53 protein-coding genes and 2 pseudogenes (1 of these 55 running past the window's edge) are annotated in these 57,671 nt (G+C 55.8%); 51 read left to right on the top strand and 4 right to left on the bottom strand.

Annotated elements, in window-relative coordinates; translation table 11 throughout:
• Positions 1–17 precede the first annotated feature (17 nt).
• From JWJ90_RS23875 to JWJ90_RS01255, 26 genes and pseudogenes are all read left to right on the top strand, one after another.
• Positions 18–698, top strand: a pseudogene (locus JWJ90_RS23875) (phage tail tape measure protein); the annotation flags it as partial.
• Between the two features lie 2,444 nt (positions 699–3,142).
• A complete protein-coding gene (locus tag JWJ90_RS01140; protein ID WP_205225352.1) occupies positions 3,143–3,454 on the top strand; it encodes a DUF7768 domain-containing protein in 312 nt (103 codons plus the stop codon).
• A gap of 2 nt (positions 3,455–3,456) precedes the next feature.
• Positions 3,457–3,927, top strand: coding sequence for a CIS tube protein (locus JWJ90_RS01145; RefSeq protein ID WP_011366981.1), 471 nt, complete (start codon positions 3,457–3,459; stop codon positions 3,925–3,927).
• A complete protein-coding gene (locus tag JWJ90_RS01150; protein ID WP_205225353.1) occupies positions 3,924–4,214 on the top strand; it encodes a LysM peptidoglycan-binding domain-containing protein in 291 nt (96 codons plus the stop codon). The genes JWJ90_RS01145 and JWJ90_RS01150 overlap by 4 nt, the downstream gene beginning before the upstream one ends.
• Positions 4,215–4,280: 66 nt before the next feature.
• The gene (locus JWJ90_RS01155) at positions 4,281–5,564 is read left to right on the top strand and encodes a phage late control D family protein (RefSeq protein ID WP_205225354.1); all 1,284 of its coding nucleotides are present in this window, start codon (positions 4,281–4,283) and stop codon (positions 5,562–5,564) included.
• Positions 5,557–5,931 (top strand): YcbK family protein, encoded by a 375-nt coding sequence (locus tag JWJ90_RS01160; RefSeq protein WP_205225355.1) that lies wholly within the window; start codon positions 5,557–5,559, stop codon positions 5,929–5,931. Before JWJ90_RS01155 ends, JWJ90_RS01160 begins: the two co-directional genes overlap by 8 nt.
• Complete coding sequence (locus JWJ90_RS01165; protein ID WP_205225356.1) at positions 5,928–6,347, top strand: DUF1353 domain-containing protein; 420 nt, start codon at positions 5,928–5,930, stop codon at positions 6,345–6,347. The genes JWJ90_RS01160 and JWJ90_RS01165 overlap by 4 nt, the downstream gene beginning before the upstream one ends.
• Positions 6,340–7,389, top strand: coding sequence for a phage baseplate assembly protein V (locus tag JWJ90_RS01170; RefSeq protein WP_011700611.1), 1,050 nt, complete (start codon positions 6,340–6,342; stop codon positions 7,387–7,389). The genes JWJ90_RS01165 and JWJ90_RS01170 overlap by 8 nt, the downstream gene beginning before the upstream one ends.
• Positions 7,390–7,401: 12 nt before the next feature.
• Positions 7,402–7,776, top strand: coding sequence for a hypothetical protein (locus tag JWJ90_RS01175; protein ID WP_015721232.1), 375 nt, complete (start codon positions 7,402–7,404; stop codon positions 7,774–7,776).
• Positions 7,773–8,036, top strand: a complete 264-nt coding sequence (locus tag JWJ90_RS01180; protein WP_011366988.1) for a PAAR domain-containing protein — start codon at positions 7,773–7,775, stop codon at positions 8,034–8,036. The genes JWJ90_RS01175 and JWJ90_RS01180 overlap by 4 nt, the downstream gene beginning before the upstream one ends.
• Positions 8,037–8,046: 10 nt before the next feature.
• Positions 8,047–8,355: a hypothetical protein gene (locus JWJ90_RS01185; RefSeq protein ID WP_020886740.1), complete on the top strand. Its 309-nt coding sequence runs from the start codon at positions 8,047–8,049 to the stop codon at positions 8,353–8,355.
• The gene (locus JWJ90_RS23120; RefSeq protein WP_240194692.1) at positions 8,352–9,362 is read left to right on the top strand and encodes a YfaP family protein; all 1,011 of its coding nucleotides are present in this window, start codon (positions 8,352–8,354) and stop codon (positions 9,360–9,362) included. Before JWJ90_RS01185 ends, JWJ90_RS23120 begins: the two co-directional genes overlap by 4 nt.
• Before the next feature lie 12 nt (positions 9,363–9,374).
• Positions 9,375–10,265, top strand: coding sequence for a hypothetical protein (locus tag JWJ90_RS01195; protein WP_011366991.1), 891 nt, complete (start codon positions 9,375–9,377; stop codon positions 10,263–10,265).
• On the top strand, positions 10,265–11,182 hold the full coding sequence (locus tag JWJ90_RS01200) for a GPW/gp25 family protein (RefSeq protein WP_205225357.1): 918 nt from the start codon (positions 10,265–10,267) through the stop codon (positions 11,180–11,182). Before JWJ90_RS01195 ends, JWJ90_RS01200 begins: the two co-directional genes overlap by 1 nt.
• A 99-nt stretch (positions 11,183–11,281) precedes the next feature.
• Positions 11,282–12,691: a baseplate J/gp47 family protein gene (locus JWJ90_RS01205; protein ID WP_205225358.1), complete on the top strand. Its 1,410-nt coding sequence runs from the start codon at positions 11,282–11,284 to the stop codon at positions 12,689–12,691.
• Positions 12,691–14,265: a phage tail protein gene (locus JWJ90_RS01210; RefSeq protein WP_205225359.1), complete on the top strand. Its 1,575-nt coding sequence runs from the start codon at positions 12,691–12,693 to the stop codon at positions 14,263–14,265. Before JWJ90_RS01205 ends, JWJ90_RS01210 begins: the two co-directional genes overlap by 1 nt.
• A 10-nt stretch (positions 14,266–14,275) precedes the next feature.
• Positions 14,276–14,869 carry a hypothetical protein gene (locus tag JWJ90_RS01215; RefSeq protein WP_205225360.1) on the top strand — a complete coding sequence of 198 codons (594 nt, stop codon included), beginning with the start codon at positions 14,276–14,278 and terminating at the stop codon, positions 14,867–14,869.
• Between the two features lie 10 nt (positions 14,870–14,879).
• Positions 14,880–15,869 (top strand): hypothetical protein, encoded by a 990-nt coding sequence (locus tag JWJ90_RS01220; RefSeq protein ID WP_205225361.1) that lies wholly within the window; start codon positions 14,880–14,882, stop codon positions 15,867–15,869.
• Between the two features lie 4 nt (positions 15,870–15,873).
• Positions 15,874–16,005, top strand: a complete 132-nt coding sequence (locus JWJ90_RS23455; protein WP_011367793.1) for a hypothetical protein — start codon at positions 15,874–15,876, stop codon at positions 16,003–16,005.
• The gene (locus JWJ90_RS01225; protein ID WP_205225362.1) at positions 15,992–16,453 is read left to right on the top strand and encodes a hypothetical protein; all 462 of its coding nucleotides are present in this window, start codon (positions 15,992–15,994) and stop codon (positions 16,451–16,453) included. Before JWJ90_RS23455 ends, JWJ90_RS01225 begins: the two co-directional genes overlap by 14 nt.
• 12 nt (positions 16,454–16,465) lie before the next feature.
• Positions 16,466–16,999 carry a hypothetical protein gene (locus JWJ90_RS01230; protein WP_011367791.1) on the top strand — a complete coding sequence of 178 codons (534 nt, stop codon included), beginning with the start codon at positions 16,466–16,468 and terminating at the stop codon, positions 16,997–16,999.
• A 15-nt stretch (positions 17,000–17,014) separates the two neighbouring features.
• Positions 17,015–20,563 (top strand): DUF4815 domain-containing protein, encoded by a 3,549-nt coding sequence (locus JWJ90_RS01235; RefSeq protein WP_205225363.1) that lies wholly within the window; start codon positions 17,015–17,017, stop codon positions 20,561–20,563.
• Between the two features lie 12 nt (positions 20,564–20,575).
• The gene (locus JWJ90_RS01240) at positions 20,576–20,833 is read left to right on the top strand and encodes a hypothetical protein (protein ID WP_049675269.1); all 258 of its coding nucleotides are present in this window, start codon (positions 20,576–20,578) and stop codon (positions 20,831–20,833) included.
• Positions 20,834–21,083: 250 nt separating this feature from the next.
• Positions 21,084–22,043, top strand: coding sequence for an amidoligase family protein (locus JWJ90_RS01245; protein WP_049675270.1), 960 nt, complete (start codon positions 21,084–21,086; stop codon positions 22,041–22,043).
• A gap of 11 nt (positions 22,044–22,054) precedes the next feature.
• Positions 22,055–22,576 (top strand): DUF5049 domain-containing protein, encoded by a 522-nt coding sequence (locus JWJ90_RS01250; protein WP_049675271.1) that lies wholly within the window; start codon positions 22,055–22,057, stop codon positions 22,574–22,576.
• Positions 22,561–23,340: a class II glutamine amidotransferase domain-containing protein gene (locus tag JWJ90_RS01255; RefSeq protein ID WP_049675272.1), complete on the top strand. Its 780-nt coding sequence runs from the start codon at positions 22,561–22,563 to the stop codon at positions 23,338–23,340. Before JWJ90_RS01250 ends, JWJ90_RS01255 begins: the two co-directional genes overlap by 16 nt.
• A 28-nt stretch (positions 23,341–23,368) precedes the next feature.
• On the opposite strand, the gene JWJ90_RS01260 is transcribed toward JWJ90_RS01255, so the two are convergent.
• The gene (locus JWJ90_RS01260) at positions 23,369–23,722 is read right to left on the bottom strand and encodes a four helix bundle protein (protein WP_027182253.1); all 354 of its coding nucleotides are present in this window, start codon (positions 23,720–23,722) and stop codon (positions 23,369–23,371) included.
• An 11-nt stretch (positions 23,723–23,733) separates the two neighbouring features.
• Between JWJ90_RS01260 and JWJ90_RS23880 the strand changes: the two genes are divergently transcribed.
• Entirely contained in the window at positions 23,734–24,141 is a 408-nt protein-coding gene (locus JWJ90_RS23880) for a gamma-glutamylcyclotransferase (RefSeq protein WP_205225365.1), read from the top strand.
• 90 nt (positions 24,142–24,231) lie between these two features.
• Here the strand turns inward: JWJ90_RS23880 and JWJ90_RS01270 are convergent.
• Positions 24,232–25,202, bottom strand: a pseudogene (locus tag JWJ90_RS01270) (IS1595 family transposase).
• Between the two features lie 156 nt (positions 25,203–25,358).
• Between JWJ90_RS01270 and JWJ90_RS01275 the strand changes: the two are divergent.
• The 9 genes from JWJ90_RS01275 (at position 25,359) to JWJ90_RS01315 (ending at position 40,094) form a co-directional block, all read left to right on the top strand.
• The gene (locus tag JWJ90_RS01275; RefSeq protein ID WP_240194693.1) at positions 25,359–25,982 is read left to right on the top strand and encodes a TetR/AcrR family transcriptional regulator; all 624 of its coding nucleotides are present in this window, start codon (positions 25,359–25,361) and stop codon (positions 25,980–25,982) included.
• Positions 25,979–27,454, top strand: coding sequence for a TolC family protein (locus tag JWJ90_RS01280; RefSeq protein WP_205225366.1), 1,476 nt, complete (start codon positions 25,979–25,981; stop codon positions 27,452–27,454). Before JWJ90_RS01275 ends, JWJ90_RS01280 begins: the two co-directional genes overlap by 4 nt.
• Positions 27,451–28,653, top strand: a complete 1,203-nt coding sequence (locus tag JWJ90_RS01285) for an efflux RND transporter periplasmic adaptor subunit (protein WP_205225367.1) — start codon at positions 27,451–27,453, stop codon at positions 28,651–28,653. The genes JWJ90_RS01280 and JWJ90_RS01285 overlap by 4 nt, the downstream gene beginning before the upstream one ends.
• 2 nt (positions 28,654–28,655) lie before the next feature.
• A complete protein-coding gene (gene rssA / locus JWJ90_RS01290) occupies positions 28,656–29,663 on the top strand; it encodes a patatin-like phospholipase RssA (protein WP_049675276.1) in 1,008 nt (335 codons plus the stop codon).
• Positions 29,653–30,141 carry a hypothetical protein gene (locus tag JWJ90_RS01295; RefSeq protein WP_049675277.1) on the top strand — a complete coding sequence of 163 codons (489 nt, stop codon included), beginning with the start codon at positions 29,653–29,655 and terminating at the stop codon, positions 30,139–30,141. Before rssA ends, JWJ90_RS01295 begins: the two co-directional genes overlap by 11 nt.
• 2 nt (positions 30,142–30,143) lie before the next feature.
• Complete coding sequence (locus JWJ90_RS01300; protein ID WP_049675278.1) at positions 30,144–33,218, top strand: efflux RND transporter permease subunit; 3,075 nt, start codon at positions 30,144–30,146, stop codon at positions 33,216–33,218.
• Positions 33,215–34,243 (top strand): putative ABC transporter permease, encoded by a 1,029-nt coding sequence (locus JWJ90_RS01305; RefSeq protein WP_205225368.1) that lies wholly within the window; start codon positions 33,215–33,217, stop codon positions 34,241–34,243. Before JWJ90_RS01300 ends, JWJ90_RS01305 begins: the two co-directional genes overlap by 4 nt.
• The gene (locus JWJ90_RS01310; protein ID WP_205225369.1) at positions 34,240–38,757 is read left to right on the top strand and encodes an acyl-CoA dehydratase activase; all 4,518 of its coding nucleotides are present in this window, start codon (positions 34,240–34,242) and stop codon (positions 38,755–38,757) included. The genes JWJ90_RS01305 and JWJ90_RS01310 overlap by 4 nt, the downstream gene beginning before the upstream one ends.
• A 167-nt stretch (positions 38,758–38,924) precedes the next feature.
• Entirely contained in the window at positions 38,925–40,094 is a 1,170-nt protein-coding gene (locus JWJ90_RS01315; RefSeq protein WP_049675281.1) for a Fic family protein, read from the top strand.
• A gap of 357 nt (positions 40,095–40,451) precedes the next feature.
• On the opposite strand, the gene JWJ90_RS01320 is transcribed toward JWJ90_RS01315, so the two are convergent.
• Positions 40,452–40,643, bottom strand: coding sequence for a hypothetical protein (locus JWJ90_RS01320; RefSeq protein WP_205225370.1), 192 nt, complete (start codon positions 40,641–40,643; stop codon positions 40,452–40,454).
• Between the two features lie 180 nt (positions 40,644–40,823).
• On the opposite strand from JWJ90_RS01320, the gene JWJ90_RS01325 reads away from it, so the two are divergent.
• The 9 genes from JWJ90_RS01325 to JWJ90_RS01365 all read left to right on the top strand — a co-directional run bounded on the left by JWJ90_RS01325 (position 40,824) and on the right by JWJ90_RS01365 (position 51,832).
• Positions 40,824–41,030 (top strand): helix-turn-helix domain-containing protein, encoded by a 207-nt coding sequence (locus JWJ90_RS01325; protein ID WP_205225371.1) that lies wholly within the window; start codon positions 40,824–40,826, stop codon positions 41,028–41,030.
• The gene (radC, locus tag JWJ90_RS01330) at positions 41,023–41,712 is read left to right on the top strand and encodes a RadC family protein (protein WP_205225372.1); all 690 of its coding nucleotides are present in this window, start codon (positions 41,023–41,025) and stop codon (positions 41,710–41,712) included. Before JWJ90_RS01325 ends, radC begins: the two co-directional genes overlap by 8 nt.
• 11 nt (positions 41,713–41,723) lie before the next feature.
• Positions 41,724–43,946, top strand: a complete 2,223-nt coding sequence (locus JWJ90_RS01335) for a type I restriction-modification system subunit M (protein ID WP_205225373.1) — start codon at positions 41,724–41,726, stop codon at positions 43,944–43,946.
• Positions 43,946–45,280, top strand: a complete 1,335-nt coding sequence (locus JWJ90_RS01340) for a restriction endonuclease subunit S (protein ID WP_205225374.1) — start codon at positions 43,946–43,948, stop codon at positions 45,278–45,280. The genes JWJ90_RS01335 and JWJ90_RS01340 overlap by 1 nt, the downstream gene beginning before the upstream one ends.
• A complete protein-coding gene (locus JWJ90_RS01345) occupies positions 45,280–46,323 on the top strand; it encodes a PDDEXK nuclease domain-containing protein (protein ID WP_205225375.1) in 1,044 nt (347 codons plus the stop codon). Before JWJ90_RS01340 ends, JWJ90_RS01345 begins: the two co-directional genes overlap by 1 nt.
• Before the next feature lies 1 nt (position 46,324).
• Positions 46,325–47,956: a ParB N-terminal domain-containing protein gene (locus JWJ90_RS01350; RefSeq protein ID WP_205225376.1), complete on the top strand. Its 1,632-nt coding sequence runs from the start codon at positions 46,325–46,327 to the stop codon at positions 47,954–47,956.
• Positions 47,953–49,308: a tetratricopeptide repeat protein gene (locus JWJ90_RS01355; protein ID WP_240194694.1), complete on the top strand. Its 1,356-nt coding sequence runs from the start codon at positions 47,953–47,955 to the stop codon at positions 49,306–49,308. The genes JWJ90_RS01350 and JWJ90_RS01355 overlap by 4 nt, the downstream gene beginning before the upstream one ends.
• A gap of 2 nt (positions 49,309–49,310) precedes the next feature.
• Positions 49,311–50,372, top strand: a complete 1,062-nt coding sequence (locus JWJ90_RS01360; protein WP_205225377.1) for a virulence RhuM family protein — start codon at positions 49,311–49,313, stop codon at positions 50,370–50,372.
• Positions 50,373–51,250: 878 nt separating this feature from the next.
• Positions 51,251–51,832, top strand: a complete 582-nt coding sequence (locus JWJ90_RS01365; RefSeq protein ID WP_205225378.1) for a hypothetical protein — start codon at positions 51,251–51,253, stop codon at positions 51,830–51,832.
• Positions 51,833–52,155: 323 nt separating this feature from the next.
• On the opposite strand, the gene JWJ90_RS01370 is transcribed toward JWJ90_RS01365, so the two are convergent.
• The gene (locus tag JWJ90_RS01370) at positions 52,156–52,392 is read right to left on the bottom strand and encodes a hypothetical protein (RefSeq protein WP_205225379.1); all 237 of its coding nucleotides are present in this window, start codon (positions 52,390–52,392) and stop codon (positions 52,156–52,158) included.
• A 461-nt stretch (positions 52,393–52,853) separates the two neighbouring features.
• Between JWJ90_RS01370 and JWJ90_RS01375 the strand changes: the two genes are divergently transcribed.
• The 6 genes in view from JWJ90_RS01375 to JWJ90_RS01400 are tightly spaced (at most 21 nt apart) and all read left to right on the top strand, a layout consistent with a single transcriptional unit that may run on beyond the window.
• Complete coding sequence (locus JWJ90_RS01375) at positions 52,854–53,840, top strand: Fic family protein (protein ID WP_205225380.1); 987 nt, start codon at positions 52,854–52,856, stop codon at positions 53,838–53,840.
• A gap of 20 nt (positions 53,841–53,860) precedes the next feature.
• Positions 53,861–54,481 carry an acyloxyacyl hydrolase gene (locus tag JWJ90_RS01380; RefSeq protein ID WP_205225381.1) on the top strand — a complete coding sequence of 207 codons (621 nt, stop codon included), beginning with the start codon at positions 53,861–53,863 and terminating at the stop codon, positions 54,479–54,481.
• A gap of 21 nt (positions 54,482–54,502) precedes the next feature.
• Entirely contained in the window at positions 54,503–54,958 is a 456-nt protein-coding gene (locus JWJ90_RS01385) for a DarG family dialkylresorcinol biosynthesis protein (RefSeq protein WP_205225382.1), read from the top strand.
• Positions 54,951–55,973, top strand: coding sequence for a BtrH-related acyltransferase DarH (gene darH / locus JWJ90_RS01390; RefSeq protein WP_205225383.1), 1,023 nt, complete (start codon positions 54,951–54,953; stop codon positions 55,971–55,973). The genes JWJ90_RS01385 and darH overlap by 8 nt, the downstream gene beginning before the upstream one ends.
• Positions 55,970–56,740: an ABC transporter ATP-binding protein gene (locus tag JWJ90_RS01395; RefSeq protein ID WP_205225384.1), complete on the top strand. Its 771-nt coding sequence runs from the start codon at positions 55,970–55,972 to the stop codon at positions 56,738–56,740. Before darH ends, JWJ90_RS01395 begins: the two co-directional genes overlap by 4 nt.
• A 2-nt stretch (positions 56,741–56,742) precedes the next feature.
• A protein-coding gene (locus JWJ90_RS01400) for an ABC transporter permease (RefSeq protein WP_205225385.1) crosses the window boundary here: on the top strand, positions 56,743–57,671 show its 5' portion. 343 nt of this gene lie beyond the right edge of the window; only the first 929 of its 1,272 coding nucleotides appear in the window; its start codon is at positions 56,743–56,745; its stop codon lies beyond the right edge, outside the window.

Genomic DNA, 57,671 nt, shown 5'->3' on the forward strand with positions numbered 1-57,671 from the left:
TGGCCGACATGAACGACATGGAATGGGCGACCGCCTTTTCCGGAGCCATGGCGCAGACCGTGGCCTCGTTCAAGACCAACGGCACCCAGATGGCCGACGCCATCAAGAACATCGGCGCGGTGGCGGCCGCGAGCAATATTCCGCTGAACGAGCAGCTCGCCGTGCTCGGCCAGCTCCAGACCACCATGCCCGGCTCCGAGGCGGGCACGCTGTACAAGGCGTTCATCATGAAGGCGGCCGAGGCCGGTGACGAGCTTGGCCTGTCCTTCACCGACACCAGCGGCCGTCTCAAGGGCGTGGTTCCCATCCTGCAGGAGATCAAGCGCCAGTTCCCCGATCTCTCCAACGCCGCCGCCCAGGTAAAGCTGAAGAAGGCCTTCGGCTCCGACGAGGCGGTCAAGTTCCTGCTGCAGATGTCGGCGGGCATGGAGAGCCTCGAAGGCAATATCCAGTCGGTGGGCCGGGCCATGAAGACCGGCACGGCGGTCACCGAACAGATGGCCGACGCCATGAACCAGGACATCGGAGCCCGGTTCCTGCTCCTGCGCCAGCAGATGGCCAACCTCAGCGAAATCCTGGGGCGCACTCTGCTACCGGTGGTGACGCCTGTGATCAACGGCGTCTCCCGCTTCATTCTGTTCCTGCAACGCATGGCCAAATCGATGCCGGGCGTGACCCGGGTGGTCCTGGGACTGTCCATGGCCCTCGGCACCATTCTGGTCGTGGCCGGAGCCGTCACCGCCGCCGTGGGCATGGTAGGACTCATGCTTCCCGCCATCAAGGCCGGGGTCGTGGCCATCAGCGCCGCGCTGGCCGGGGTGGGTTCGGCGGTCGCGACCTATTTTCTTCCCGTCACCGCGATCATCGCGGGTGTGATCTTGTCGGTGTATCTGCTCAAACGCGCCTGGGAAACAAACTTCGGCAGCATTCAGGAGATCATCATCGGGGCCTGGAACAAGGTCTCGCTGGTGTTTCAAGGTATGAAGGCGTTGGTGGATTCGCTCAGCGGCGGCGTGGGTCAGATGTCGGCCGAGCTGGCGCAGAAGCTCGAATCCGCCGGGCTGCTGGGCTTCGTGGTCACCGTCTTCAAGGCCTATTACCGGGTTCGTGAGGCCCTGGCAGGATTGTGGGGCGCGTTCTCACATGCCTTTGGCCGCATCCGAGCCATCCTTGAGCCGACCGTCCGCACCTTGATGAGCGCCTATACGGCACTGGCCAGCGCGGTCTTTTCGGTGGTGGAGATTTTCGGTGTGGCGGCCAGCGCCACCGATGGTTCGTCCTGGCGAACGTTCGGCACAGTCATCGGCACTGTTGCCGGTGTGCTTCTTCAAGGGTTGGCCTTCGCACTCAAGATCGTGGCCTGGAACCTGTCTCTCATTGTTCGTGTCCTGGCGGTCGTAGTGCGCAGCGTGGTCTGGGTCGGCAAGATCATCGTCGGCACTTTGGTCGGTGCCGCCAAGTTCATCTACAAGTTCCTGTTGCCCGTGCGCATGATCGGCGAGGCCTTCATGGCCGCCGGGAAGATCGTCTATGCGGTCTGGCAGGTGCTGACCGGCGACATCTCCCTGCTGGACGGTCTCAAGGCAATTGGCGGCGCGGTCTACGACTTTCTTGCCACCCCGTTCCGCTGGGCGCGGGATGTGGTGGTCGGTGTCTGGAATTTCATTTCCGGGATATTCACCTCCATCGGACGCCTGGTGGCCGACGCCGCCGGACAGATCGGCCAGGCGATTCTGAATCTGCCGATTATCAGCACCCTGCGTGAGCTGTTTGCCACCGTGCGCTCCTTCTTCGCCGGAAACACCACCTTCTTCGAGGCGGGCAAAAAGCTGCTGATCACCCTGGGCGAAGGGATCTGGTCGGCGGTGACCTATCCCTTCACCATGCTCAAGAACGCCCTCGGCAAGCTGCGCAATCTGCTGCCGTTCTCCGATGCCCGCGAGGGACCACTCGCCAGCCTGACCGCCTCCGGCTCCGCGCTGCTCAAGACCCTCGCCGACGGCATGAGCCTTACCCAGTCGCTGCCCGCGAAAGTGTTCGGCTTCGCCGCTCGCGGGATTCTCTCGGCCGCTGCGGGAGCCTGGCAGCAGATCAAGACGGCGGGCGGAAACCTCATGGACGCCGCCTCGGCTCCCTTCCGGATGGCTGGAAAACTCTGGGATGGGTTGACCTCCGGGGCTCAAACCGTCGCGGCCAAGGCCGGTGCCATCTTCGGCGGTCTCAAACAATCCCTGTTTGGCGACACGCCCGTACTGGCGCTCAAACCGCCCCAGGTCAATGCCTGGGACGCGCTGGCCACGGGAGCCGTCAATCTCCGCAACCGGATCGTTGCCACACTGTCGGCCGTCCCCGGGGCTGTCGGTCGAATCTTTACCAACGCCGGTGCCGAGGGGCAAACCCTCTGGCAGAGGCTTTCCACCGGCGCGAGCGCGGGCATTCAGGCGATCAAGGATAGAAGCGCTGGGATCGCCAACGGTTTGCTCTCCTCCGCTCGTGCCATGCTGGGAGTCCAGACCCCGATTCCGCAGGTGGCCGAGCAGAAGCAAACACTCGGATCTGCGCAGCCCGCCGAATCGATTGGGCAACGCATCATCGAAAGCGTGCTGAGTCTCGTGCCTCGTCTGGACGAGCGCCTGGTGCCCAAGGCCCTGAGCGCCATGCTGATGCTCCAGCCGGTCATGGCCACTGCCGCGCCGCCGCTGCTGCCGATGAACGGCATCGTGCAGACCGTCGCAGCGGCCGTCGAGCCGGTAAGTAAGAGCTATATCCAGCCGTTCGCGGTGGAACCGCCACTGGAAAACGGAGATGCCTGTCTGGCTCCGGCCGGGATCGAGCGGCCCAAGACAACCGCGCCGACTCCGATAGCGAAGCCCCTGCAATCCGGACTCACCGAGACGGTGCCTTCCGAACGGTTGATCGCTCCGGCCCGCACCGCTCCCACGACACCCATGCGCGGAGAGGAAGCCGGTCCGGGAGTGCGCGAACTGCTGGAATCCCTGCTCTCGCGCCTCGATGGCCTGGCCGACCGCCCGGTGGAATTGAGCGTGACCACCAACATCGATGGTCGGAAGGTGGCCGAGGCGGTCTACAAGGACCTGCGGGAGCGGAAGATCAGAAACTACGAAACCCTGTGAGAGGACCGATGAAACGCATCTTTGTCTGCAGCCCGTTCGCGGGCGACATAACCCGAAACGTCAAGGTCGCCGAGGCGCTTTGCCGCCAGGTCATGAGAAGCGGCCACGCGCCGTTCGCGCCGCACTTGCTGTATCCGACCTTCACCGACGACAGCGTTCCCGAGCAGCGGGAGACGGGTATCGCCTGCGGCCTGGCCTTTATGGAGTGCTGCGACGAGGTGTGGGCGTTCACCGGCAATGGTATTTCCAGCGGCATGCGGCGGGAACTCGACCGGGCTGGACATCTGGGCAAGCCAATCATCAAGATTGTCGAGGTGTAAGGATGGCCTGGGATCAACAGCCCATCAAGGGATATCTGGTGGATGCCGACACGGGGGAGCGGCTCGAATTCCAGTACAACCCCAACTCCATCAGCGACGAGAAGTCGACCGACTACGCGACGATCAAGATCCCCGGCATGAGCCATCCGCGTTACCAGTACGTCGCTGGGGAACCACGCCGGATCGCCTTCAAGGTCGAGCTGTTCAAAGGGCCGGTAAAGCAGAAGGTCGACTGGCTCCGCTCGTTGCAATACCCGGAGCACGCCGGAACCATGCTCAAGAATGCGCCGCACCGCGTGCTGCTCATCTTCGGCGATCTCTATCCCGGCGTGACCTGCATCGTCCGGCAGGTGAAGGCGCGGTTCTTCGGCCTGTTCGATCGGGACAACCTGCTGCCGCAACGGGCCGAGGTGGATATTGTCCTCGAGGAATACGTGGACCGTTCCATCAACTGGTCGGAGGTGCGCTCATGATCGGCCGTGATTCCCGATACGCCCGCTGCGTTCTCTACCGGGACAGCGACGGCACCTCCCTCGGCATGCGCCAGCGCATCGACACCACCCCCAGATACGACGACCGCCTGCACACCGTGGTCGAAGGCGACCGCCTGGATCTGCTCGCGCACCGCTATCTGGGCGATGTCCGGCTCTGGTGGATCATCTGCGACTACAACGACATCTTCTTTCCGCTGGAACTCGAGCCGGGCCTGGCGCTGCGCATTCCCTCCCGCGAACATGTTCAAATGCGCCTGCTCGACTGAGGTTTCCGACACCTCGCCATGCCTTCCGGTAAGTAAGCAGGGAACTGCGAACCGCCGGAGAGACGCATGGATCTGGATACCTTCAAACCGACATTTCTGATTCAGATCGAGGGGCAAGCCCTCTCGAAGGACATCACCCAGGAGATCACCTCGTTCGTCTTCACCGACAACGAGGAGGAGCTGGATATCCTCGAACTGTCGGTGACCGACCGCAACCTGCAGTTCGTCGATGACCCTCTGTTCCAGGAAGGCAATGAGATCGTGGCCCGCTTCGGCTACGTGGGGAACCTCTCTCCGCGTAAGAAGGCGGTCATCAAAGACATCGATTACGATTTTCCGGAAAACGGCGACCCGACCATCCGCATCAAGGCCTACGACAAGGGCTTTAAACTCGCGGGCAAGGAAAACCAGAAGGTCTGGCAGAAACCCGCTCCCGGCATCCTCTATTCGGAAATCGCCGAGCAGATCGCCGCCGCCAACGGCCTCACGCCGGTGGTTACGGCCACCAAAGGCAACCATCTCCGCGTCACTCAGAGCAACATCTCGGACGCTCAGTTCCTCAAGGAGCTGGCGGAAAAGGCCCGCGACCGCGATGGCGACGGTGTGAGCGGCTATGTCTTCTACGTCCAGGACGACGAACTCCATTTCCATCCCCGCGAGCTCGACCAGACGCCGCTTCTGACCCTCGAATATTTCACCGACACCAAAGGCCTGTTGCGTTCGTTCCGTCCGAGCACCCAGTCCCAGGGAGCCAAGGGCGCGGGTGTCGAGACCAAAACGGTCGGCATCGACCCGCGCAAGAAGGATGTGGTCGAGCACAAGGCCAACAACGCCAGCACGCCCGAGCGAACGGCCCTGGGCAAGCAGACCTATCTGGTCGATGGCAACACCGGCGAAGGCAGCTTCAAGGAACAGGAGACGGGGCAGATCGTGCCCAGCTTCGACCGTTCCGAAGGCTTTCACGAAGAGCCGCGCCAGGAGCCCGCCCAGGACAGCGCCGAAGGCAAGTTCCGCGAGGCCGAGCTGCGCCAGGTCGAAGCGGACGCCGCCACTATCGGCATTCCCCAGCTACGCGCCAAGAAGAACGTCGAGATCAAGGGCGTGGGGCGGAAGTTTTCCGGCATCTACTACTGCCACTCGGTGCGCCACAGCATCAGCGGCGCTGGATATCTCAGCGAACTCAAACTTAAGAAGAACGCCCTCGGCAAAGGCGCAGGCGATAAGTCCGCCGAGTCCCAGGGTAAACCCAACGACAAGGAGGCCCCGCCCACACCGCAAAACGAGCCGCCAGCCATGGTGACCATCAATGCGGACACCGGCGCGGTCACACAAGGAGGCGGCAATGGGTGATCTCAGCAAGAATTTCAATCGGTCGGAATTCGCTTGCAAGGGCAAAAACTGTTGCGGCCATTCGGCTGCGGTCCACCCCGACCTGATCGACGCCCTGCAGGCGTTGCGCGACCGAATCGGCAAACCGCTGTCCATCACCAGCGGCTTCCGCTGCAACCGGCACAACAAAGCGGTGGGCGGCGCGGAACAGAGTTTTCACACGCTGGGCATGGCGGCCGATGTGAGCTGCTCCGCTGGCGTAGCGCCCGAGGAGCTGGCGGTCATCGCCCAGGAGATTCCGCTCTTCCGTGAGGGCGGCATCGGCGTCTATGCCTCCTGGGTCCATCTCGACGTGCGCCAGTCGGGCAAGGCGAGGTGGCGGTCATGAGTTCCGAAGCCAAGACCCTGTTTTCGGGCACCGCGCTGGGTCTCTCCGGGCCGCTTCGGGTGGAGATACTTCCCAATGGAATGACCGCCAGGCTGACTCAGCCGTTCCGTGTCCGTACCGGCGCTGGCCGCATCATCGAAGTGACCGCTGGGTTCGAGACCGACTTCGCCTCGGTGCCGCGCCTGTTCTGGCGCGTGGTGCCGCCCTGGGGGAGATATTCCCCGGCGGCCGTCGTTCACGACTACCTCTACCACACCGGCAAGGTCTCGCGGCTTGCTGCCGACCGCGTCTTTCTCGAACTGATGGCGGCCCTGGGCGTGCCTCTATGGAAAAGGCAGGTCATGTATTGGGCGGTTCGCCTGGGCGGCTGGCTGGCCTGGGACACCAGTCGAAAACGGGAGACGGAGCATGCTTGAAACCCGCGACCGTCAATCCGAGGAGCGCTACCGCAACCGCTGGTACGGCAAGTACCGGGCCTTCGTGCGCGACAACAACGACCCAGAACGCCTTGGCCGGGTCCGGCTGGAGATCCCCGCCGTGCTTGGCAGCGGGCGGGAGAACTGGTCCGAATGGGCCGCTCCCTGTTTCCCCTACGGCGGCAACGACGACACCGGCATGTTCCTGGTCCCCGAGGAAGGGGCCTCGGTCTGGGCCGAGTTCGAGGGCGGCGTTGTCCAGTATCCGATCTGGACCGGGGTCTGGCTGGCCAAGAGCAATCCCGGCGAACAGCCCGAGGAATCCAAGCGCACCTGCGCGAATGCCTTTTGCCATGACTGCGAGGACAAGGTCGAACATCAGGCCAACCGGCACGACGATCTCGAACACAAGAAGTACCACGGCCATCCGCCGTATTACTGCCCGCGACTGAAGGTCCTGCTCAAGACCGAAACCGGCCACACCATCCTGGCCGATGACCGCGACGGCGACGAGCTGCTGCGGATCATCGACCGCGCCGGACAGATCCTCACCATGGAAGGGAAGGTGAAGCCGGAGATGCAGAGCGGCAACGCTCTGCGCCGAGGCACGAAGGACGCCGAGAAAGGCGACCAGCTCGACATCGCCTCGCAGATCGTCGGCTCCCGCGCCCGCATCCAGCTCACCGACCTCTGCCGCCAGCAGGTGATCCTCGAAGCCTGGCAGGACAAGGAGAAGGTCCACATCCTCTCGTGCGACAAGGGCCGCTCCCGCTGGCAGAAGATCCTCATCGATACCACCAAGGGTCGGGAGAAGGTTCACATCTGGGGACTCAACGGCACCCAGGAAATCCTCGTCGATTCCACCGCCGCCGCCGAACAGATCCGGCTGACCGACAAGGCCGGTCAGGTGGTGCGCATGAACGCCGCGCCCGGCCAGGAGAGCATCAGCGCCACCGACAAGTCCGGCAGCCTCGTGTTCATGGATGGGGTGGCCGGAAACATCATCATTCGCTCGACGAACACCGTCTTGATCAACACCTGAAGGAAGCATCGCATGGGAGAAAGAACAACAACGCCCTCCGGACTTTCGGCCAGCGAGGAATTGCTGGCCCGGACCTTCGATCATTGGCGGGAGGAATTCCGCAGCATCCTCGAAAGCCACCGCCGGGAAATCCAGGACCGCCTCGAGAAGATCGAGCGTGAAATCGAGAAGAAATCGGACAAGGAAAACGTCGAGGTGCTGGTCCGCTCGATCTATTCCGATCTGCACCGGCACGCCGAGGAGATCGACCGGCTGCATGCCCGGGTCGGCTCTAAGATGGGGACCGAGACCATGTGGAAGATCGTCGGCCTGGTGCTGACCATCGGCAGCACCATCGGCGGACTCGTCGGCTTTCTGATCCATCTGCTGCTGAAGGTGAACCCATGAGCTCCCAGGCGCGGCTCGGCGACATCAGCAGTCACGGCGGCGTCATCATCACCGGGGCGAGCCGGACGCTGGACAACGGCATGCCAGTGGCCCGCATGGGTGATCTGCACGTCTGTCCCATCCCTGGGCATGGCGTGACGCCCATTGTGACCGGCAGCTTCGACACCATCACCGAAGGATTGCCCAACGCCCGCATCGGCGACATCACCGCCTGCGGAGCCATCATCGTCACCGGCAGTCCCGACACCATCGACAACTGAGGGGGCCGCTATGAACAATCTCGAACAGCCGCAGGAACCGCACTACTGGGATGTCTTCCCGAAACTGATCCGGGTCTCGCGATCCCCATTCGTCCAGCGCATTCCGCTCTCGATCCGTGGTCTACCCGAAGCGCCGGTGTTCGAATCGTCCAATCCCGACGTGGCCAGTGTCGATGAGGACGGCAATGTCGAGTGCGGCTTCGTTCCCGGGGCGGCCATGATCCTGGTCTGGGATTCGCCCGAGCGGCTCAGCCTGCGTCACGTCCAGGTCGAGGTCTATGGCGGTGGCGTCTCCGCACCGGTGGAGGTTCCTTCATGACGGATACCGCGCCAGACTATAGCCACTGGGAGGTTCAGCCTCGCTCCATCCGCCTCTCCGCTGGCGAGTTCGAGCAACGGGTTCCGCTCTCCCTGCGCGGCGACGTGGACGCCCCGGTCTTTGCCTCCAGCAATCCGGAGGTCGCGGAGATCGGGCCGGACGGTGTCATTCGCTGCGGCTGGACCATCGGCAACGCCGTGCTCATGGTCTGGCGATCCTCGGTCCGGGACAGCCTCCGCCATGTTCTGGTGGAGGTCCGCGATCCGTCCTGGTTCGCCGACCACCCGGACTTTGCCAGCGGAGCATCGGTCTTCCTCAGCGGCATGGTGGTCAACGCCCTCAACACCAGCGGCGTCGGCAACGCGCTGATCGAATTCCGCCGCTCGGAAACCGGCCCGGCGGCGTTCCAGACCTTCGCCAACGCCTATGGCGGGTTCGAGCTGACCGTGCCCGAGGGGTTCTATTACGTGGAGGTCACCGCGCCGGGATACATCGCCTGGCATGGCTGGGTGAACGCCGACACCAACACCTCCGGCGACATCCAGATCGTTCTCTCGCCCGAACTCGACGGCCAGGTCGCCCGCATCGTGTTGCAGTGGGGGCTCAACCCCCGGGATCTCGATTCCCATCTCACCGGACCGACGCCATCGGGCGGTCGCTTCCATGTGTTCTATTCCCACACCATCGAAAACGAGGCGGCGGAATTGGACGTGGACGACACCAGCTCCTACGGGCCGGAGACCATCACCATCCATCGGCTCATCCCCGGCGTCTACCGCTACGCGGTCCACGACTACACCAACCGCAACACCAATCCGAGCACCGGCCTGGCGCAGTCCGGAGCCACGGTGAAAGTGTTCCTGAGCGATGGCCGTGAGCAGACCTTCACCGTTCCCAACGCCCCGGGTACGGTCTGGACCGTGTTCGAAATCGACGGCGCGACTGGAACAGTGACGCCGGTCAACGCCATGAGCTATCAATCCCAACCCGCCAACGTCGGCATGTAATGGAGGTTGTCCATGATTTCCGAAGAACCCGCCGACTTGCAGGCCACCATCGAACAAACCGATTCCGGCCAACAACAGTATGTGCTGCGGGCGCTCTGCGATCACCTGTCCGGCATCCGTGAAGAACTTTCCGGCATCCGCACGCTGCTGGAGGCCAGTCACGCCGCCTCGGAGGCGATGCGTGGCCAGGCCCAGGCCTATCTTGAGGCCCAGCAGGCCAGGACCCAGGAGTACCTGGAGCAGGTACAGATCGAGCCGGAGCCCGATTTTTATCCCTTTGTCGAACTGCCAGCGGGCACCGAACCCCGGGATCTGCCGGATGGCAACCGGCTCTTCACCTTGCCCGACGGCATGATCCTGCGGACCACGGACGACCAGCGAATTTGCGTTATCGACGGCGGGGAACAGCAGGTCATCACCCCCGGACCCGGCACGGCCATAGAGGTCGCCCCGGGACGCCTTTACACCCTGGTCGAGTCCTATCTGAGCGCGACCCAGGAGGCAGCCGGTATCAGCGGACTGCCCGCCGGGATCGAGCCGACCGCCATGGGCGCGGAACGCTTCGCGGTGGATCTACCCGAGGGCATCCGTCTCGACGTCGATCACCGGGAGCGGTTCATCACCCTCATCAATCCGGCCGGACCTATCGACATCATCGGCATCGGCCGCATCGAGGGCATCGGCGAAACCATCGCTGTCCGTCTGCTCTCCGGCGGAGCCAAAGGATTCCAGTGCGGCCAGTCCGACCACGGCGGGCTGATCGAGGCGGACGGAACCATCCATCTGGGACTCAAGAGCGGTCTAGATCTGGTGGTCCGGTTCCAGGGAGAAGCCATCGACGACGGCGCACCGGAAAATGGCTGCTCGGGACAGTGCGGCCTCGACTGCGAGGAGCGTACCTGATGAGCTACGACTTTCTCGGCAAGGGGCTGCGTTACCCGTTCCGGTTTCAGTCGGTATCCGGCGGCACCCAGGTCTCGACCGCCACCTCGCGGGAGCACGAGCATATCCGCGAAAGCATCCTGCAGATCCTCGGCACCCGGATCGGCGAACGGTTCATGAATCCGGAGTTCGGCTCCCGGCTGAAGGATCTGGTGTTCGAACAGAACGACGAGGTGCTCAAGGGCCTGCTGCGCCATTACGTGATCGACGCCATCAAGCGCTGGGAAAAGCGGGTGATCATCACGGAGGTGCGCTTCGACGACCAACCGCTGAACATCGACGGCAACCTGCTGCTGGTGCATATCGCCTACCGGGTGATCCAGAGCCAGGTGGACGGCAACCTGGTCTATCCCTTCTACAGAGAAGACCCGAACAATCCCGCACCCAGCTATCCCCAGCCGGAGCCCGAGCCGGAACCGCCGCCGGTGCGCAGCGTGCGCCTGTCGCCGGACGTTCGCTCGCTGTTCAATCTGCTCTGGTTCGACGCAGCCGAGATGAGCCCTGATCCAGATGATTCCTTCATCTGGCCAGCGGGAGAATACGAAGTCGCCTACATCGAGGGAGCCTATCAGGACCGCAACGGCAAGTGGATCGTCAGCGATCCAGGTGACAACCACGGCCATTACCTGACATTTGAGGGAGCGCTCGAAACCGAAGCGCCCCAGGCCGAGCACGCCCTCTATCTGGCCGCGAGCGGTCTGGGATTCGACACCCAGAGCCAGGCGGAAGACAACGCCGCTGGCACCGTTCACCGGATCACCACGTTGGAGCCGGGCCGCATCGGTCTGTTCTATTTCGAGGGCAAGAAAGAATCCCACTACCTCAACAACACCTCCGGACAGCCCAATCCCGTCTGGCAACTGCGCGGCCCGCTCTGAGGCATCCCGCCTCCGACACATCCAGGCCCCTTCCGGTAAGTAACCGGCGTGGCGAGAGCATCAGGCGCTCTCGCATAACCGCCGAAAACCGGAGAAACCATGGGCCGCGCAAGCATCGGATACATCAACAAGGATTATGAATCGATCCGCCAGGAGTTGTTGGCGAAAATCCCGCAGCTCACCGACCGCTGGACCGATTTCAATCACTCCGATCTCGGCGTCGTCCTGCTCGATCTGTTCTGCGGCGTGGGCGACATGCTGGCCTATTACCTGGACGCCCAGGCGGCGGAGGCCTTTCTGCCCACGGCCCGCCAGCGCCAGAACGTCATCAACCTCTGCAAACTCATCGGCTACCGGCTGGATTCGCCGGTGTCCTCCACCACCACGCTGCGCTTCCGGCTCTCCGCCCCGCTTGGCAAGGATCTGACCATTCCGGCGGGGACGGCCTGCCGCGCATTGCTGAGTGACGGCGAGGCGGATTTCGAGACGGTCGAGGACGGCTTGATCCCGCGAGGCCTACTCTCGGTGGACATCCCAGGTCGGCAAGGCGTGCGCCGCACCGAGACCTTCACTTCGACGGGGCTGCCATTCCAGCGCATCCGCCTGACCGGCGACGTCATCGCCCAGGGCACCATCACCGTTACGGTGGGGGACGACGCCTGGAGCGAGGTCGATCATTTTCAGGACAGCCTGGCCGACAGCCGTCATTTCATGGCCGACCTGGACGCCCTCGACATCTCCACCCTGATTTTCGGCGACGGGCAAAGCGGCGCTGTACCCGCTCAGGGAAGCGCCATCGCCGTCAGCTATCTGCAGACCATCGGGGACCAGGGCAATCTCGGTCCGAACCGGATCACTCAACTGCTGAGCCCGATCTACCTTGACGGAGGCCAGGTCTCCCTGACCGTCACCAACCCGGTGCCCGCCACCGGTGGCGCTTCGCGGGAAGCACTCGAACACGCCCGCCGACAGGCACCGGCGGAGCTGCGCAGTCTCTGGAAGGCCGTCACCCTGGAGGATTACCAGGCCCTCGCCGAGGGCTACCCCGGCGTCGCCAAGGCCAAGGTGCTCGACACCAATGCCTGTCAGAACATCCGCTATTACAACGTCCAACTGGCCATCGCCCCCAATGGCGGCGGCATGCCCTCGGCGCTGCTCAAGCGGGACCTCGCGGAGTTTCTCGAACGCCGCAAGGTCATCACGGTCGAGATCAACCTGTTCGACCCGATCTACCGGCCCGTTTCCATCGACGCCGAGGTCTACATTTGGCCCGGTGAACCGCTGGAAAACGTGCGCAGCCGCATCGAAGCCGCACTCACCGATTTCTTTTCCTTCGACCAAGTCTCTTTCGGGCAGACCATTCACTTCTCCGACCTGGTGTCCCTGATCGACGGCGTGCGTGGGGTCAGTCACATGCACCTCTACGCTCCGCAGCAGGACATCGAGCTGCGCCACGGCGAAATCCCGGTTCTCGGCAGCGTCAACCTCGATCTGCGGAGGGCCGGTTGATGTCGGATTGGTTCAAGGACAATCTGCTCGGCCTGCTGCCGCCGCATTACGAGCACAACGACGAGGCCGGTGACCTGCGCACCTTTCTGAGCCTTCCCGCCGGAACGCTCGACGAACTCAAGCAGGCTATCGACGATTTTCCGGCCATCTTCGACGTCGATCACTGCGACGAACGCTTTCTGCCGCTGCTGGCGAGACTCGTTGGTCTCGAAGTGGACGGCACCTGTTCGTCGGACTGCCAGCGCCGCCGCGTGCGGGAGGCGGTCGAAATCTATCGCCGCAAGGGCACCATCCCGGCCATCGAACGCGACTTCGACTCGCTCGGTTGGCAGGGGGAACTGCAGGAGACCTTCCGCTCGGCTCTGCGTCTCAATGCCCGATCCCGACTCAGCAACGCCAAGTTGCCAGGGCTGGTGTTCAGCCTCGGCGTGTTTCGAGTGCTGTGTCTAAACCAGACCGATGGACTGCGCGACGCCCTGGTGTTTCACCACCCGGCTGGCACCCGCTGTTTCTGGCTCCAATTTTTACTCGAATGGATCGAAGGCGGCGCGATGCTCGACTTCGGGCACGCCAACGCCGTGCGCCGGATCGTGCTGGCGTTTCTCGACGAGACCTTCGTCCTTGGCCGCTCCTCGCTTGGTTCCTGCCGTCACCTGACCAACAAGCAGAGGGCCTGGGAGCTGCTGCAGCTCACCAGCACCACGGAGATGCTCCCGGAAATCGACCGGGCCGCCGTAAAGGTTTCCCGTTTTCACGGCCGCCAGAACCGGATGCGCCTGAACCACAAGGCTCTCAACGACTGGCGGCTTCCGTACACCCGCGTCGGCGAAAACCGGGTTTCCTTCTGCACGCCCATCTACACCGGCCGCGATTTCGAAGGCGATGTGCTGGAGAGCGGTTTCGGGCTGGGCGAGAGGCATCTCAACCGCAAATCGCTGACCCATGGCGAGACCGAGCTGCGCTACTGCTTCCGGCAGAAGGATTTCTTCTTCGATACGCAGGCGGAACCGGTCGAACGAGCGGAAGCCAAGTACGACCTGCGCCTGCCCCTGGAATCCCGGCACCGCCTCTGCTTCCAGCTTGGCCGCGCCAGGCTCAACGAAGGTCTCGATCTCACCGCCAACCAGGGCGGCATCAGCAATCTGCTGCTCGCCTCCACCGCTGGCTGCGACGCGGACGTCACCCTGGCCGTCGACCGGATTGACCGATGGCGGCGGAGAGGGCCTGTGTTCCGGCTCAACGCGAACACCCTGAACACCCGGTATCTGAGCAATGCGAATCTGACCGGCGAACGGGCCTCGCTTGAGATCTACGTGGACACAGGTTCTCTCCAGCGCCATCGGGTCGAGACCATGAAGCTGGGCGCGAGCCCGCTCAACACCACCGGCCTGCGCCTCTCCGTGGATCGGACCCGCCCGATGCGCGTCAGCCGCATGCGCCTCAACCAGGCAGGATTCCGCTGGTCGCGGCCGTCCTACCGTTGGCTGTTCCGTCAGCAGGACCTGCACGCGCCCACGCAGGCCGGGTTCAATGCCGCCACCAATAACTATCGCGCCACCCAGTGGCCCACCTGAAGGAGAACCCATGGCGATTCACCTCTATCTTGACGAAGCGCTGACTCAGCAGATTTCCGAGGGGGATTTCAGCCGCCCCGAGGCCGAGAGCTACAACGGCACCGACGGCGACATCAAGGATCGGCAGCTCTACGTCGCCAACGAGCAAACGAGCCTCCTTACGGCCATTGACGCGGCGCAGACCTCCATCGCCCTGGCCGAACCGCGCTTTGCCGACGGCGAACTCATCATCATCGACGGCGAGCAGATGCTCATCGAAAGCGGCGGCGGCACCGCCAATCTCACCGTGCAGCGGGGCGTGGCCAACACCGCTCCGGCCGCGCACGACGCCGGAACGACCGTCTATTCCGGCTACGACTACACCGGGCTGGTGCTCGATCCCATTGATGAGACCGGCACCGACGAATCGGTCTGGTACCGCCTGGCCCTGACCCAGGCCGGACTCGACACCGCCACCCAGGGCGCACCGCTCAATCTCGGTGACAAGGCCTTCCAGCAGACGCTGTCTTTCTGGCGGCGTTGCACCGTGCTCCCGGGCACCCCAGTGCAAAACAAACTCGACATCAAGCTGCACCTGACCGGCACGGAAAACCCGATTCTCTAAGGAGGCCGCCATGGCATACCACAGTATTCAAGGACTCGCCCACGGTCGGCTCGACCTGCTCAATCAACTGCGGACCTTCCTGGTGACCACCACCGGCTGGACCCTGCATGACGACCAGTTGGCCGACCCGCAGCCGTATTTCGTCTTCAAGTCTCACGGGGAATCCGGGGCCGAGGACGTCTATCTGCAGTTCCGTATCAGCACCACCTCCGGGCGGATTCACGTCGCGGCATTCCAGTATTGGATTGCTGCCACCCACACCGGCGTCAACGAGGCTTCGCACACCAGCTACACCTACCTGCGGGTGGAGGACAGCGCCGACTTCATCTTCTGGCTGTTCGCCGACCTGGATCACGTCTTTGTGGTGACCAAGCTCGTCTCCACCTACTACGGCCATTACAGCGGCTTGCTGAAACGGTTCTGGTCCGGGGCCATCGCGCTCACGCAGGCGGCGGTCACCGCCGGAAGCGGCGTGGTGCTTCAGGTCAACGACGCCACCGTGGTCACGCCCGGACAGGACTATGTGATCAAGGACGACGCGGGCATCGAACGCGTGCGGGTAAGCGCCATCGACACCGCCGTCACGCCAAACACCATCACCGTCGAAACCCTCGTTCGGGATTACGCCTCGGGAGCCAAGATCGGCGAGGACCCGCAGCCGGTCGTCAACAGCTACTACAACGCGCCGGGCACCTTCTACGCCGTGAACAAGTTCGACGGCTGGACCTCCGCGTCCGGCCAGCAGGGCCGCTGCGGCGCGGCCAACGGTGGGCTCCAGGGCGAAACCGATCCAGAGATGCGCTACGGCACCACCATCCTCTTTCCCTGGCTCGCCTCGATGTCCGGCTCCGCCGCCTACCAGGAACTGCGTGGCGAACTCATCGAGATCTTCGCCGTGGGCGGCGGCAACGTCGCCTCGGAAGACACCATTCAGATCGGAACGGACAGCTACCGCGTGTTCAACCTGACCACCGGCGGCTGGTGCGCGGTGAAGGAGTAACGCCATGGCAACGCATAGCGGAAAGCTCAAATTCGTCACCACGATCACCGGCCAGCGACGCCCGGAAACGCTCCTGTCCATGAACCGTGGCCAGGCTCTCAAGCTCTGCGGGAGGATTCGCCGTGGCCGTGCATAAGGGACAACTGGCATCCATCACCACCCACAGAGGCATCCGGTGGCCGGAACTGCTCGCCATCGGCGCGGCGCAACCCGGAGCGCTCTTCGAGCTGTTTTCCGGGGCTCCGGCTAGGCGCACGGTGATGGTCCGGGCCGACAGCGCAGTACGGGTCGCCCATCGGCTCGAACGTCGATCCGACCTCGCGCTTCGCGTGAACAACCGCCTGAACCGGAGCTCCGACCTTTGGCTCGTCATCCATGGACGTCTGGGCGTCGATGCCGACACGGCGCTGCGGGTGACGCGCCCCTGGCAGCGGAGCATCGACACCAGCGTCCGGACGTCCGGCGCACTCATCAGCCGATCCGACACCGTTCAGCGCATCGCGATTCCGGCCGGGCTGCTGGCAGACACGCGGCAGATCCTGTTCGCGGTGCTCATCGATCAAGACCACGAAATTCAGACCTAAAGGAGAACAGCAATGGCACTGGGACTCATCGTTAAAACCGGCCGGATACTGACGGCCAAACTACTCCTTGGCCAGGCCGTGGACGGCATCACCCACTGCGCCATCGGCGACGGGGATGCCAGCTTTACCGACCCGCAGAATCCGCCCGCGCCGGACATCGGCCAGACCGGGCTCAGAAACGAACGCGCCCGCAAGCGCTACTACAAGCGGACCTTCCTCAAAGAGGACGCCGAAGGAGCGCTCCTGGTCAACGGCGTGCGCTACCTGGAAACCGGCGAGGAGACCAACACCATCGGCATCTTCTTCCGCTTCGACGAGGCCGAGGCCAACGGCATCACCATCCGCGAATACGGCTTCTTCGGCGGCGATGTGCAGTACGTGGAAAGCGTCACCGGGGATCTCGCCATGGGCGGCGTGTTCCATCAGGACACCAACCCGACCGGCGAGGTGCTGCACCCGGGCTACCTGTACGAGGTGAAGAACATTCCCGACTTCAACAAGATTTCCGACACCCGCGTGGAGCTGGTCGGGATCATCAAGATCTAACTGGAGGATTCAAACATGAGCATCTCACGCGAGACATTCGACCCGACCAAGAATTACAAGCGCATCCGTTACCATCAGGATCGCGACCTGCTGGATTCCGAACTCAACGAGCAGCAGGACATCATCAACCTGGAGCGGCGCAAGATCGCCGACATCCTGTTCAAGGAAGGCTCCATCATCATGGGCCTCGAGGTCAGCGCGGCCGCCAACGTCCTGACCCTGGCTCCGGGCGTGGTCTACATCGACGGCCATCTGGAACAGGTGAGCGGCGCGACTCTGACCTATGATCCGGCCACCACCAGCGGGGCCGATTACGTTTACGTGGAGCTGCTGAAGTACAACTACGGCTACACCCAGGACCCGGCCCTGATCAATCCGGCCACCGGCGAGCCCACCGCCGAGCGGGAAAAATGGGTTCTCTCCCTCAAGGCGACGGACACCAGCGGCCAGACGCTGCCCAACAACGTGGCCGAGCGCCGGGTGATCCCGATCTACAAGTTCGACCGCGAGAGCGCCGACGTCACGCCCACGGTGCAGGAGAAGTCCAACCTCTACCTGCGGGATCTGCTGGGCACGCTGCCGGGCAGCCGGATCACCGTCTCATCGATCACCGAGGACCAGCTCTCCTTCGCCGCCGCCGAGGGACTCAATTCCCTGATTCAGAACCTGGCCGAGCGCACCTTCGACCAGGCCGGAAGCTACCTGGTGCGTGGCTTCGACACCTTTATCGGCGGCGTCGACGAAGACAGCGTGGAGGCGATCACCAACGCCGGACGCGCCTACATCCAGGGCTTCCGGCATCAGCGCGATCTGCCCACCTCGACCCTGGTGCCCAAATCCATCGCCACCAAGTCGGTGCGCGGCGAGCAGAAGACCTTCGATATCAACAAGCGCCGCTATCCGGTCAACTCCACCCCGCTCAAGGAGACGACCCAGGTGGAGGCCATCGTCGAGATTACCCGCAACGTCACTCGCGGCTCGGTGGGCGGCGGCGAAGACCTGCTCGATCCCAATCCCGTAGTGGACATCCTCGAGGTCAGCCAGGGAGCGACCATCTTCCAGGAGGGCGTGGACTGGCAGCAGTCGGGCAACCATGTCGACTGGCTCGGCTCCGGTAACGAACCGGCCATCGGCACCACCTACACGGTGCGCTGGACCTACACCAAGCAGATGGTCAAGGGCACCGACTACGTGGACAGCGGCTGGTTCGGACAGGCCAACCATCCGGCGGCCGGAAACTATTTCTATCTGGTGACCGCCTACAACGCCACCGGCGAGACGGCCTTCAACGCCGCTGCGGTCGTTGCCCGGGCCACCACCGCCGGGGAGATGAACAAGCTCTCCTGGCTACCGGTCAGCGGCGCGACCGGCTATCGCGTCTACCGGGCCGCCACCAACGGCGCACGCACCGACTACAAGCGACTGATGGAACTGGGCAGCGAGGCGCTCTCCTATGTCGATGACGGCGTCGAGGAGATCGGCACCGCTTCGCCTCCGGCCACCAACACGGCCGGACTCACCATGTCGCCGGTCCAGCTCGAGCTGGGCAACCTCAACGTGATCAACTTCGGCCGAGGCAGCCTCGGCGACCAACCGGTGAACGGCTCCAACTGCAGCCTGGACTACGACTATTACCTCGGCCGCCGCGACATCGTTTACGCCACCACCACCGAGATCAAGCGGCTCGAAGGGGCTCCGGCGGATTTCCCGAAGCTGCCCATCGTCCCGGAAAACGCCCTGGGGCTGTGCAGCATCGACTGCCCGCCCAACTCCACCGACATGGAGATCCGCAACTTCGGCCTGACCCGCATCACCATGGACCAGATCCACGACATCATTCAGGACGTCGAGGACCTGAAATACAACGATGCCCAGTACCAGATGAACAACGAGCTGCAGAACCGGGACGCCCAGACCAAGAAAGGCATCTACTCGGACGACTTCTCGAACACCGCCCAGTCGGACATCTACCACGCCGAATGGGACGCCCGGGTGAACGAGATTGCTCGCTTCGTCGCGCCGGACCGCATTCCGCACTCCACCGTGCTCTCGGTCGATCAGGCGGGCAGCAACGCGAGCTTCTTCGGCAGCCTGGCGCTGCTGCCGGGCAACGAGACCGTGCTGGTGGAGCAGAACGACTGGTCCGAGGAGCGCAACATCAACCCCTACGCGGTGTTCGACAAGCCCCCGGCCATGCTGCAGATCACGCCCAACCTCGGGCGGCGCGGCCAGACCGGCATCGCCGTCACCGGCATCAACTTCACCCCGAGCAAGTCCGGCATCGTGCTGCGCTGCGACGGCCAGGTGATGGCCAGCAACCTGATCAGCGACGAGGCCGGTCGGGTCAGCGCCTCCTTCACCATTCCGACCAACGCCCGCAACGGCAACCGCATCGTGGAGATGGCCGACGGCGTCTACTCGGCCCGGGCCAGCCTGCAGATTAACGATCCGCTGGTCATCACCCGCATCGAGCGCATCATCGAGAACCGCATCATCCGCGTGCCCGTGGTGCAGGTGGTCTGGCGCACTCAGACCATCTTCGTACCCCGCGATCCGCTGGCCCAGACCTTCAGTTTCACCCAAAACCAGGTGATCTCCAGCATCGGGCTGCAGTTCACCGCCAGGGACCCGAGCATCCCGGTCACCGTGCAGATTCGCGGCGTCACCACCGGTCTGCCCAACGGCGTAGTGTTCGCCGAGAAGGTGCTGGCCCCGAACGAGATCAGCCTGAGCGGCGAGACCCGCATTCGCTTCGACGACCCGTTCTACGCCGAGGCCAACACCAGCTATTCCGTGGTGCTGCTGACCAACAGCACCAATTACAAGGTCCGCACCGCCACCCTCGGCAAGATGGGCCGCTGGGGCATCATCACCCGGCAGACCTACATGGAGGGCGTGCTGCTGGAGAGCTCCAACGCCGAGACCTGGACGCCGCTCAACGGCTCCGACCTGGCGATGAAAATCTACGGCTACAACTTCCAGTCCGAGGGGATGATCCGCTTTCAGCCGATCACCGGCGTGCAGTTCTCCGACATCAACCTCGACGAATACTCCGCCATCCCCCAGAGCACCGCCCTCGATTGGGAATACTCCACCGACGGCGGCGTGACCTGGGACGCCATGGTTCCCGCCGAGGAGGAACGGCTGCCTAACCTCGCTACCCGGGTCCAGATCCGCGTGCGTCTGAGCAGCTCGCTTTCCAACGACACCCCGGCCATCAACTTCCGCGACGTCAACCTGGTGGGCTACCTCAACAAGACCACCGGGGCCTACCTGAGCCGCGAGAACGAGCTGACCCAGGGGGTGGAATCGACCAAGGCCTATGTGCAGATGCAAATCCCCAGCGGCACCACCCTGCAATGGTTCGCCAGCAACGACGGCGGACTGACCTGGGAAGCGATGACCATCCAGGAGACCCGGCCCATCGACGAGAACTGGACCGAGTACACACTGGTGCGCGCCTTCACCGACAACACCGGCAACAAGGTCCGCTACAAGGCCGAGATGACCGGAACGCCGCTGATCTACCCGCGCATCCATTCGCTGGGCGCGACCCTGAGCTAAGGAGGCATGGCTATGATCGTTCGACGCACAGGCGGCCTGACCGAGTTCATTCCCTCGCCGCAGGAGAAACGCGACGGGCTGATCCGCGACCACGCCCTGGGCCTGCTGGAGAATCTGCACCAGCGCCTGGCGCGGTTGGAGCGGGCTTCGGGTCTGCCACCCGACGAAGCGAAGGCCTTCGTGGCGCTGCTGACGCGGATGCGGGCCGATGAGTTGCGCAATCTGGAATTGCACACCAGCCTTATTACCGGAGAAACCGCCTCCGGCTGACCCTGCTCATTGCCAACGCCAACCCAGAAACCCCGGATACGGCCAGCCCTGTCCGGGGTTTCTGCCGTCTGTGCACAGCCCAAACCGGCGCAACTCGCAAGTCATTGAAAATAAACGTGTTAAATGTCTGCTTCGGCTGTTCTTCTACTTGATTTGTGTCCGGAAAGAAGCATTCATTCATGGTGTAAGCGGAGGCTGAAAAGCCTTGCCAGACAACGACTTAGAAGCGCCATGAACGACGGAGGCACGCATGAACCTGAATGAGATCCAGTACGGCATCGAGATCGAGACCGTAAAACGCACCCGGGAACAGATCGTCTGGGCCATCCACTCGGTGGTGGGCGGCACGGTCCGCCATGTCGGCATCCCCAGCAACTACGACCCCTGGGAGGTCGAGGACCTGCGCGGCCGCGTCTGGAAGGTGGTGGGGGACGCCTCCCTGACCAGCGTCCCGGCCCATCTGCGGGCAGAGGTGGTCAGCCCAGTGCTCGGCTACGACGACATCCCGCAACTGCAGGAGGTGGTCCGGGCCATCCGCCGCGCCGGTGGCAAGATCAACAGCCAGTGTGGCATCCACATCCATATCGACGCCGCGTCCTTCGACGGCAGGCACCTGGGTAACCTGGCCAAGATCGTCTACAAGCAGGAGCCGCTGATCCTCCACGCCCTCGGCATCAGCCGCGACCGGCTGGGCCGCTATACCCGGCCGGTCAGCGACGAGCTGATCCAGCGCATCGAACAGCATCGCCCCCGCACCAAGGACCAGCTCAACCGCATCTGGTACGGCTACCACAACCGCCAGCCCCAGCACTACGACAACAGCCGCTACCACGGGGTCAACCTGCACAACGTCTGGTACCGGGGCACGGTGGAGTTCCGCTGGTTCGAGGCGACCCTCCACGCGGGACGGATTAAGGCCTACCTGCAATTCTGCCTCGCGGTGGCCGCCAAGGCGCTCAACGGTCGGGCCGCCTCCAGCCGCAAGCGGGACTTCGATCCCCAGAGCGCCAAGTACGACTTCCGCGTCTTCCTGCTCCATCTCGGCCTGATCGGCGACGAGTTCAAGACCGCCCGCAAGCATCTGATGGCCAACATGCCCGGCGATGCCGCTTTCAAGAACGGACGACCCAAACCGGAGGACGTCCTTCAGGACGAAACAACCACCACTCTCACCAACGAGGCCGGGCAAGTTCCCGGCCTCACTGTTTAAGGAGGTGCCCAATGAAAATCCTGCTCCGCTCCACCACGCTGGACGGCGAACCGATCCCCGGCAGCGGGGAAATGCTGCAGGCCGCCGACGGCCTCGGAGTTATCGAGCTGATGCGCGGCCAGACGCCGTTTACCGCCAGCCGAGCGCCCCGGGACTACATGACCGAGGTGCTCTCAGGCATCGAAGGTGGGCCATGCCAGCCGCTGCCGGAGGACACCGCCGCTGCGGCGGCCGAGTTTCTTACCCGTCTGGCCCGGCACAGTCTGATCGAGTTTCTGCCCGACGACAAGGCCAGCGATCCCTGGCCGGAACGTTTCCTTGAAGCCCTGGAGACGGTGCGGCTCTCCGGGCGCACCAACATGCTCGACCACCAGGAGGTGACCCAGCTGACCGCCGAGATGGGTTACCCGGAGGTGGCCAAGTGGCTAGCGGACCACCGGCGCGAATACGCGGCCTTCGTCCTCGAAGGGACGAGACCGCTCGGCAAGAACTACGGCGGCAAGGAGGACCCGGTTCCATGTGCGGACAAGTAGGCATCATCTTCGGACGCAAGCGCAGACGGCCCGACGAGCGGGATTACCTGCGCGAGGTCTTCATCCGCATGCTGCTGCACAGCGAGGAGCGCGGCCCGCACGCCTCCGGTCTGGCCTGGCTCAAGACCGACGGCAGCCACCGCATCTTCAAGCGGCCGATGCGGGCGCACGAGCTGGTGTACGAAAAACCGTTCCAGGAGCTGCTCGGGCAGGTCGACAACGAGACCACCATCCTGATGGGCCACACCCGCTGGCGCACCCGGGGCAATGAGTTCAACAACCGCAACAACCATCCCATCCGGGCCGGGATCGTCATCGGCACCCACAACGGCACCATCTACAACGCCGATTACCTGTTCCGCCGCCTTAGGCTGCCGCGCTACGCCGAAGTGGACAGCGAGCTGATCTTCCGTCTGGCCGACCGCTTCGCGCCCGAAGGCCCCATCGACCAGGAGGGGATGAAGAAGGCGCTCGCCCTCTGTCGCGGCCAGATGAGCGCCGTGCTGGCCTCACGCCTCGACCCCGGCACCATCACCGTGCTCAAGGGCAACAAGCCGCTCTGCCTGCGTATCCACCGCCAGCATCGGGTGGTGCTCTACGCCTCGGACGACGCCTTTATTGACTTTGCCGTGGACAACGAGAAGGGCTGGCGCGAGCTGGAGGTGCCGCCCATGACCATGCTCACCATCCGCCACGAGGATGTGCGGGCCATCGAAAACAGCGAATTCCGCTTCATCCCCCAGGAGCGCAAAGGGACGAGCTGATTGATGATCTCGGATTGCGGACTGCGGATTACTTGCGGGAGCGGGCGGTTTTTATGGAGGCGACGACCATGGAAAGGATTTCATTTGCTTCGTTTTTCAGATCGGTCAAGCGCTTCTCGTTCATTAAACCGGCTTCGGCGATCAGCTCCATCCAGTAGATGGATTCATCGCATTCTTCCTCGACGATGGCCATCTTAGCGATGAAGTCGGCAGGGGATTTGGCGCGGCAGGAGGCCCGATAGTTCGCGCCAACCGAGGTGCCACAGCGGAGCAACTGGTTTCCAATAACTTTCGCGGTCTGGTTTTTCGGCAACGCTTCCACCAACCGGATCACCCTGATCGCGAAAGTTTTGGTTCTGTTTTTGAACTCATCAGCATTCATGGAGGCAACATATGACATTTTCATTCAATCCTCAATCCGAAATCCCCAATCCGCAATTGTTTCGGCTCTTCGTCTACGGGACCCTGAAGCGCGGGTTCCGGAATCATGACCGTTTCTGCCGGGGCGTTCTGGATATCCGGGAAGCCGTGGTCCGCGGCCGCCTTTACGAAATGCACTCGGGTATCCCCGTCCTGCAGGTCCCGGATGAAGACATCCTCGCCCACGGCGCTTCGGACGCTTTGGCCGACGTTGGCCACACAGGCGCGCCTTTCCGAACAGTTGGCCTCATACTCCGAACCGGCCCTGCAAAGCGCCACAGCGGACGACTGGGGCCGCGTGTACGGGGAGCTTCTCACCTTCAACGATCCCGAGTCCCGCCTGCCCGCCATCGACCGCCTGGAGGGGTTCCGCCCGGGTGACAAAAGTCTCTACAGACGAGTTCTCCTGCCGGTAATTATCATCGACATGATTCAACCCGCATGGCTTTATATTGGAAAATGCCTATTGACTTAGTTCATAATCAAATCTTTGGTTTGCGCCAGTTGGGAGTACGTAATTGTTTCAGCGGAAGCGCACGCCTTTATGAGGCGATCAAAAAGTTCTCTTTCCCAAAAACGTCGATTGAACCTATAGCAAATCTCGGATAGGTAAGATTGCAAATGTTTTTCGGAGACACCTCGGTGAGCACCTCGTATTACGGCTTTAGCATTGGAAATAACCCGGTGGACCCAAGGAAGAAGCCTTCCAGCAGCTTTGGGATCTCGAAGAACAACTTTGTAATGAGACAAGTTGGTTCCTTTTATCGCTTTTCCATAAGATCGCCAACCATCAGTACGGATGGCTTCCAGAAGATCTTTGCTTTCTTCTGTCGTCGGTCCGTAGCCAAGTCTTTCCAAGAAGCCCTGAATGGTACTTGCCGAAGCATTATCAACTACCTGCATATGTGCAAAGCCAGGCTTCTCTTCCCCTCGGAGATCCCGGTAAAGAGAGCACACAACACCGTGCTCTTCCGCTCACTCCCTCGGCCTCTCCTGCGACCTTTTGGTCCAAAAAACGAATCATCCATTTCTACCAGGCCGGCAAGAGTGTATCCGGCGTCGCGATCCGCCATCGCCTTACGAACCTTATGGGCCATCAACCATGCGGTCTTATAATCTCTGATTTCCAATACCCGCTGCATCTCAGATATCGACACCCCTACTTTGTCCATGGCCATGTGATACACGAGCCAATACCATTTGAGCAAAGGTGTGCGAGTTTTATGGAATATCGTTCCTGCGGTCAGACTGATTTTTGCACGGCACGACTTGCAATCCAAAATATTTCTCGTGCTAATAAACCAAGTTTCTCCATGTCCGCATCTGGGACATCTGAAACCATCGGGCCACCTTATTTCTCGAAGGTGCCGAGCGCAGGCTTCCTCAGTGGAAAATTCCTTCTGAAATTCCAGCAAGCCGCGCTCCCTATATCTCTTGGCCATGTGAGTACCCCCAACAATTCGAGGATACATTCTCATTATGAACTAAGTCCATAGGCATATATCGGAATTATGATTGACAACAAAACGTCGTGTTCTATAATATGACGTCATGTTATATTTTTGTTGAGTTCAACTCGAAAAGTGTGCGGAGGTCAGATGATGGAAAAGAAAAAGCTTTCAAAACGAGAAATGAATAAATTACGGCATCGTCGGCAGATGCTTGCTGCCGCACTCAAGCTTTTCTCGGAGAAGGGGTACCACAACGTCTCCATGCACGAGATCGCGAAAAGAGCCGAGTTTGCCATCGGTACGCTTTACAAGTTCTTCAAAAACAAAGAAGACCTCTATAAGTCCCTCATGATGGAAAAGGCAGCGGAATATCACCATACCCTGAGCGAAGTCCTTTCACGGGAAGGTGACGTCCTGACTATTCTCAAAGACTACATTTCCGCTAAAGCGGGTATCTTTGCTGATGACGTTGCCACGTTGCGGCTCTATTTTGCTGAAACCCGGGGTGCGAGTTTCAACATCAAGGCTGGCCTTGATCAGGACATTCGCAAGCTTTATGACGAATTGCTAGAGCAACTGGCTTCGACACTGGAAAAAGGCATCCGCGAAAATGTGCTTCGGAATCTAACTCCCTACTATATGGCCGTGGCCTTAGAAGGGTTCACCAACGCTTTTCTCTTCTGCTGGTTCCAGGACCCGGAGCGACATTCATACGAGGCGAACATCCCGGTGATGAGGGACATGTTTCTCAAAGGAGTCTTGGCCGAATGAGGAAAACATTCAGGACGACCACTCGCATCATGGTTCTGCTTCTGGCGGAGGGCGGATTGTTGCTGATGGTAGGTTGTGCTTCTGTGCGCACTCCTGCACATCTACCGCGCAGCTATTCTGGCGCAATTACCGAGGCATCACCGGAAATAGAAGGCAAGCGTCCCCCTTCTTCCGGTGAAGCGCTTCGCAAGCTCGAAAAGGATGGGAACATAAACCTGTCGTTAAGCGATTGCCTGAAAATAGCGTTGCAACACAATTACGATATCCGCCTTACCCGGGAAGCCCTGACTCAAGCCGACACAAAGATAACTCAGGCCAGATCGGCTATGCTCCCATTTTTGGGGGCGGAGGCTTCCTATACACGCCTGGACGAGGAGTTGAGTTTTAGCATGGGGCCGCAATCATTGACCTTCATGGATCGTGATCAATATAAAGCAGGGTTCGTCATCCGGCAGCCCATTTTCACGGGAGGGCGATTAAATGCGGCGCGCAAGGCATCCCAGTATTCACGAGACGCTCAAGCTCAAGGAAACAGGGCGCTCGAAGAGGAAGTCGTTTTCCAGGTTACACGCGCTTATCGGACCGCACAGTTGGCCGAAGCGTTTCAAGATGTTGCCGTCGAGGCCGTCGAGTTGCTCAAGACGCATGAACATGACGTGGCAATCCTGGTGGAGAAAGGGGCGAATCCGGAAATCGACCGGCTTCGCACCCGAACGGAACTTGCCAATGCCCGCAAGGAGCTGAATGGCGCTAACAACGCTGTCGACCTGGCATATTCTGCACTTAAGAATCTGCTCATTATCCCCCTTGAAAAATCAGTCCATTTGACGGGAGCCCTGGTGCGGTCGCCCGGGCCGGAAGCGGATCTTTCGTCGTTGACCGAGTCGGCCCTTTCACAACGTCCCGAACTTTCCGCAATAGATTCCCAGGTGGCGGCCGCGGAACAGGTACTTAAGGCGGCAAAAGGCGAATACCTGCCGACCATCGCCCTGGAAGGGCGCTACGAATACATGGAAGGCGATTTCCGGAACCTGGAAGGCGGTGACCACTGGACAATCGGAGCAGGGGCACAGCTTCCCCTCTGGAATTGGGGGGAGACTGCGGCCAAGGTCCGAGAGGCGAAATCCCAACTGGTTCAGGTGAGAATCCAGCGAGATAAAACGACAGATCACATTCGTCTTGAGGTCCGCAAGGCTTTCCTGGACCTTGGGAAAGCAGAAAAGAATATCGAAGCGGCAGAGAGTGCACTGAATACAGCCAAAGAGGCTTACCGCCAGGCAAGGGCCAGATACCGGGCAGGAGAAGGCACAAATACAGATGTGTTAGACGTCCGTACGGCCTTAAGTCGGGCTGAAGCGAATCACACCCAGGCTCTTTTTGATCATAACGTCGCCCTTGCAGCCCTTCATCGCGCAGTGGGCAAGATGGTTGTAGAACAATCCGATATCAAGGAAAAGGAGCCCGCTGAATGAAACGGAGGAAATCATATGTCTTGATCGCTGTTGTCGCTATCGTACTTGCGCTCTTGGTTGTCCAGGTTTCCAGGAAGCAATGGCAAAAAGACGAGGATCTGAACGTGACTGCCAAAGCGTTGCCTGTCACAATTGCAGCTGTTGTCCAGCACGAATTCACGGACGATGTTGAGGCCGTCGGTACCCTCAAAGCCCGAGAGACAAGTCTGCTGAGTCCCAAAGTGGCAGGGCCGGTAAACCAGGTGCTGGTTGATATCGGGGACCCTGTCATAGCCGGCGAGGTCGTTATAAGACTGGACAGGACAAACTATGGTCTCGGCGTCAAACAGGCACAGGCGGCGCTTGCAGCTGCGGAAGCAGCAATTTCGCAGGCTGATGCCCAGTTTGAACAGGCCGAGAAAGAATTCCACCGGGCAACCGAACTGCTGGAAGAAAAGGTGATTCCGCAAAGTCGCTTTGAGGCGGCGGAAGCGGCCTTTAAGAGCGCCAGGGAAGCGGTGTCCCACGCCAAAGCCCAAAGGGACCGGGCAAGGGCCGCCTTGGAGACAGCGCTGGAACATCTCAAAGACACGGAAATCCGATCCCCCATCAGTGGCGCGGTTGTTGAAAGAACCGTGGAAATTGGTCAGGCCGTTGAACCCGGAGTCCAAATCCTCAGAATCATTGATCAATCCTATCTGAAGGCGGATATCGATTTGCCTGAAGGAGATATCGGGCGACTTGCTCCCGATGATACTGCCATGATCATGGTCGATGCCTATCCAAAAGAAGTGTTTCCGGGAAAGGTGGTTTCTATCAATCCAATGGTGGATCGTCAAACGCGAACCTTTAGGGTGAGGATTCAAGTGCCCAACCAGCAGGGCAAACTGATGGACGGCATGTTCGCCAGGGTAAGGTTGTCCGTAGGCAGACACTGCGCGCTTGCCGTACCCCGTGACGCATTGTCACGTCTGCCCGGCAGCGGCACGTACTACGTTTTTTTTGTGGAAGGAAATAAAGCCGTTAAGCGAACGGTCGAGATAGGAGCCGTGAATGACCAGTGGGCCGAAGTGATGAAAGGATTGGTTGAGGATGACAAGGTTGTTACCAGCGGAACGGGGCGTTTGCGGTCGGGTATGGATGTAACCGTTCAGGATGTTTCGAACAAGAATGAGACGGACAGGTCCGGAGAAACAACTCTACAAGAAGATCGGCGGTGAGCATGTCAAACAATGACTCGGGCTTTCCAAAAAATATCGGCCTGGCGCTGGGCAGCGGCTCTGCGCGAGGGTGGGCACATATCGGTGTAATACGGGCACTGGCTGAGGCAGGAATAGAAGTCAAGTATATAGCCGGCACCAGCATTGGTTCTCTGGTAGGGGGCGCGTTTGCCCTCGACAAAATAGATGTGCTGGAAGATTTTGCCCGCCAGCTCGACTGGAAACAAATCGTTTCCTTTATGGATGTGACTTTTCCGAGGTCCGGACTCATTGATGGGGAAAAGATCACCAATTTCTTTCGCAGCCATGTCCAGGAGATAAACATTGAAGAACTACCCCTTCCCTATTGCGCGGTTGCCACCGACTTGACCACGGGTCGTGAGCTCGCATTAAATGAAGGGGATCTCATAGAGGCAATCCGCGCGAGCATCTCTGTTCCAGGCATTTTTACGCCGGTAAAGAAAAACGGCAGTTTCCTGATCGATGGGGGGCTGGTCAATCCGGTTCCGGTAAGCGTGGTCCGGAATATGGGAGCGGATTACGTTATCGCCGTAGACTTGAACCATGACATTGTCGACAAAAGGAGTGCCGACAGCATCGTTCCGGTTGATCCATCGTTGGCGAGTGTGGTTGATCAACCCCTTCCCCCGAAATGGAGAATCGCGCAGGATCTGACCAACAGGCTCAACGAATTCAGTTCGCCCGCGTTATCGCAAGTACGCCAGTGGCTGCACAGGGATCCCGTGCCGAATATCTTTGATGTGTTGATGACCTCAATCAACATCATGGAAGTACAGATAACCGCAACAAAATTGGCAACAGCTCCGCCCGATCTGCTGATTCAGCCGAAGCTGGGAGATATTCGTTTTATGGAGTTCCATCGGGCCGAAGAGGCCATTGCCGAGGGGTACCGGGAAGCCATGACGCAATTCAAACAGAGGTGGAAAGGTGCCGTCAAAAGCGATTTATCAAAAGATTCCTTATTTGGGAGGATGGGAAATGGGAATTAATATTTGTGAATTAAAAGAAAAACGCCTCGTGGATCATCTTCATTCTCTAAAGGTAAAGGGTGAGGTAATCGAAAAAAAGAGGGTGGAATCATTCGGTGACCAGCCTGACAGGAAGATCCTCGTTGTCAAGTTCAAAAACAGGATAATCGAAACGAATCTTGACGATTCGCAATTTGATCGGGCTGAGATCGGGGAGCAGATTTGGTTTGTTCCTCCAGTCCCAGACCGTGCACCGTGCAACCGTCATCTATTCATATGTATGATTGTCGCCCTCATAGCAGGTGCGCTGGCAATCTGGGGCATTGCAAGCTATTTTCATGGAAAAACCGCCTTCCTCCTTTCCCTTGTCGCGGCAGCTGGGATCTCCGTTATTGCCTGGGCCAGGATATGTTCGCACGAGCAAAACAAATGCCTTCGGGACCTTGAGATGGAAATCGACTTTTTTGAAACCGACGGTGACGACGAGCAGGGAGATTGAGAATGAAATTACCGGAGATATCCGTCCGCCGGCCGGTCACGACCGTTATGGTTTTCGCTGCTATCATTCTTTTGGGCAGCGTAGCCTTCTTCAAGCTCAACCTGGACTTGTTGCCCGATATTGAGCCACCGGCTGTTAGTGTGATCACCCCCTATCCGGGAGCTTCCGCCACGGATGTTGAGTCGGAGGTAACCAAGTACCTGGAAGACCAACTTTCCACCACACCGGATCTCGATCGGCTGGAGTCAAAATCAAAGGACAACATAGCCATCGTCACTTGCGTATTCAACTGGGGCACCGACCTGGATGTTGCGGTTAACGATATCCGGGAGAAGATCGATCTTGCCAAACCGGACCTTGCCGACGGAGCAAAAGAACCCTTTATCTTCAAGTTCAGCAGTTCCATGGTGCCGGTGCTCATCATGACGGTGACGGCTCAAGAGAGCAATCCCGATCTTTACAGAATTGTCGACAAGCAAATCGCTGATCCGTTGAAGCGTGTGTCCGGTGTGGGTGCCGTCGTCTATATTGGTGGTCAGGAAAGACAGATCAATGTGCATTTCGATCGCGCAGCAATAGAGGCTTATCACCTTTCTGTCCAGCAGATCAGAAATGTTTTTGCCGCCGAAAATCTGAACCTTCCGGTGGGCACCGCTGAAATCGGGAGGAACGAACTACAGATCCGGGTGGCAGGGCGCTACCGGGATGCAGCTGAAATTGCCAATACGGTGATCGGCAGCGACGGCGATGCGCTTGTGCGACTCAGGGATGTGGCCACGGTCACCGATGCCTTTGAGGAGCCGCAGGAGTGGGCACGGTCGGGCAAGCTCCCCGCGATTGCTTTACTTATCCAGAAGCAGTCCGGCGCCAATACCGTTACTGTCATCAAAACCATAAAAGAACGCCTTAAAACACTGAAAACAGAGGTGCCGGCGGACATTGAGATCCATAAGGTCCTTGACAACTCGGATCACATTTATTCGATGATCTATAATCTGACCGAAGCCGCCGTCGTCGGCGGCCTCCTGGTTATTGTGGTCTGTTTCCTGTTTCTCCGCCGGTTTCGTACCAGCCTGGTCGTCACAATGGCAATCCCATTCTCCATCATTGTTGCCTTTATCGGCCTCTTTGCCATGGGATACACCATCAATGTCATTTCCCTGATGAGTCTTGCCATTGCCGTGGGAATGGTCGTAGACGATGCAATCGTCGTGCTTGAAAACATCGTACGACATGTGGACGATGGCAAGTCTCCGAGGCTGGCCGCCGTGGAGGGGGCATCGGAAGTGGGCATGGCGGTGGCCGCGTCAACGTTGACCATTGTGGCTGTCTTCGCGCCGCTTCTTCTGGTGAAGGGACTCGCCGGGATTATCTTCGGTCAACTGGCATTTATAATCCTGATCACTATTCTGGCATCGCTTTTTATTTCGCTGACGTTGACCCCCATGGCTTCTTCCCGTTTGCTCCGTTCACGGGATGAGAGAAAGCTCAACCCGGTATTTGCCTGGAGCGAGCGTTTGCTGAATAAAATCGAAGCCGGTTATTCCCATGCTCTGGAGTGGGGGCTGAGACACCGCAAGATGTTGCTTTCACTCATAATTATAGTATTTACCGGCAGTCTGGCACTTATTCCACTGGTCGGCACGGAATTTTTTCCGGAAGTGGATTCGGGGGAAGTGGAAGTTGTCCTGGAAATGCAGCAGGGCACCCGCGTGGAGGTCACGGCCGGAATTACGCAAGAAATGCTCAAAGCGGTGAACGCCATTCCGGAGATGCAAGCGTCCTATGCCCTGGCAGGTCAGACCAAAAAAGGATTTTTGACGGCGCTCGGTTTTGAAGAGGGGACAAACATCGGTCGCATCGGGGGCCGTCTCGTTGAAAAGGAAGAGCGGAGTCGCCATGCCAAGGAGATCGCTTCGGAGCTTCGTGAGCAGGCCATGAAACTGCCGGGTGTTGAAAAGTTTTCCGCAAGCGCTGTAAGCGCCATCCAGAAGGCCTTTCTGGGGGGCGGCCGTGCCATCAGCATCGATATTCTGGGTCATGATATCGAGATGACAAACAAAGTTGCCGCGGAAATCCGACGCATCGTGGAAGCAACACCCGGCTCGGTGGATGTTTCCGTCAGCAGGAAGAAACCGCGGCCGGAAGTGCAGGTTCGTCTTGACCGGGATAAGGCAGCATCTTTGGGATTGAATGTGGCGCTTGTCGCCGACGCATTGAGAACCAACTACTATGGATTCGATGATACCAAGTTCCGGGAGGCCGGTGACGACTTCGACATTGAACTGCGACTAAAAAAGGATCAGCGGGAAACGATTCGTGGAATCGGTGAAACCCCTATCACCACCCTGACCGGTCAGACCATTAAGCTCCGAAACGTCGCTTCTGTTCGTGAAGCCTTTGGGCCCGTTGAGATCGAACGGAAAAACAGGACCCGAGTCACCAAGGTTCAGGCGGGTGTCCAGGGCAGAGTTTTAGGGGATGTGGTACGAGATGTTCGAGAAAAAATGGCCTCTCTTGACCTGCCTCCCGGCGTTTCCATTGAATGGGGCGGAGAGGTGGAGGAACAGCGAAAAGCGTTCCGTGATCTGACCCTCCTTCTCATTCTTGGAATTGCCCTTGTCTACATGGTCATGGCAGGGGAGTTCGAGGATTTCGTTGACCCATTCATCATCATGTTTTCGGTTCCCTTCGCTTTCGTCGGGGTGATCTGGGCCTTCGTTGTCACGGCCACTCCGCTCAACCTGATGAGCTTTATCGGAGTAATCATGCTCATGGGCATTGTTGTAAAAAACGCCATTGTGCTCGTGGACTATACCAAGCAACTGAGAGCAGGCGGCATGACGCTAAACGAAGCGATTGTTACGGGCGGCAAAACACGCCTGAGGCCAGTGCTCATGACGAGTCTTACCACCATATTCGGCATGCTCCCGTTGGCCCTTTCCAGGGGGGAGGGATCTGAAATCTGGAATGCACTGGGCATCACGGTCATCGGGGGACTGTTGGTCAGTGGTCTTGTGACATTGATTCTGGTACCTCTGGTGTATTCGCTTGTTCACAGGAGCTGGGCGCAATGAAGACTGATATCTTAAACATACTTTTTTCTTTTTCTTTTTTTTCCATACTTGGATGGGTGTTGGAGGTTACCTATCGTTCTGTACGTGACAAACGGTTCGTCAACCCCGGTCTCTTAAATGGACCGTATCTCATCCTTTACGGCACGGGCGCCTTGATACTCATGGGGGCGGTTTCCCTGTTCCAGGAATCCCATTTGATTACTAAAGCACTCGCCTACTTTGCGGCCACAACCGGACTTGAACTGATTTCGGGATTTATTGCCCGATACTTTTTTCATGTGCGCCTTTGGGACTATTCGGATCAGCGTTTTCATTATAAAGGCCATATCAGTCTTAAGTTTTCAATTTATTGGATATTGCTGGCGTTCGCTTTTGAGTATCTCATATCTCCTCCCTATCAAGGCATTCTCAATCAGCTTGCACCCGTTGTCAAAGGGGTCTTCGCCGCGGTTACGCTTTCAATAATGTTGGTGGATTTCCTGACAGTTTCTATCAATCATTTTCTTAGCCTGACACCGAAAGAGAAAACCCTGCTGGAGACACAGTTTATCGACACGGCAAGGCCGCTTCTTGAACTGCCTGAGGTTGCGAAACTGTCGCAGTATAACCATCACAGGGGAAAGACCCGATTGGAGCATGTCAAAGAGGTAGCATACCTGAGCTTTCTCTGGGGCAAACGACTTTCCCTGGACAGTGAAGCGATTGTCCGGGGTGCGCTGTTGCACGATCTTTTCTATTACGACTGGCTGCATGAAGGACCCAGATTGCATGGTTTCCGGCACCATAACATCGCGCTTAAGAATGCGCGCGAAATAACCCTCCTTACTAAAAAAGAAGAAGATATTATCAAAAAACACATGTGGCCGCTTACCGTTGTACCACCGCGTTATATGGAGTCGCTTGTCGTTTCACTGGTGGATACATTTTGCTCTGCAAGAGATTATTTGAGCGTGAAAAAACAAGACAAACACGCAAAGGCAGTCGCCGGTTGCGTTGGTTCGGAATCGGGGGATAAACAAAAATGACAAAACAGGCGGGCCATCTCTTTTTTACCGGGATTGACATAGGCTCAACAACGGCCAAGGCGGTGGTCCTGGATAAAGAGGGCGGCATGGTGTTTTCCCGCTACTGTCGTCATCAGGGCAAAACCGTGGAAACAACACGGAGCATTTTCAAGGAGGCACTTGAGGAACTGGGCGACGTGGAACTTGATTTGGCGGTTACCGGATCTGCCGGGATGGGCGCGGCCGAGGTCTTCGGCCTGCCATTTGTGCAGGAAGTGGTGGCCTCCGCGCACTTCATTGAAAAATTTTTTCCGGAAGTCAGAACGTTTATCGAAATCGGCGGCGAAGACTCCAAAGTCATATTTTTCGACGATAATGGTCGTCCCGATATCCGGATGAACGGCAGTTGCGCCGGGGGCACCGGTGCTTTTATTGACCAAATGGCAGTTCTTCTGGATATTGATGTATCGGAACTGAACACGCTGGCCGGAAAATCCACGAATATTTATTCCATTGCATCCCGGTGCGGCGTTTTTGCCAAAACCGATATTCAGGCGCTGCTAAGCCGTCATGTATCCAAAGAAGATGTTGCGGCTTCCGTATTTCATTCGGTTGCCCTTCAGGTGATCACCGCCTTGTCCCGTGGACGGGATATGCAAAGAAAAATACTTATGGGGGGCGGCCCGCTGACGTTTTATCCGAACCTGCGCAAGGCTTTTGTTGACCTGCTGGGTATTGAAAATCTGGATAATTTGATCATTCCGGATCATCCGGAACTGCTTCCCGCCATGGGAGCGGCCATGGTGCGCAATGGCAAACCATGTCGGGGCCGGATCAGCAATTTTTTATCCATGTCAGGAAATGGCGTCAGCCATGTAACCAACAGCGGCACCAAAAGGCTGCCCACCCTGTTTGCAGGCAAGGGCGAATTTGAGATATGGCAAAAAAGGCATGAGCGGAAGCTGGTTCCCAGGATTGACCTGCCTGAGGCAAAAGAAAAAGATCTTTTTTTAGGGGTGGATTCGGGATCAACCACCACCAAGATCGTCCTTGTCGATGGGGAAGGTAAACTGGTTCTGGGCTATTACGGCTCCAACAACGGCGATCCCGTCCAGGCGGTAAAAAAGGGATTGGCCGAATTCAGGGAAAAGTTTGTTTCCGTCGGCTTTCACCCGCGGATCGTCAGGACGGCTGCCACCGGCTATGGTGAAAGCCTGATAAGAGCCGCCTTTGGATTGAATGACGGCGTGGTTGAGACCGTGGCGCATTACCGGGCGGCGCGGCGCTTTGAACCGGATGTTTCCTTTATTCTGGATATCGGCGGGCAGGACATGAAGGCGATCTATATTCATGATCACGCCGTGGCTGAAATTCAGATCAATGAGGCCTGTTCATCCGGATGCGGTTCCTTTATTGAGACGTTTGCCCGTTCGCTTGGGTACGGTGTCCAGGAATTCGCCGAGATTGCATGTGACAACAATGCGCCCTTTGATCTGGGAACCCGCTGCACCGTCTTCATGAACTCCAAAGTGAAGCAGGCGCTCCGGGAAGGGGCGACGGTCGCCGATATTTCGGCCGGTTTGGCGTATTCGGTTATTAAAAACGCCCTGTACAAGGTGCTGAAGCTAAAGGACGTCGATGTCCTGGGGAGCAAAATCGTGGTTCAGGGCGGAACTTTTCGAAATTCAGCCGTATTACGCGCATTGGAGATGCTGCTGAACAAGGAGGTTATAAGGCCGGATATTTCCGAGCTGATGGGTGCATACGGCGCGGCCCTGACAGCCCTTTCAAATCATCGCGCGAATCTTGTGGAACCTGCTGCTCTACATCAAACACCACTTAAGCGTTCAGAGACGCCAATAGCGTTGCAGGAAGCAAATGGTTTGTTCCTCGAAAAGTTGGCGATGGGAAGTGATTTTTCAAAAAAGGAGATCCGCTGCAAGGGCTGCGAAAACAGGTGCAGGGTTTTGAAGCTGACTTTCAACAACGGAAACCATTTTTATACGGGGAACCGATGCGAGCGGTGTTTCAGCAATAATCCGGATGAACAACGCAAGGGAAAGAACTTGATCGATGATCAGATAAAGCTCTTGTTTGAACGAGACATGGAACCCGAAGGCGAGCCGATTCTCACCTACGGTATTCCCCGCTGCCTGAACATGTATGAAAACTTTCCATTCTGGTGTGCCTTTTTGACCACGTGCGGGTTCAGGGTGGTTCTCTCTGCTGAATCCGGTTTCAAACTTTACGAAAAGGGTTCCGCCACTGTCATGTCGGAAAACATCTGCTTTCCCGCTAAGCTTGCCCATGGTCACATTTTCGACCTTATCGGAAAAAAAGTCGACAGGATATTCTACCCTACCGTGGTCTATGAGCAGGAAGAATACGAAAATGCTTTAAATACTTATAATTGCCCGGTGGTTACCGGATATCCCGACCTTTTGAAAAGTGCGGTTAACCCTGAGCGGAAATTCGGGATTCCCCTGGAGAACCCGGTTATCAGTTTTAAGGATTTCAATTTGCTGAAGGATCAGCTTTATCTATTCTTCAAGCAGTCCGGAATCAATTACCGGACGGTGTCGGAAGGTGTCGAAAAGGGGATGGCGGCACAATCGAATTACAGGAAACAACTCAAGTCCATGGCGAAGACGCAGCTAAGCAAGGCGGATGCCGAGGGGCGGACAACAGTTGTTCTTGCCGGTCGCCCCTATCATGTGGACCCGCTTATCAACCACGGTATTTCGCAGCTGTTGACGGAACTGGGAGTGGATGTCATCAGTGAAACGGCTGTTCCCTTGAATGCAGATGCCGTCTCACTGGAAGATGTCAATGTCCTGACCCAGTGGAGCTATGCAAACAGACTGTACGCGGCGGCCGGGTGGGTAACGGACACGGCCAATGCCCAAATGGTTCAGTTGACCTCTTTTGGCTGCGGGCCGGATGCGGTTTCGACCGACGAGGTCAAAGAAATTTTGCGTTACGGCGGAAAAATCCATGGTTTGATCAAGATGGATGAAATCTCCAACCTGGGTGCCGTCAGGATCAGACTGCGCTCCATGCTGGAGGCGGTGAAAGAAAAAAACGGTAAAACGAGGGCCACAGGGGCCGGCACAATGAAAAAAGACCGGGCGGTTGTGGAAGAAGACAGAAAGAGAATCCTGATCGCTCCCTATTTTTCCCCCTTTTATTCACCGCTGATCCCGTCTGCTTTCAGGCCCCTGGGTTACCGGGTGGAAGTCCTCCCGCCCCAGGATAGGGTATCGGTTGAATGGGGACTAAAAACCATCAACAACGACATGTGCTACCCCGCTATCCTGGTCGCCGGCGATATTATCAAGGCCTTCCAATCAGGCTGCTACGATCCTGAAAATACCGCTGTTATTCTGACCCAGACCGGTGGTCAATGCCGGGCATCCTCATACGTGTCGCTTATCAGAAAAGGACTGGCCGCAGCCGGCCTGGATGAGGTCCCGGTAATCACTATATCCAATGAGGAAATCAATCCCCAGCCGGGGTTTAAAATAGATAAAATGGGGCTGATAAAAAGGCTGGGCCTGGGAATTATTTTCGCGGATCCCCTGGCCAGGATGTATCTATCCACAATGGTCAGGGAAAAGGTGCCCGGGACATCCAAAAACCTGCATGAAAAATACCTCCTTGAAATGGAGACAGGCATCGAGAATGCAGATTATTATTATCTTCTCAATCTTCTAAAAAAAGCCGTGACGGACTTCAACCTGGTTGAGATCAACGACAAGACGGTCCCAAGAGTCGGGATCGTTGGAGAGATTTTCGTTAAATATAACTTTTTCTCCAACGGAAATATCATCGACTGGCTGTCCGGCCAGGGAGTGGAAGTGGTTCTTCCTCCTATACAGAGTTTTTTCGCCCAGCGCTTTATCAATGAAACCTATGATCAAAAGGCCTTTTTAAAACGTTCTTTGGTAGATCGTATCAAGTACAGGCTGCTGGAGATATACTCAAGATACCACATCGATCAAATCGAGCGGGTTATGCAGGGGTTTCGCTTTTACAGAAAGGCTCATGACTTGAGAGAATTGGCTGAAATAACCGACGAGGTTGTCAGCCTGGCCAACCAGTTTGGCGAAGGATGGCTTCTCACCGCCGAAATGATCACCATGCTCAACGAAGGGATCGGCAACATCGTCTGTCTCCAGCCCTTCGGCTGTATTGCCAATCACATCACCGGAAAGGGGATGGAGAATAAACTCAAGGAGATGTTTCCTTCTTTGAATCTGCTTTCACTCGACATGGATGCGGGGGCAAGCGAGGTCAATTTACTGAACCGGCTACACTTCATGGTAACAGCGGCACGGGAACAGGTGGCCCGTGAGAAGGGGACGTTGGTCGTGCCGGACACAGTTCAGCGCTTTACCATTCCCACGGTATGGGCGCAAGAACTGTATATGTTCAACAATTACGCATCACTGGAGGTTGAAAAATGGAGGGCCTGGGTGTCCGGTCTGGGACTTTGGGAAAAAGCGCGGAAAATCAGGCGAAGAATCAGCTTGTAACCATCGACATCATTAGCAGATGCGTTGCAGCGTCGAACGCTCGTCTGAGGAAATCGAAACGGCCAATCGGGAATTTCGCTTGATTTTTGCTTCCCGACCCCTTATTTTAGGATATGCTATTAAGGTAAAATAAAGGCGAATCTTATTTTAGGTTCGAGGCAGGCAGGATGAAGCGAGAACTCCAAGGCAAATACGTGACCATATCGACGGTGGGTGAGAAGGCCCAGGCCTTCGTGCCCGCGCCGCTGCCGCCGCGTCCGCCCATCGACTGGACCCCGGAGCTGCGCAGCAAGTTTGACCAGGCGCTGCTGGCGCTCGGGCGGCTGGACAGCGTCTCGACCTTGCTGCCGGACACCTCGCTGTTCCTCTACATGTACGTCCGTAAGGAAGCGGTGCTCTCCTCCATGATCGAGGGAACCCAGTCGTCGCTGTCGGATCTGCTGCTGTTCGAGCTGGATCAGGAACCGGGTGTACCACTGGATGATGTGCGAGAGGTCAGCAACTATGTCGCCGCCCTCGATCACGGCCTGCGTCTGTTGGGGGAAGGGCTGCCGCTGTCGCTGCGCTTGTTCCGCGAGATCCATGGCGTTCTGCTGACTAAGGGCCGGGGCAGCAATCAGACACCAGGGGAATTTCGGCGCAGCCAGAACTGGATCGGAGGCACCCGGCCCGGCAATGCGGCCTTCGTTCCGCCTCCGGCCGAAGAGGTGCTGGAGTGCATGAGCAAGCTGGAGTTCTTCCTCCATGACCAGCCGGAACCGACTCCGGTGCTGCTCAAGGCGGCGCTGGCCCATGTGCAGTTCGAGACGATCCACCCATTTCTGGACGGTAACGGCCGTCTGGGGCGTCTGCTGATCGCGCTGCTGCTATGCGAGCAGAAGGTGCTGCGGGAGCCGATGCTCTACCTCAGCCTCTACTTCAAGACGCACCGCCAGTATTACTACGAGCTGCTGGGCAACGTGCGTCTGACCGGCGACTGGGAAGCCTGGCTCGATTTCTTTGCCGAGGCGGTCATTGTCACCGCCACCCAGGCGGTCGAGGCAGCGCAGCAGCTCCTGGACCTGTCGAACCAGGACCGCGACAAGATCAGCGGCCTCGGCCGGGCGGCGGCCTCAACCCTCCAGGTCCACCGGGCGCTGATGGAGCATCCCATCGCCACCTCAGGCTCGTTGGTAGTGAAGACCGGTATCACCCCAGCGACCGTCAACAAGGCACTCGGCCATCTGGAACAGCTCGGCATCGTCAAGGAGCTGACCGCCCAGAAACGCAACCGCCTGTTCAGCTACGCGGGCTATATCGAGATCATGAGTCGTGGCACGGAACTGCCGGGCAGATAGGTCAATTCGATTCCCGTTTTCGGAATCGAATCAGATTCGTTGGGGTGTTTTTCTTGGTATCCGCTTGCGTTGCAAACCCGTCATCCTCGTCCGGAGCTTGGAAATCGGGGAAGAAAAGTTGCTTCCCGGTTGGGAACTTGGGGCGTAACTTGACTTCCCATGTAAAGCCCTTTGTTTTCAGTGTGTTACGGGGCATATCGAGACTGGAGGCTGAGTTGCGGTCGGGAGCTTTTTGCTCCACCATTAACTTTTAAATAAACCGATCCTGTTGCCAAGTCCGGCATGCGGGATCGGTTTTTTTGTTTTTATAAATTAGCGAATTACGTCGAATAACGAGTCCTGCTGAACGTTCCGCAATCACTCCCGGTTCGGGAAATTTCCTTCTACTCCCTTCTCTGCAGCCACTTTCTTCTCCGTTTTCTCAGCTTCTGTTTCCGGCTCAAGTTCTGTAGGGTTAGGGTTGCTTGAAATCTGCTCTTGCTCGTTCATTTCCGCCTGATACTGCCGAAACGCCTCGGCAATTCCGTCAAACAAATCATTAATATCCATGAGTTTCTCCTGTGTTCAGGTTTCTTTGAACCTTACATACCGGAGAGACGGAGAACGTGTCGGATGAGCTCTGAACTTTTTCTTGGCCTTTTGGAAAACGCTCTTGCACAAGCTATAGCAGATGTTATACTCTGTGGTGATTGATAACATGACCCGGAAAAAGACATGAGGTGATAAGGCATGGGAACCAAACCATTTTCAGAGCAGGTAAAGGCGGTGCGAACGGTATTGAATCTCAGCCAGGAAGAGCTGGCCCATGCCCTCGGCGTCAGTTTCGCTACGGTGAACCGCTGGGAAAATGGGAAAACCAACCCGTCAAAACTGGCTCAACGTCAGTTTGAACAATTTTGCGAGGTACATAGAAAAGAGGGGAATCTTCATGACTGAAAGGCCGTCCATTCGTAAATGGCCTGAGGGAGACCGTCCTCGCGAGAAACTGATACAGTTGGGAGCGGAATCCCTTACTGATGCTGAATTGTTAGCCATTCTCCTGCGGGTCGGAAATGAAGGGGCTTCCGCAATTGACATGGGGCGTTTGCTAGTGGATGAACTTGGTGGTCTTCAAGGTGTTGACCGAGCACATGCTGAGGAGATTATGGCCATAAAAGGTTTAGGGATTGCAAAAACAGCACAACTGAAAGCAGCTATCGAAATTGGGAAACGTGTTCGCAGGCTGAATGCTCAACCTATTGCTTTTGATTCAGCAGATGAGATTGCTGCCTATTGTTATCCCAAATTTGAGGGAGCGCGTTACGAACAGTTCATGGCCCTGCTGCTGGATGGACAAAACAATCTATTAGCAGAGCGACTGATTTCTGAAGGAATACCGACTCAGTCTGTTGTTTACACGCGTAAGGTGATGGAAGAAGCCCTTCGATTATCAGCCAGTGCCATCGTGGTTGTTCACAACCACCCATCCGGCATTGCAGAGCCTTCGGAACAGGATGAAGAAACAACCCGAAAGCTCAAGCAGGCAGCAGATGTACTGGAAATTCTTCTGCAGGATCACATCATCATCGGACGTGAGTGCTACTACAGCTTTATGGAACACAGAAACATTTTGACTTAAGGACCGGAGCTATGACAGCGAAGAAATACAGGAAAGCGGACGATGTCCAGATTGATGGAAACAAAATCTATAGCCCGGTACGAAAGAAATGGTTGCCGTTGACTCCTGAAGAACAGGTGCGGCAACAATATCTCACCGTGTTGATTGATGAATACGGTTTTTCATTAGAACAGATCGATGAAGAGGTCAACGTCACAGGGCGTGGTGCTGCACAGGCACGGGCAGACTTTCTTATTTGGCGGACAGCCAAGGATAAGTCTGATCAAAAGGCACCTTTCATTGTCGTTGAGTGTAAATCCGACAACGTCACTATTAAAGCAGCAGATTACGCACAGGGAGAAAACTACGCCCGCATTGCCGATGCCCCTTTTTTTGTGACCCACAACTCACGGGAAACAAAATTCTGGCGGGTAAAAAAAGATAAAATGCCCGGCTACATTGAGGAAATTGAAAACATCCCTCATGCCGATGCCTCGGATAAAGAGATCAAAGAACTTCTATCCAAGCTCCGGGTATTCAAGGAAAAAGAGTTTGCAGATCTGCTGCACCAGTGCCACAACGTTATCCGCAACCGCGAAAAGAAGGACCCGGCAGCCGCCTTTGACGAAATTGCTAAAATCCTCTTTGTAAAAGTCTGGGTTGAGCGGGAGCTGAGTAAGAAACGGCGGCGCAAAAACCTGTTCAGTGTGGAGTTTCTAGAAGAACAGATCGGTGACAATCCGCTGGATGTGTTGTTTGGGCAAACCAAGCAGGCCTATTCAACCGATAAAATCTTTGAGGACGAGGAGCGCATCAACCTGAAGCCGGCCACCGGCATTGAGATTGTTCGCCTGCTGGAAAAATACAATCTCTCCGACACCAGCGAGGATATTAAGGGCGTGGCCTTTGAACGGTTCCTCGGACGAACCTTTCGAGGTGAAATTGGACAGTTTTTCACGCCCCGCTCCATTGTTGAGTTCATGGTGCACATGGTCGATCCAAAGGAGGGGGAAATTGTCTGCGATCCAGCCAGCGGTTCCGGCGGTTTTCTGATCCGTGTCTTTGAAATCGTACGTGAGCAGATTCTTGCCGATGCTGATCGGCAATACAACGATTTCAAGGCCACACTGGTGAAGGATAAAAAGCTCACTGAAGAGAAGCACGCCGTCCAGCTGCGCCAGAAATTTGATGAAATTCAGCAGACCATTGATCAGCGGAAAGTGGATTCTCGAATGTGGAAACTCTCCAACCGCTGCATCTACGGTACTGACGCCAACGACCGTATGGCACGTACCAGCAAAATGAACATGATCATGCATGGTGACGGCCACGGCGGGGTACACCACCACGATGGATTTCTCAATGTCAACGGGATTTTTGAAGGGCGCTTTGACATTATCCTCACCAACCCGCCCTTCGGCGCCAATGTTGAACCCAGTGATAAAATCACCGCAGAGGAAATCACCGTCTCTCCAGCAGCGGCCAAGCGTTATACCGAGGAATACGGTGGGCTTTATACCGATGCTCAGGCACGCGTCCGGGCGGCACTGAATAAACCGATTGCCTCGCTTTTTGAACTGCCCAAATCACCAAAAGCGAAGATAAAAACCGAAATCCTCTTTATCGAGCGGTGTCTCGACCTGCTCAAGCCGGGCGGTCGCATGGGTATTGTTTTGCCGGAAGGCATCTATAACAATCCGTCATTGGCATACGTGCGGCAGTTCACGGAAGACCGCGCCTTCCTGAAGGCTGTTGTCAGCCTGCCGCAGGAAACCTTTGTCAGCTCCGGTGCCAGTGTGAAGTGTTCGCTGCTCTTTCTGCAGAAATTCACAGAAGAAGAAAAGCAAACGTTTGATGAAACCTATGCAACGGCCAAGGCGGAAATTGATGCCGATTATGCCGACGAAATTGCCGTTGAGACCGAGCGACTGGAAGCAGCGATAGCGGGAGCCAAAGCAGAAAAAGATACCGAAGGGCGCAAAAACCTGCAGAAAGAGCTGAAGGATTACCTCAAGCACATGGATGAAAAAATGGCGGCCGAGTCGCGCCAACTGCTCAAGGAACGGTTTGATTATCCCATCTTTATGTATGAAGCCGAAAAGGTCGGCATTACCGCCACCGGCGACGAGGATCAGAACGAGCTCTATCCACAGCCGAGCGCACTTGAAGGTGCCGAAAAGACCTGCCTGGAATGGTATCGCGAGTTTTCAGCTGATCCGAAGGCGTTTACTGAGGAAGCGGGAGGTGAAGAGTAGTGGAAATCCTCGTTCAAAAATGCCCGAGTTTTTTACTTTGGTCTGAAATCGACAAATGGACGTCAACTGCCAGCCTGCTGCGTTTTGGAGACTTACCTGAAGGGTGGCGTCTTCGCTCTGTTTATGAATTTGCAACACAGGTTGAAAACAAAGAGCAGGTTAAAGCAGAACAATCATACAAAATGGCAGGTGTAAGGTGGTATGGAGATGGGGTTTTTCACCGAGAAACAGTTTTGGGAAAAGAGCAAAGTGCTAACCATCTCTCTTTATTAGTAAAAGGCGCCCTGATTTATAATCGGCTTTTTGCCTGGAAAGAGTCATTTGCTGTTGTAACTCCCGAAAGTGAAGGGCTCTATGTCTCAAATGAATTCCCACAGTTTGAAATCGACAAGACTATTACTTCTGCAGAATACATTTACCTGCTCTTCTGTTCAGGAAAAATGATAAAGGCGGTTAATGCAGCGTCCATTGGTTCCTCAGCAGTAAGCCGTAACCGTTTCAAGGAATCTGATTTTCTAAGTTTCAAAGTCCCCATTCCCCCGCTGCCTGTTCAGCAAAAAATCGTGGCCTATTGGGAAAAGGCGCAACAAGCTGTCGTTGAAGCAGGATTGGGTAGAAGCCTTCTCATTGCAGAGCTTAACCAATTTATGATCAAGCAAACGTATAAATATAAGCTACTCCGTGATTCAAAATTATTCAGTGCCAGCTTTTCACAGGCTCCGCAATGGGATGTGAAAGCTGGACGAGCTGCTGTCTTCAAGGAGGCAAACCCTTCGTTTGTTCGTCTCGGGGATTTTACCGAGGAGTGTGCGGTAATGGTGAAGCCCTGGGAGGAAGAAAAAAAGATTTGGCCGATCTATGGAGTGAACAACAAAGGAGGGGTGTTCCTCAGCACAGAACAGGAGACTTCTAAGTTCAACGCCGCTTATAAGCATATTGAAAAGGATTGGTTTTTCCATAACCCAACCCGCGCCAATGTCGGGTCGCTCGGTATTGTTCCTGAGGTTCATGATGACGCTATAACCAGCCCCGAATACCAAGTATGGAGACTTACCGGTGGTTTTAAGCCGGAATTTATGGATCTGCTTATTGGAACCGAATATTTTCTTACACTGGTGAGCTTTAACCGTGTGGGTGGCGTTAAACAGCGAATGTACTATGCAAACCTCGCCGAGATTCGTTTGCCAATGGTTTCTGAGGAGCGACAAGATGAACTCGTCGACCGAAAACTTAAGCTGGAACAACAACGAACGAAAGCTGTTCAGGATTTAACGAAGGTTAAAGAGGATGTTGAAAAGCTGATTCTCGGCACTTTATCCGTGGAGGCGCTTTGATGGAAAAGAAAGCTTCACCTGAAGATATGAAGCCGCGAAGAGGGCTCCTGCACGATCTGAAATTGCTGATTGCTCAAGGTCGCAGTCAGGCTGTCGCGGCAGTCAACAGCGCTTTGACCATCACCTATTGGCACGTGGGAAAACGGATCAACCAAGAGGTGCTGCATGGCGAACGGGCGGAATACGGCAAACAGGTGATCCCTTCTCTGGCAAAGGAACTGGTTGCGCACTATGGCAAGAGCTTTGAGGCTAGAAATCTGCGGCGAATGATGCAGTTTGCTGAGGTATTTCCTGATTTTGAGATTGTGTCACCGCTGGTGTCACAATTGAGCTGGACGCATTTCACCATCCTCATGAGTGTGCAAAGCAATGACGCCCGAACATTTTATGCCAACCATGCGATTGAAGGCCAGTGGAGTAAACGGGAGTTGCAAAACCAGATCGAACGCAAGGCATTTGAACGTGCCGAAATTGCCAATACCAAACTGGCGATGGCAGATGCAGAGCATCTCAGTGGCAACTTCAAAGACCCCTACTTTTTGGATTTTCTTGGATTGAAAGACGGATATTTGGAAAACGATCTGGAAAGTGCACTTCTCAAAGAGTTGGAGCTGTTCATCCTGGAGTTGGGCAAGGGTTTTGCCTTTGTAGAGCGTCAAAAGCGGATGATTATTGACGGAGAGGATTTCTATCTCGACCTGCTGTTTTACCATCGAAAGCTCAAACGGCTGGTGGCCATTGACCTGAAAATTAGCCGTTTCAAAGCGGCCTTTAAGGGGCCGATGGAGCTTTACCTTAACTGGCTTAACAAATACGAGCGACAGAAAAGCGAGGAAACTCCCATTGGTCTGATCCTCTGTGCCGAAGCGGGCGCCGAACAAGTGGAGCTGCTTAACATGCAGAAAGATAACATCATGGTCGCCGAATATTGGACTGAGCTCCCGCCCAAAAAACTGTTGGAAGAGAAGCTGCATACGGCTCTCATCGAAGTTCGAGAACGAATGAATGAACGAAAGCAACTCGGCAGCGGGGAGGAGAACTGATATGTCACGCGGTCGCCAATATATTCAGTTCGAGGGCTATTTTGCCGGGAGTGTGCTGGGCATCTTTCGTATTATTCGCGGCTTTGCCGACCTGCGGGATCTGGCGGCGGTTTCCGTTCCCTATGAAATGACCGATCATGAAACCGACGTGCAGCGGGTGACGGGGCATCAGCGGGAGCTGAATGAAAAGCATGCGTGGGATATCAAGAAATATCTGGAGCAGAGCGATAACCGTTTTCTGCCGGAGGTAGTGTTATCCGCGCGGGTTCCGGTCAATCCGATCGACCCGAACCGAGGTCTGGTACTGGAAACCGAAGAACCTGCCAACTCGGTTATTGGTGTGCAAGATGATGAAAGTACGCCCATCTCAATTCGCAGGCGCTACAGCAGCAAGACTACCCGCATTCAAACCATCAAAATTTCACGGCAGGATCTGGAGCAGGTGAGGAACGACAAGCTGATTCGCCGTATAGATGGGAATCATCGCTTGGCATTGGCCGAACAGCTACAAGATGCACCGACGGTCCCCTCAAAATACCTCGCCCCCTTCTGCCTCATTTTGCTGGGTGCGACTGGCGATGAGGCAGATGATTATGCCGAGTCGCTGATTTTCCATACCATCAACAACACGGCCTTGCCTCTTGAGTCGGAACACGGCCTGCGGCTTCTTCTCGGTCAGGATTCGGCCTATGATATGACTCCGGAGAATGAATTCAATTACAGTCCGGAATTGTACCTGACCCGACTACTCTCCGTTAAACTGCAGGGATTGCCAAAACCAGCTCAGGAACGCTTTGGCACAAGACCTCTGACCGCTCTGTGGGAAGCTGCTCGTAATCTGATTCAAATGGACGCAGCTATTGTAGAATCTCAAGCATCTCTGGAAACATTTGCAGATGACCTGTTTGCCGGTTTGGCCGATATCATGGTACGACTGACCGTGAATCATCCTTCGCTTTGTAAAACGTATTCCTTCCTGGAATTAGCTGCTCGTATCTGGCGTGAAACGGAAGGGGACCATAACGACCGTGTGAACAGTTCTGTAAAAACGCTGGATCGTATGGGACGCTGGCTGGGGGAGGAAGGCATTACTGGTTTACTAAATCCATCTTCTCCAGCGGAGCAGTTAATAACCACGTTCAGAGCTGCTCAGAACCGCATTCCGAAAAAAGTGTTTCTCGCACGGTGGTATCCACCCGCTGATGCTTTAAATGATGCACACAACAAAGCCAACCTTCGTTTAGCGCAGTTGAGGCAAACATTGGAAAGCTTTGAACGTGATTACGGTATTGCATTAGAGTTGGTTGATATGGGGACGGAAGAAGGCGGCACCTTTCCGATTCATGAGAAAATGTATGAAGCCATTGCCGCCTCAGAAATTATTATCTGCGACCTGACCGGGCACCGTCCCAATGTGTATGTGGAAGCAGGCTACGCACTCAAGCATCATGAACAAAACCGGCTTATTTATCTGTTTGAACCTCAGGATTCAGGTGACAGGGTTCCATTTGATCTCAACACTTTCAAGTATGTACAGATATCCCAGGCGGCTGAAATACAGGGGAAATTGACCCAGGAAATCAAAGCGATACTGGAGGATGCAGGCGCTGTATTGGAGAGAGAAACCTCATGACATTGGGCAGTGACCGCAAACAAAAACTGATTGATCTGGGGCCAGAAACTCTTGCAGATGCCTTGCTTGATCTTGCCGTTCATTCTGATGAGGCGGATGACCTGATTGAGCAATTGATTGCCACGCCAAAGGAAAATGTTCAGCGATTTAAGAAGAAGCTGTCTGGTCTGAAGCGACGAAAGCGTTTTATTAGTTGGCGCGAATCAGCAAGTTTTTCCCGTGAGTTGGAAATATTGCTACAGAATTTAAAATCTGGCGTGGATGATCCGCTCACCGGCGTTGAACTCGTTGCTGCATTTTATGAGGCCGACAATACCATTTTCGAGATGTGCGATGACTCCAGCGGCAATATTGGCGATGTGTTCCGTTATGATGCCAAAGAGCTGTTTGTGGACTATGCCAAACGCTGTCCCGCTAAAGAAAAGATTGCGGACATCATTCTCAAGGTGAATCAAAAGGACAACTACGGTATTCGGGATACTTTGATTGACTGTGCCGGAGAGTGCCTGCCTGAGGATGTTATCAGCACTATGATTGCAACCCTTCAGAAGTGGGCAGGCAAAGAAAAAGATGAATATGGCAAACGTCATCACCTGATGCTGATCGAATCGCTGGCCAGACAGATAAAGGATGCAAAGCTGTTTGAAAAGACGCGCATCGCTTCATGGGGAAAGCTGTCCACTGCGGCGCTGATTGATATAGCCCGGGTGTATCTGGAAAGCGGTGATGTTGATACGGCCCATTCCTGGCTCAAGAAAATTCCCGAAAGCGAAACCTATCAGGCATACGAGCGGGATAAGCTGTTAGAGGAAATCTATCAAAAGCAAGGAGACTCCGAAAAACTGAAGGAACTCCTGTTCCAGAAATTCAGATCCTATCATTCCATTGACACATTGCAGGCGCTTCTGGATGTCATGGTTCATGGCAAGCGGGATGAAGTTATTACCGCTGAAGTGGGGCTGATTTTGGTAAGTGCCACGCTCCGGGAGTCTGATGCTGAGTTTCTGATTTCAATTGGAAAGATCGATGAAGCCGAGGAATACCTGCTGGGGCTTGCCGAACAGTTCAATGGAGATCATTACGGCAGCCTGCTTTCTCTGGCTGAAACAATGGAAACGGAAAACCGGCATCTCGCTGCCAGCCTGCTGTACCGCAGTCTGCTTATCTCCATTCTCGAACGTGGGTACACCAAGGCGTATCCCCATGGCATTCGATATCTGAAAAAGTTGGATAAGCTGGCGGTAAGTATCACCGTCTGGAAAGAATTTGAAAACCACGGAGCTTTTAAAGAACTGATTTATCAGAACCATGGTCGTAAGCATAGCTTCTGGTCAAAATATGAGGATCGCTAATCATGAAAAAAGATAAAACCAAGCAGCTTCAAAAGGCCGGGAAAAAAGAGACATCCATCGTTCGATCTTCAGCCGCTGAATATCTGACCTTTGTTGCCGCAACTGGTAAAGGCGGTGTTGAGGCAGTCTATGCCGATGAAAACATCTGGCTGTCCCAAAAGATGATGGGCGTGCTCTACGACGTAAACGTGCGCACGGTGAATGAACACCTGAAAAAAATCTTTGCCGACAGCGAGTTGCAGGAAGATTCAGTTATCCGGAAATTCCGGATAACTGCCACTGATGGCAAGAACTACAACACCTTGCACTATAATCTCTCGGCCATCATCGCCGTTGGTTACAAGGTCAACTCCGAACGTGCCGTTCAATTCCGAAAGTGGGCGACCACCATCATCAAGGAATACACCATCAAGGCCTATGTGATGGATGATGAGCGCATCAAAAGCGGTGGTTCCATCCTGACGGATCAATATTTTGAAGAGCAGCTGGAGCGCATCCGGGAAATTCGCCTTTCCGAGCGCAAGTTTTACCAGAAGATCACCGATATTTACGCGACTTCCATTGATTATGATGTAACTGCTCAGGCCACCAAGCGATTCTTTGCCACGGTGCAGAATAAACTGCATTGGGCCATTCACGGTCAGACGGCTGCCGAAGTAATTGTTGACCGAGCAGATCATCAGAAACAACACATGGGCCTGACCACATGGAAAGATGCTCCAAAAGGTAAAATCCAGAAGTTTGATGTAAGTGTGGCCAAGAATTACCTGACCGAAAACGAAATGGCACAACTGACCCGACTGGTGAACGCCTACCTGGATGTGGCTGAGGACATGGCCCTGCGCAAGATGCCGATGACCATGCAGGATTGGGAAACACGCTTGAATAAATTCATTGAAGCTACCGACCGCGAAATCCTTCAGGACGCTGGAAAAGTTACCGCAGAAATTGCCAAGACCCATGCCGAAAGCGAATTTGAAAAATATCGCATTGTTCAGGATCGGCTCTTTGAGAGTGACTTTGACCTATTGCTCAAACAGATTGAACACAAGAAGGAAGAATAATCTATCCTGCATAGCAACACGGAGCTGTGACAAAGCTATGACAACTGCTATGACAGCAACTTGCGACAAAAATTGTGACATGGCCGCTTTCAGACTCGGGTTTCCAGGTCATTACATTTGGCCTCCGAATGGGAATCGAACCCATGTCCGTTCTCTGTTTCGGGAAAATGTAGAGAATTAAGTTTCTCTCGGTGTCTGGTAGTCTGAAAGGAATTGATGTGTGTTAAAATTTTGAATAAACAGGGTTTACGGATGTATTTTAATTTGGAGAACGAATTGGGGTAAGGCTCCGCCGCCTCCACCATTTTATTGATATCATTGGATTTGTTCCAGTGAAGCCACATTAAAGCCTATCTTTATCCATCCGCGTTATCCGTTAACGTTGAGATTGGACATAAAGATGGGCTTTTCTTTTCTACCTATCTGTGCCTCCCCCCCCCAAAAAAAACAAACACTGACAGGAATGCTTTCTGGCTGCTGCTTGTTGCTGAAACCTTTTTTCTGAGACTTTATCGCTATATGTCTACGGTGTGTGTCTGCTTTTCCGAGTTGCGATATTTTCTATTCATTTGATCCGCAGGTAAGATGCCCCCCAAGAGTATTCAATAAAGAAGAAGGGGAGTTCGGAATCCATCTCAGCGTTATAGTTGGATAAAATATATCTTCCTTTAGGGATTATTGATTAAATTTTTCGCGGGTTTGCTGTCTTGGGGGCGAACTTGCTAAAGATAAACCAGTAATTTTTATTTGACAACTCTATTTATATGGCATTCTTTTTATAGAAAATTTCGGCGATGAAAGAGTTAGATGCTTTTTTGAGAAGTCAATTTTTTGTATGAAAACATACACTGTGTAAAATAGATAAAAGGATGAGAGGAATGGATTCGTACTATAGCGTAGTTTTTACCGGTAAATTAAGAAATGAATATTCAATATCCGAAGTGAGAGAAAACTTATCGAGTATGCTTAAGTTTTCCCCTGAGAAAATTGACAAAATATTATCCAGAAATACAAGTATAGTATTCAAGAAAAATTTAAATTATGAGGTTGCTCAAGAGTATGAAAAAGTACTTGCAGATGCCGGATTAGAAATAATTCTGAAAAAAGATAACAATGAAAATTCTAACCCTGTATCAGGGGAAAATAAATCCTCTGAACTGAAACGAGTTGAAAGTATAAACAATAATATTCAAGTAAAAAAAGAAATTTCCAGTGAGACTGATATTATCTATTTTAAATCTTGGATAATTAATTTTTTTCTTGCAATTGTTGTTGCTTTTGTTGCTAGCTTTGTAGTTGGGTTTGTTTTAGGAATCGTTCTTGCCCTGTTTGGAGTGGATAGAGGGAATTCTCAGATGGTGATGAAAATAATAGGTGGAGCCATTGGAGTTTATTCGTCGTTTTATTTCTATAAATGGTCTATTAAAAAATACATCCTGCCTCAAACGCTAACAATGTGATGCAAGACGTCTGGAACAGTTTTGCTTAAAGATATTATTACGCAACTTTAGGTAATGTCACGTGAAAGCCTGTCTTTATCCGCTCGCGTAATCCGTTAACGCCGAGATTGGAAATAAAGATGGGCTTTTCTGTTCCTACCTCTAGCACCTCCCTCCGGTCATGTCTTTCGGGTGCATGCCAAGAGATCTTGGAACTTCAGTGGCGGGCTGTGTGGGCAAGAGGGGTCCGAAAGACCCCTATATCCAGTTTCAATTAAATGTTGCCTTGATACAACAGGTGAAGACCCGGTCGCGGGTATTTTTTGAGAGGATTTTGGTGGGATTTAGATGTACTGCCAGACTTTGCCGATAGTTGTTTCCATAACGGCGACAGCGCAGAGATCGCTGTAGGCGATTTCGACCACTTGAGCACGGAGTCTTCCGTCGCTCTGCTCTTTATTGAATGCTTCCATTACTGCAATGGCTTCACTGGGTGTGTGCTCCTTTGGAGAGCTGCCGTCATGCGTCCGGGGGTGGTAGCCTATGTAAATGGTTTTGAGCTTTTCCTGTTCTTTGTTCATTGCCTGTCCTCCTTAGCTTTCGTTCATATAGGTGTCTTTGATCCCCTCTGGTTAAATGCAGAAGGCATCAAGGGATTGTTGCGGGCGTGGTTGCGCATGACCATAAACTCGGCAATGTCGGTTTCGCAGGTCACGCGCTGGTTTGTTGCCTATTGTTTTCCTGAATGTATGGCTATTCACCTGTTTATTGGCGAGTCGTCAACAGGCTTTTTTTATGTAAAAAAGGAGCGTGAGAGCTAACTGTCCATTTTTATGTGAAAATGTTCGCTGCATTCCCTCGTTGACTTTTCTTTATAGTCAAGTGACTGGGCGAAGAAAAGAGTAGGGATTTATGGGCAGTCGAAGTACATTTTGATTTTGTTGCAAAAAGAACCAAAGATCCACCCGGACATCCGTTTGGCGACGCTCTCTTAAATTTGAAATGATGTTATTGCAGTATTGAAACCTGCCGGTTGTGGCGTATGAATTATCAGCCTCCTTATACCATTACCTCGAAGATTGTCCATCTTGTTGCTGAGATTGGAGAAATCATTGGCCACTACACCAGTGGTTCTGACCGGGATTTGACGCCACGACTACGACGTAAAAATCGTATTCGGACCATTCAGGCTTCGCTTGCCATTGAAAACAATACGCTGAGCCTGGAGCAGGTCACCGCCGTCCTTGAGGGGAAGCGGGTGTTGGGACTTCCCCGAGAAATCCAAGAGGTGCGGAACGCTTTTGCAGCCTACGATGCTTTGACAGGCTGGAATCCTGTTACCGAAAAGGACCTGTTGGCTGCACATGCCTTGCTAATGCAAACTCTGATCAATGAACCGGGACAGTATCGATCAGGTGGCGTTGGTATTTTTCGAGGAGAACAACTGGTACATATGGCTCCTTCCGCCGATCGTGTGCCCATGTTGATCGCAGATTTGCTCAAATGGTTGGAGAGGACGGATGAGCACCCGTTAATAGCCTGTTGCATCTTTCATTACGAATTTGAGTTTATCCACCCCTTTGCCGATGGTAACGGTCGAATGGGACGGCTGTGGCAAACTCTGGTGCTCTTCCAGTGGAAACCGCTTCTGGCATATCTGCCAGTGGAAACAGTGATTAGGGATCGCCAAGAAGAGTATTATAAGGTGCTGGCGTTGGCTGACCAGAAAGGAGAGGCCACCATTTTTATCGAATTCATGTTGAGAGCATTGCGTGACACTCTCCTTGATACTATGGAAACAGACCAAGTAAAGATGCTGGTCAAATTATTTGGGGAAGGGGAGCTGAGCAGCGGAGAGCTGATGCATAAGTTGGGATTGTCGCACCGGCCGACTTTTCGCAAAAATTACCTGAGTCCAGCACTGGAGGGGGCATGGGTTGAATGCACCCAACCCGATTCTCCACGGAGCCCAACGCAGCGCTATCGTTTGACTCGTAAGGGAAAACGATGGTTGAACAGGCAGAAGTAAACCTGAATACGAGAAGAAAAATGATCCAGATATTTCACAATACCGTGTATAAGCCTACCTGGTTGTCTTTGATGGTGTACTGTGCCATCGGCATTGGTGGGGGGCTTGGGGGCCCGTTCTTTGCCCCAGCCGCCTTTGCTTGGGACAGTTCTCAGGATATGTGGTCGTTGCACGGCGGCTATGGGCAAAGTATTCCGGGGTGGGGCGCGACAGAGCAACGCGTGCAGACCATCGATGTTGTAGGGCGCTATAGTCATCTGACCATCGATGATGTGGGGTCAGGTTGGCTCAAGGGAAATTACTCCACGCTGGTCGAGTTACCTCTTCATTTTGTCACGGATCCTGATACTTCGATGTTGGTGGGGATAAATTTTCTTGCCTGCTATACCTTCACCGCCAACAATGTCTGGCAGCCCTACATTTTCGGAGGTGGTGGACCGGTATACAGCTTTGCCGATATTCCCGGCATGGGCGCTCGCTGGAACGGTAACTATCAATTTGCCCTGGGAGTGCAGCATCGTTTGGATTCAGGGAGGTTTCTTTTGTTTGAAATGCGTTACCACCATATCTCCAATGGCGGGACGGAAGAACCCAACGATCCGTTGAATTCGCTTAAATTTCTTGTTGGTTTTTCCTTTTAAGGCCAGGATTTTTTTTCTACCATGGATGCCGAAACAAAAACGGAAACTGAAACAGATCCCCAGAAGCAGGCCCGGTCGATCACCGATGGCCTGCATACGCTCAATTATCGCCCTAACGGTTCCGGTCAGATAGCCACAGAGACACTCGATAGCTGGCAGCCGGTCAATGAAGTCAATCAGCAGGCCTGGGAGGAGATAGAGCGGCATATAGCACGGGCCACACGTAAAATTTCCTCGGGCCGGGCCAGCTGCCTCTATTATTACATGGTGGCCAACCAGATGAATCCTCCCCTGTTGGCCAGTTATACCAGGCTGCCCCTCTGGAAGGTCTATCTTCATCTGCTGCCGTTTTTTTTCAAGCGGCTTTCAACCAGACAGCTTGAGCCTTATGCTACGTTGTTTCAGATCTCTGCAGATGATTTACTCGCCTGCCGTCTTTTGCCAGCTGTTTACCACATGACTTCTCGACATGACTGAACATATCCATATCGACTTTCCACATAAGCAGGCAGCCCATTGCGAAAGTGGAGTCGCAGCCAATTTACTCAGCAACCAGGGGATTGCCCTTTCCGAGGCCACAGCCTTTGGTATTGGCGGAGGGCTTTTTTTCGCCTACCTGCCTTTTATCCGTCTTAACCATTTGCCGATGGTCACCTATCGGGGAGCTGCAGGTTCTCTGCTTAAACATATTTCGAAAATTCCTGGTTTTACACTTGCCTGTCAAACCTTTTCCAAGCCCGAACAAGCGATGGAGGCCCTTGATAAGAAACTGGCGGACTCCATTCCTGTGGGACTGCAAACCGGTGTTTTCTGGCTGCCCTACTTCCCCAAAGCGCTGCGATTTCATTTCAACGCGCATAATCTGGTGGTGTATGGCAAGCAGGGGAATGACTATCTGATCAGCGATCCGGTCTTCCCGGGACCGGTGAAGTGTCCGGCCGAGGATCTGGCCAAGGCCCGCTTTGCTGCAGGAGCGCTGGCACCGAAGGGCAAAATGTATCATTTCTCCCAGGTGGACGAGGGCTACGATCAGCGTCGTGCCATCATTAAGGGGATCGATATGGTCAGTAAAATGATGACCGGCAGCCCCTTCCCTTTGATTGGAGTAAAAGGGATGCGTTTTCTTGCCGGACGTCTTTGCGCCTGGCCCCGGCGTCTGGGGGCTGAAAAAGCGGATCTGCACCTCGGCAATGTGGTTCGTATGCAGGAGGAGATCGGTACTGGCGGAGGCGGTTTCCGTTTCATGTATGCCGCTTTTTTGCAGGAAAGCGGGAGTCAGCTTCAGGACGCCCAGCTCAGTACATGCGCAACGAGGCTCATTGAAGCCGGAGACCAGTGGCGCGTCTTTGCCGCCATGGCCGCCCGTATATGTAAGAAACGTGAGAAGTCTGGCGATAGTTATGCATGTGCTGCTGAGCACATCCGTCACTGTGCTGATATAGAAGAGCAGGTCTTTATATCTTTGCGGGAATGGGTGCGTCAGGTTTCATGAAGTTGCCGCAGGAATATAATGAAAATGCAGCCATTACGGCCGAGGTTCTGTGCAGGCAGTACAAAGGACAGCCCGAGCCAGCCCTGGATCACTTCAGTCTTTCCATAGCAAAGGGCGAGTTTTATGGCTTGCTCGGCCCCAACGGTGCCGGAAAAACCACGATCATGTCCATTCTTGCCGGATTACAGGTTCCTGATTCTGGCAATGTTCGTATCCACGGTATGGGCTATGGCCGACATGGTCAGGTGATCAAAGCCAGGATCGGGCTGGTGCCGCAGGATCTGGCGTTGTATCAACGCCTGACCGGCATGGAAAATATGTGGTACTTTGCGCGCTTGCTTGGCCTGAGTGGGCAGGAGGCTCAAGTCAGAATTGCAGAGAGCCTTGAATTCTGTCAACTCCAGGATCGAGCCAGGCAGCCAGTCCTGACCTATTCCGGCGGTATGAAGCGGCGCCTTAATTTAGCCATTGGCCTGCTGAACGATCCCTGGGTGTTGTTTCTTGATGAGCCCACTGTCGGGGTCGATACCCAATCCCGCCATCTCATCCACCAGCAGTTGCGCCAACTCCATCAAAGGGGAACAACCATCCTCTATACAACCCATTATATGGAAGAGGCCCAGGAGCTTTGCTCGCGGATAGCTATTCTTGATCACGGCAAGATTCTTGAAGAAGGCGCACCCAAAGGGCTCCTCAGTGGATCGGATCACCGGAACCTTGAAGAACTCTTTATCTGCCTGACCGGGCAGCAGCTTCGGGATGATTGACCATGCAGACGATTTTGACGACTGCTCTGAAGGAATTGCTGCTCCTGGCACGCGACTACGCAGGGTTACTGGTGCTGTTTCTCATGCCGGTCACCCTTGTGGTGATCATCACCCTTGTGCAGGAGAATATTCTGCAGCTTTCCGGACAGCGGCCAACCGAGATCTGTGTGCAGGACGAGGATCAGGGACCCTTTGCCCAGACGATGGAATCCTATCTTGAGACGGCCCAACTGCAGGTCCGCAGATGGGAGACGTCCACCGAAGAACTCCGGCAGGCGGTGACCGGAGGTACCTGTCAGGCCGGTCTTATTCTTGGGCAGGATACATCAAAGCAGCTCCAGCACCAAATCGGGCAGCAGCTGGTCGGCGAATCTGATGTCGACAGCTCCATATCCGCCCTTTCCCTTGATCTGTTCTTTGATCCGGCGACCATGGTCGGGTTTCGAGCTGGTATTTTTGCCCGAGTGCAGATAGCGGCGCAGGCGGCCGAGTTAGAGATCAAAGGCGCTCGCCTGGGGGAGCTGTTAACCGAGCAGGCACAAGGTTCGGCGGGCGTGCAGGCCGCAACACCAGCTGGCCCGAACCTGCGGGAGATGTTTACCTCGACGTTGACCTCCATTACGGAACGCTCGAGCCATTCGAGTCAATCAACCATGGCTGAGGTGCTCAATCCGGTCGATCGGAATGTTCCCGCCTGGGCGCTGTTTGGCATGTTTTTCACCGCCATACCCATTGCCGGAACAATCCTGACAGAGCGGCAAACCGGGATAGCTCTACGCCTCACTGCCATGCCGGTTTCACCGCTTGGTTTGCTGGCCGGAAAGATGCTTGCGTATCTGGGCGTCTGCACGGTGCAGTTTCTTCTCATTGCCCTTGTCGGTATGTATCTCTTCCCCCAGTTGGGGCTGCAGGCATTTAGCCTGCCTGCCAA

Source organism: Desulfobulbus rhabdoformis, assembly GCF_016919065.1.
In the GTDB taxonomy this organism is placed as follows: Bacteria; Desulfobacterota; Desulfobulbia; order Desulfobulbales; family Desulfobulbaceae; genus Desulfobulbus; species Desulfobulbus rhabdoformis.

Excerpts from the sequence above, each read along its gene's own strand:
- JWJ90_RS01140 (WP_205225352.1), top strand. The coding sequence starts at position 3,143 with ATGAAACGCATCTTTGTCTGCAGCCCGTTCGCGGGCGACATAACCCGA.
- JWJ90_RS01145 (WP_011366981.1), top strand. The coding sequence starts at position 3,457 with ATGGCCTGGGATCAACAGCCCATCAAGGGATATCTGGTGGATGCCGAC.
- JWJ90_RS01150 (WP_205225353.1), top strand. The coding sequence starts at position 3,924 with ATGATCGGCCGTGATTCCCGATACGCCCGCTGCGTTCTCTACCGGGAC.
- JWJ90_RS01155 (WP_205225354.1), top strand. The coding sequence starts at position 4,281 with ATGGATCTGGATACCTTCAAACCGACATTTCTGATTCAGATCGAGGGG.
- JWJ90_RS01160 (WP_205225355.1), top strand. The coding sequence starts at position 5,557 with ATGGGTGATCTCAGCAAGAATTTCAATCGGTCGGAATTCGCTTGCAAG.
- JWJ90_RS01165 (WP_205225356.1), top strand. The coding sequence starts at position 5,928 with ATGAGTTCCGAAGCCAAGACCCTGTTTTCGGGCACCGCGCTGGGTCTC.
- JWJ90_RS01170 (WP_011700611.1), top strand. The coding sequence starts at position 6,340 with ATGCTTGAAACCCGCGACCGTCAATCCGAGGAGCGCTACCGCAACCGC.
- JWJ90_RS01175 (WP_015721232.1), top strand. The coding sequence starts at position 7,402 with ATGGGAGAAAGAACAACAACGCCCTCCGGACTTTCGGCCAGCGAGGAA.
- JWJ90_RS01180 (WP_011366988.1), top strand. The coding sequence starts at position 7,773 with ATGAGCTCCCAGGCGCGGCTCGGCGACATCAGCAGTCACGGCGGCGTC.
- JWJ90_RS01185 (WP_020886740.1), top strand. The coding sequence starts at position 8,047 with ATGAACAATCTCGAACAGCCGCAGGAACCGCACTACTGGGATGTCTTC.
- JWJ90_RS23120 (WP_240194692.1), top strand. The coding sequence starts at position 8,352 with ATGACGGATACCGCGCCAGACTATAGCCACTGGGAGGTTCAGCCTCGC.
- JWJ90_RS01195 (WP_011366991.1), top strand. The coding sequence starts at position 9,375 with ATGATTTCCGAAGAACCCGCCGACTTGCAGGCCACCATCGAACAAACC.
- JWJ90_RS01200 (WP_205225357.1), top strand. The coding sequence starts at position 10,265 with ATGAGCTACGACTTTCTCGGCAAGGGGCTGCGTTACCCGTTCCGGTTT.
- JWJ90_RS01205 (WP_205225358.1), top strand. The coding sequence starts at position 11,282 with ATGGGCCGCGCAAGCATCGGATACATCAACAAGGATTATGAATCGATC.
- JWJ90_RS01210 (WP_205225359.1), top strand. The coding sequence starts at position 12,691 with ATGTCGGATTGGTTCAAGGACAATCTGCTCGGCCTGCTGCCGCCGCAT.
- JWJ90_RS01215 (WP_205225360.1), top strand. The coding sequence starts at position 14,276 with ATGGCGATTCACCTCTATCTTGACGAAGCGCTGACTCAGCAGATTTCC.
- JWJ90_RS01220 (WP_205225361.1), top strand. The coding sequence starts at position 14,880 with ATGGCATACCACAGTATTCAAGGACTCGCCCACGGTCGGCTCGACCTG.
- JWJ90_RS23455 (WP_011367793.1), top strand. The coding sequence starts at position 15,874 with ATGGCAACGCATAGCGGAAAGCTCAAATTCGTCACCACGATCACCGGC.
- JWJ90_RS01230 (WP_011367791.1), top strand. The coding sequence starts at position 16,466 with ATGGCACTGGGACTCATCGTTAAAACCGGCCGGATACTGACGGCCAAA.
- JWJ90_RS01235 (WP_205225363.1), top strand. The coding sequence starts at position 17,015 with ATGAGCATCTCACGCGAGACATTCGACCCGACCAAGAATTACAAGCGC.
- JWJ90_RS01240 (WP_049675269.1), top strand. The coding sequence starts at position 20,576 with ATGATCGTTCGACGCACAGGCGGCCTGACCGAGTTCATTCCCTCGCCG.
- JWJ90_RS01245 (WP_049675270.1), top strand. The coding sequence starts at position 21,084 with ATGAACCTGAATGAGATCCAGTACGGCATCGAGATCGAGACCGTAAAA.
- JWJ90_RS01250 (WP_049675271.1), top strand. The coding sequence starts at position 22,055 with ATGAAAATCCTGCTCCGCTCCACCACGCTGGACGGCGAACCGATCCCC.
- JWJ90_RS01255 (WP_049675272.1), top strand. The coding sequence starts at position 22,561 with ATGTGCGGACAAGTAGGCATCATCTTCGGACGCAAGCGCAGACGGCCC.
- JWJ90_RS01260 (WP_027182253.1), bottom strand. The coding sequence starts at position 23,722 with ATGAATGCTGATGAGTTCAAAAACAGAACCAAAACTTTCGCGATCAGG.
- JWJ90_RS23880 (WP_205225365.1), top strand. The coding sequence starts at position 23,734 with ATGACATTTTCATTCAATCCTCAATCCGAAATCCCCAATCCGCAATTG.
- JWJ90_RS01275 (WP_240194693.1), top strand. The coding sequence starts at position 25,359 with ATGATGGAAAAGAAAAAGCTTTCAAAACGAGAAATGAATAAATTACGG.
- JWJ90_RS01280 (WP_205225366.1), top strand. The coding sequence starts at position 25,979 with ATGAGGAAAACATTCAGGACGACCACTCGCATCATGGTTCTGCTTCTG.
- JWJ90_RS01285 (WP_205225367.1), top strand. The coding sequence starts at position 27,451 with ATGAAACGGAGGAAATCATATGTCTTGATCGCTGTTGTCGCTATCGTA.
- rssA (WP_049675276.1), top strand. The coding sequence starts at position 28,656 with ATGTCAAACAATGACTCGGGCTTTCCAAAAAATATCGGCCTGGCGCTG.
- JWJ90_RS01295 (WP_049675277.1), top strand. The coding sequence starts at position 29,653 with ATGGGAATTAATATTTGTGAATTAAAAGAAAAACGCCTCGTGGATCAT.
- JWJ90_RS01300 (WP_049675278.1), top strand. The coding sequence starts at position 30,144 with ATGAAATTACCGGAGATATCCGTCCGCCGGCCGGTCACGACCGTTATG.
- JWJ90_RS01305 (WP_205225368.1), top strand. The coding sequence starts at position 33,215 with ATGAAGACTGATATCTTAAACATACTTTTTTCTTTTTCTTTTTTTTCC.
- JWJ90_RS01310 (WP_205225369.1), top strand. The coding sequence starts at position 34,240 with ATGACAAAACAGGCGGGCCATCTCTTTTTTACCGGGATTGACATAGGC.
- JWJ90_RS01315 (WP_049675281.1), top strand. The coding sequence starts at position 38,925 with ATGAAGCGAGAACTCCAAGGCAAATACGTGACCATATCGACGGTGGGT.
- JWJ90_RS01320 (WP_205225370.1), bottom strand. The coding sequence starts at position 40,643 with ATGGATATTAATGATTTGTTTGACGGAATTGCCGAGGCGTTTCGGCAG.
- JWJ90_RS01325 (WP_205225371.1), top strand. The coding sequence starts at position 40,824 with ATGGGAACCAAACCATTTTCAGAGCAGGTAAAGGCGGTGCGAACGGTA.
- radC (WP_205225372.1), top strand. The coding sequence starts at position 41,023 with ATGACTGAAAGGCCGTCCATTCGTAAATGGCCTGAGGGAGACCGTCCT.
- JWJ90_RS01335 (WP_205225373.1), top strand. The coding sequence starts at position 41,724 with ATGACAGCGAAGAAATACAGGAAAGCGGACGATGTCCAGATTGATGGA.
- JWJ90_RS01345 (WP_205225375.1), top strand. The coding sequence starts at position 45,280 with ATGGAAAAGAAAGCTTCACCTGAAGATATGAAGCCGCGAAGAGGGCTC.
- JWJ90_RS01350 (WP_205225376.1), top strand. The coding sequence starts at position 46,325 with ATGTCACGCGGTCGCCAATATATTCAGTTCGAGGGCTATTTTGCCGGG.
- JWJ90_RS01355 (WP_240194694.1), top strand. The coding sequence starts at position 47,953 with ATGACATTGGGCAGTGACCGCAAACAAAAACTGATTGATCTGGGGCCA.
- JWJ90_RS01360 (WP_205225377.1), top strand. The coding sequence starts at position 49,311 with ATGAAAAAAGATAAAACCAAGCAGCTTCAAAAGGCCGGGAAAAAAGAG.
- JWJ90_RS01365 (WP_205225378.1), top strand. The coding sequence starts at position 51,251 with ATGGATTCGTACTATAGCGTAGTTTTTACCGGTAAATTAAGAAATGAA.
- JWJ90_RS01370 (WP_205225379.1), bottom strand. The coding sequence starts at position 52,392 with ATGAACAAAGAACAGGAAAAGCTCAAAACCATTTACATAGGCTACCAC.
- JWJ90_RS01375 (WP_205225380.1), top strand. The coding sequence starts at position 52,854 with ATGAATTATCAGCCTCCTTATACCATTACCTCGAAGATTGTCCATCTT.
- JWJ90_RS01380 (WP_205225381.1), top strand. The coding sequence starts at position 53,861 with ATGATCCAGATATTTCACAATACCGTGTATAAGCCTACCTGGTTGTCT.
- JWJ90_RS01385 (WP_205225382.1), top strand. The coding sequence starts at position 54,503 with ATGGATGCCGAAACAAAAACGGAAACTGAAACAGATCCCCAGAAGCAG.
- darH (WP_205225383.1), top strand. The coding sequence starts at position 54,951 with ATGACTGAACATATCCATATCGACTTTCCACATAAGCAGGCAGCCCAT.
- JWJ90_RS01395 (WP_205225384.1), top strand. The coding sequence starts at position 55,970 with ATGAAGTTGCCGCAGGAATATAATGAAAATGCAGCCATTACGGCCGAG.